Annotated in this window: 38 protein-coding genes (1 of these 38 cut by a window edge); 10 read left to right on the top strand and 28 right to left on the bottom strand. The window is 72.4% G+C overall.

The window, feature by feature from the left end:
* On the bottom strand, window positions 1-1487 hold a 1487-nt coding region (locus OO63_RS20640; protein ID WP_248782213.1), incomplete at its 3' end, for a sensor histidine kinase.
* Between the two features lie 322 nt (window positions 1488-1809).
* A complete protein-coding gene (locus tag OO63_RS20635; RefSeq protein WP_078619250.1) occupies window positions 1810-3006 on the bottom strand; it encodes an MBL fold metallo-hydrolase in 1197 nt (398 codons plus the stop codon).
* A gap of 247 nt (window positions 3007-3253) precedes the next feature.
* Between OO63_RS20635 and OO63_RS20630 the strand changes: the two genes are divergently transcribed.
* From OO63_RS20630 to OO63_RS20620, 3 genes are all read left to right on the top strand, one after another.
* Window positions 3254-3832, top strand: a complete 579-nt coding sequence (locus OO63_RS20630; RefSeq protein ID WP_030357050.1) for a carboxymuconolactone decarboxylase family protein — start codon at window positions 3254-3256, stop codon at window positions 3830-3832.
* 77 nt (window positions 3833-3909) lie between these two features.
* Window positions 3910-5163, top strand: a complete 1254-nt coding sequence (locus OO63_RS20625; protein ID WP_033264301.1) for a Glu/Leu/Phe/Val dehydrogenase dimerization domain-containing protein — start codon at window positions 3910-3912, stop codon at window positions 5161-5163.
* A gap of 73 nt (window positions 5164-5236) precedes the next feature.
* A complete protein-coding gene (locus OO63_RS20620) occupies window positions 5237-5848 on the top strand; it encodes a TetR/AcrR family transcriptional regulator (protein ID WP_106983292.1) in 612 nt (203 codons plus the stop codon).
* A 292-nt stretch (window positions 5849-6140) separates the two neighbouring features.
* On the opposite strand, the gene OO63_RS20615 is transcribed toward OO63_RS20620, so the two are convergent.
* The 3 genes from OO63_RS20615 to OO63_RS20605 form a co-directional block, all read right to left on the bottom strand.
* The gene (locus tag OO63_RS20615; protein WP_234311059.1) at window positions 6141-6941 is read right to left on the bottom strand and encodes an SIMPL domain-containing protein; all 801 of its coding nucleotides are present in this window, start codon (window positions 6939-6941) and stop codon (window positions 6141-6143) included.
* Window positions 6942-7082: 141 nt separating this feature from the next.
* A complete protein-coding gene (locus OO63_RS20610) occupies window positions 7083-7886 on the bottom strand; it encodes an SGNH/GDSL hydrolase family protein (RefSeq protein WP_051811021.1) in 804 nt (267 codons plus the stop codon).
* Window positions 7887-7964: 78 nt separating this feature from the next.
* Window positions 7965-10103: an alpha-galactosidase gene (locus tag OO63_RS20605; RefSeq protein WP_031192586.1), complete on the bottom strand. Its 2139-nt coding sequence runs from the start codon at window positions 10101-10103 to the stop codon at window positions 7965-7967.
* Between the two features lie 266 nt (window positions 10104-10369).
* Here OO63_RS20605 and OO63_RS20600 point away from each other — a divergent pair, with 266 nt between their 5' ends.
* Window positions 10370-11167 (top strand): tyrosine-protein phosphatase, encoded by a 798-nt coding sequence (locus OO63_RS20600; protein ID WP_030357044.1) that lies wholly within the window; start codon window positions 10370-10372, stop codon window positions 11165-11167.
* Between the two features lie 29 nt (window positions 11168-11196).
* Here OO63_RS20600 and OO63_RS20595 read toward each other — a convergent pair whose 3' ends face one another.
* The 19 genes from OO63_RS20595 to OO63_RS20505 form a co-directional block, all read right to left on the bottom strand.
* Window positions 11197-11319, bottom strand: coding sequence for a DUF6126 family protein (locus OO63_RS20595; protein ID WP_033264300.1), 123 nt, complete (start codon window positions 11317-11319; stop codon window positions 11197-11199).
* A gap of 28 nt (window positions 11320-11347) precedes the next feature.
* Window positions 11348-12019 carry a helix-turn-helix domain-containing protein gene (locus tag OO63_RS20590; protein WP_030357043.1) on the bottom strand — a complete coding sequence of 224 codons (672 nt, stop codon included), beginning with the start codon at window positions 12017-12019 and terminating at the stop codon, window positions 11348-11350.
* A 76-nt stretch (window positions 12020-12095) separates the two neighbouring features.
* A complete protein-coding gene (locus tag OO63_RS20585; protein ID WP_466263208.1) occupies window positions 12096-13481 on the bottom strand; it encodes an aspartate aminotransferase family protein in 1386 nt (461 codons plus the stop codon).
* A 5-nt stretch (window positions 13482-13486) separates the two neighbouring features.
* Window positions 13487-15487 carry a 1-deoxy-D-xylulose-5-phosphate synthase gene (dxs, locus tag OO63_RS20580; protein ID WP_030357041.1) on the bottom strand — a complete coding sequence of 667 codons (2001 nt, stop codon included), beginning with the start codon at window positions 15485-15487 and terminating at the stop codon, window positions 13487-13489.
* Window positions 15488-15513: 26 nt separating this feature from the next.
* Window positions 15514-16680, bottom strand: a complete 1167-nt coding sequence (ispG, locus tag OO63_RS20575; protein ID WP_030357040.1) for a flavodoxin-dependent (E)-4-hydroxy-3-methylbut-2-enyl-diphosphate synthase — start codon at window positions 16678-16680, stop codon at window positions 15514-15516.
* A gap of 4 nt (window positions 16681-16684) precedes the next feature.
* On the bottom strand, window positions 16685-17707 hold the full coding sequence (gene hpnH / locus OO63_RS20570) for an adenosyl-hopene transferase HpnH (protein ID WP_030357039.1): 1023 nt from the start codon (window positions 17705-17707) through the stop codon (window positions 16685-16687).
* Between the two features lie 5 nt (window positions 17708-17712).
* A complete protein-coding gene (locus tag OO63_RS20565) occupies window positions 17713-18363 on the bottom strand; it encodes a phosphorylase family protein (protein WP_030357038.1) in 651 nt (216 codons plus the stop codon).
* Window positions 18363-20357 (bottom strand): squalene--hopene cyclase, encoded by a 1995-nt coding sequence (shc, locus tag OO63_RS20560; protein ID WP_030357037.1) that lies wholly within the window; start codon window positions 20355-20357, stop codon window positions 18363-18365. Before shc ends, OO63_RS20565 begins: the two co-directional genes overlap by 1 nt.
* A gap of 105 nt (window positions 20358-20462) precedes the next feature.
* Window positions 20463-21587 carry a polyprenyl synthetase family protein gene (locus tag OO63_RS20555; RefSeq protein ID WP_078619249.1) on the bottom strand — a complete coding sequence of 375 codons (1125 nt, stop codon included), beginning with the start codon at window positions 21585-21587 and terminating at the stop codon, window positions 20463-20465.
* The gene (gene hpnE / locus OO63_RS20550) at window positions 21584-22990 is read right to left on the bottom strand and encodes a hydroxysqualene dehydroxylase HpnE (protein ID WP_030357035.1); all 1407 of its coding nucleotides are present in this window, start codon (window positions 22988-22990) and stop codon (window positions 21584-21586) included. The genes OO63_RS20555 and hpnE overlap by 4 nt, the downstream gene beginning before the upstream one ends.
* Window positions 22991-23099: 109 nt before the next feature.
* On the bottom strand, window positions 23100-24050 hold the full coding sequence (hpnD, locus tag OO63_RS20545; RefSeq protein ID WP_030357034.1) for a presqualene diphosphate synthase HpnD: 951 nt from the start codon (window positions 24048-24050) through the stop codon (window positions 23100-23102).
* The gene (hpnC, locus tag OO63_RS20540) at window positions 24047-24946 is read right to left on the bottom strand and encodes a squalene synthase HpnC (RefSeq protein WP_030357033.1); all 900 of its coding nucleotides are present in this window, start codon (window positions 24944-24946) and stop codon (window positions 24047-24049) included. Before hpnC ends, hpnD begins: the two co-directional genes overlap by 4 nt.
* A 335-nt stretch (window positions 24947-25281) precedes the next feature.
* Entirely contained in the window at window positions 25282-26067 is a 786-nt protein-coding gene (locus tag OO63_RS20535) for an ABC transporter ATP-binding protein (protein WP_030357032.1), read from the bottom strand.
* Window positions 26060-26989 (bottom strand): ABC transporter permease, encoded by a 930-nt coding sequence (locus OO63_RS20530; RefSeq protein ID WP_030357031.1) that lies wholly within the window; start codon window positions 26987-26989, stop codon window positions 26060-26062. Before OO63_RS20530 ends, OO63_RS20535 begins: the two co-directional genes overlap by 8 nt.
* A gap of 98 nt (window positions 26990-27087) precedes the next feature.
* Window positions 27088-27933 carry a glycosyltransferase family 2 protein gene (locus OO63_RS20525; RefSeq protein ID WP_030357030.1) on the bottom strand — a complete coding sequence of 282 codons (846 nt, stop codon included), beginning with the start codon at window positions 27931-27933 and terminating at the stop codon, window positions 27088-27090.
* Window positions 27934-28004: 71 nt separating this feature from the next.
* On the bottom strand, window positions 28005-28784 hold the full coding sequence (locus tag OO63_RS20520; protein ID WP_078619253.1) for a CDP-alcohol phosphatidyltransferase family protein: 780 nt from the start codon (window positions 28782-28784) through the stop codon (window positions 28005-28007).
* Complete coding sequence (locus OO63_RS20515; RefSeq protein WP_030357028.1) at window positions 28762-29826, bottom strand: iron-containing alcohol dehydrogenase family protein; 1065 nt, start codon at window positions 29824-29826, stop codon at window positions 28762-28764. Before OO63_RS20515 ends, OO63_RS20520 begins: the two co-directional genes overlap by 23 nt.
* Window positions 29814-30566, bottom strand: coding sequence for a phosphocholine cytidylyltransferase family protein (locus OO63_RS20510; RefSeq protein WP_030357027.1), 753 nt, complete (start codon window positions 30564-30566; stop codon window positions 29814-29816). Before OO63_RS20510 ends, OO63_RS20515 begins: the two co-directional genes overlap by 13 nt.
* Complete coding sequence (locus OO63_RS20505; RefSeq protein ID WP_030357026.1) at window positions 30563-32398, bottom strand: DUF5941 domain-containing protein; 1836 nt, start codon at window positions 32396-32398, stop codon at window positions 30563-30565. The genes OO63_RS20510 and OO63_RS20505 overlap by 4 nt, the downstream gene beginning before the upstream one ends.
* A gap of 255 nt (window positions 32399-32653) precedes the next feature.
* Here OO63_RS20505 and galE point away from each other — a divergent pair, with 255 nt between their 5' ends.
* The 4 genes from galE (at window position 32654) to idi (ending at window position 37090) form a co-directional block, all read left to right on the top strand.
* The gene (gene galE / locus OO63_RS20500; protein WP_030357025.1) at window positions 32654-33634 is read left to right on the top strand and encodes a UDP-glucose 4-epimerase GalE; all 981 of its coding nucleotides are present in this window, start codon (window positions 32654-32656) and stop codon (window positions 33632-33634) included.
* Window positions 33635-33815: 181 nt separating this feature from the next.
* Window positions 33816-34748 carry a cation diffusion facilitator family transporter gene (locus tag OO63_RS20495; RefSeq protein WP_030357024.1) on the top strand — a complete coding sequence of 311 codons (933 nt, stop codon included), beginning with the start codon at window positions 33816-33818 and terminating at the stop codon, window positions 34746-34748.
* Window positions 34749-35028: 280 nt separating this feature from the next.
* On the top strand, window positions 35029-36339 hold the full coding sequence (locus tag OO63_RS20490; RefSeq protein WP_030357023.1) for a bifunctional class I SAM-dependent methyltransferase/N-acetyltransferase: 1311 nt from the start codon (window positions 35029-35031) through the stop codon (window positions 36337-36339).
* Between the two features lie 157 nt (window positions 36340-36496).
* Window positions 36497-37090, top strand: a complete 594-nt coding sequence (gene idi / locus OO63_RS20485; protein WP_030357022.1) for an isopentenyl-diphosphate Delta-isomerase — start codon at window positions 36497-36499, stop codon at window positions 37088-37090.
* Between the two features lie 34 nt (window positions 37091-37124).
* Here idi and OO63_RS20480 read toward each other — a convergent pair whose 3' ends face one another.
* Together OO63_RS20480 and OO63_RS20475 are read right to left on the bottom strand one after the other, a co-directional pair.
* Window positions 37125-37637, bottom strand: a complete 513-nt coding sequence (locus OO63_RS20480) for an ATP-binding protein (protein WP_380832803.1) — start codon at window positions 37635-37637, stop codon at window positions 37125-37127.
* Between the two features lie 93 nt (window positions 37638-37730).
* Entirely contained in the window at window positions 37731-38426 is a 696-nt protein-coding gene (locus OO63_RS20475; protein WP_051811023.1) for an HdeD family acid-resistance protein, read from the bottom strand.
* A 77-nt stretch (window positions 38427-38503) separates the two neighbouring features.
* Here OO63_RS20475 and OO63_RS20470 point away from each other — a divergent pair, with 77 nt between their 5' ends.
* Entirely contained in the window at window positions 38504-39319 is an 816-nt protein-coding gene (locus OO63_RS20470) for an enoyl-CoA hydratase/isomerase family protein (RefSeq protein ID WP_030357019.1), read from the top strand.
* Here OO63_RS20470 and OO63_RS20465 read toward each other — a convergent pair.
* Complete coding sequence (locus OO63_RS20465) at window positions 39294-39941, bottom strand: DJ-1/PfpI family protein (RefSeq protein WP_030357018.1); 648 nt, start codon at window positions 39939-39941, stop codon at window positions 39294-39296. The two genes, OO63_RS20470 and OO63_RS20465, sit on opposite strands and share 26 nt — an antisense overlap.
* A gap of 83 nt (window positions 39942-40024) precedes the next feature.
* Window positions 40025-41014: a GlxA family transcriptional regulator gene (locus OO63_RS20460; protein ID WP_030357017.1), complete on the bottom strand. Its 990-nt coding sequence runs from the start codon at window positions 41012-41014 to the stop codon at window positions 40025-40027.
* Between the two features lie 133 nt (window positions 41015-41147).
* Here OO63_RS20460 and OO63_RS20455 point away from each other — a divergent pair, with 133 nt between their 5' ends.
* Window positions 41148-41955: the 5' portion of an SCO6745 family protein gene (locus tag OO63_RS20455; protein WP_051811019.1), read on the top strand. 92 nt of this gene lie beyond the right edge of the window; only the first 808 of its 900 coding nucleotides appear in the window; the start codon lies at window positions 41148-41150; the stop codon falls past the right edge of the window.

Below are 41955 nucleotides of genomic sequence, written 5' to 3'. Positions count from 1 at the left end.
GGACTTGGGTGTGCGGGGCGGAGAACACGGTGGCGTTCTCGACGAGTTCGGCGAGCAGGTGGATGACGTCGGCGACGGCGTGCCCGCGCCGGGTCCCCGGCGGCGGTCCGGTCCGGTGCGGGGGGCTTGGCGGTGGCGCGGGCCGGGGCCGGGTCGGGGCCCGGGTAGGCGGAGGTGGCCTGCCGGGGCCCCGGCACCAGACCGCTCGCGCCGCCGCCCGCACCCACGGCACCGCTGCCGCCCGTGCCACCCCGGGCGGCCGTCGCCCCGTCGTCCTGCTCGGCGCCGAGGAGGCCCTGCGGGACGATCAGGACGGCCTGCACGCCGCCGTAGATGTTGGTCTGGAGGCGGACGGCGATGCCGTGCCTGCGGGCGAGCGCGGCGACCACGAAGAGCCCGATGCGCCCGTCCTGGAGCAGGCTGGCGACGTTGACCTGGTCGGGGTCGGCGAGGAGTTGGTTCATCCGGACCTGCTCGGCGAGCGGCATGCCGAGGCCGCGGTCCTCGACCTCGACGGCGAGCCCGGCGGTCACGAGGTTGGCGCGCAGCAGGACTTGGGTGTGCGGGGCGGAGAACACGGTGGCGTTCTCGACGAGTTCGGCGAGCAGGTGGATGACGTCGGCGACGGCGTGCCCGCGCAGGGTCCCGTCGATCGGCGGCACCAGCTTCACCCGGGAGTACTGCTCGACCTCGGCGATGGCGGACCGCAGCACCTCCGTCATGGTCACCGGCCTGCTCCACTGACGCCGGGACATGGCGCCGCCGAGCACGGCCAGGTTCTCCGCGTGCCGCCGGATGCGGGTGGCCAGGTGGTCGATGTGGAAGAGGCCCTTGAGGAGTTCGGGGTCCTCGACGGTGTTCTCCAGGTCGTCGAGGAGCGAGATCTCGCGGTGCACGAGGGACTGGAGCCGCCGGGCGAGGTTCACGAAGACCTCGACCTTCTGCTCGCTGCCCGCCTGGCTGGAGAGCTGTGCCGCCTGCACGACGGCGGTGACGGCGCCGTCGTGCGCGCGGGACAGCTCCTCGGCGAGCGGTCCGAACTCGTCCCCCGCGCCCACGGCCCGCGCGGGCGGCTGCCCGGGCGTGGTCGGCGCGTCGCCCCTGCGCAGCTGTTCGACGAGTTCGCGCAGGTCGGCCTGGCCGCGTGCACAGGCGCGGCGGAGCGCGCCGACGCGGTCGCGCACGGACCGCGCGGCCCGTTCGGCGGCCACCGCGGCGATCACGACGCTGGCGAGGCCGAGCAGCGCGGCGGCGCCGAGCACAGCGAGCAGGGGCGGCCGGGGCCGGGCCCCGGCGTCCCGGATCAGGTAGAGCACGGCCGCGCTGCCGCACAGGCCGACCGCGACGGCGGGCAGCACGGCGATGCGCAGGAGCTGGGGCCGTATGCGCGCCTCGGGCAGGGGTGGCGCGGCGCGGCTCCCGGACCTGCCGTGCCGCCCGCTCTCCCGGCGGTCTGCGCGTGCTGCCGGTGCGCGAAGGTGAGACATCTGCGTCCTCGGTACGTGCGGACGAGACACCGCGGCGGTCCGCAGCGGCACCTCGTCGATGGCATCGCGATGCCGGCCGGCAGGCCGTGATGTGATCCCTGCGTCGCCCGACGGCCACACACGGTAGTCGTCACCGCATCAAGTGCGGTGGGCAGTTGACAAACTCCGGTGGCAGGGGTCCCGCTCTGGTATGACGCGTCGCACGGCTGCGCGAAAACGCTCGTACGGGTGCGCGAGGAACGGCACGGATGTCCGCGCGCCGAGGCCCGGGGCACGGTCCGGGGGTGCGGTCCGGGGGCGCGGTCCGGGGGCGCGGTCCGGGTCAGCCGACTTCCGCGACCTCGGGGCCCGCGGCGGTCGGCGTCGCCGGCTTCTTCCGGCCACACGTCCTCGGGGCGCCCGCCGCGGCGCTCTGCGGGGCCCGGGCGACCGCACGCCACCAGGGGGCGTCGGGCATGTCGTCGGACGACGGCTCGAAGGGCTCGCCGGGGATCGGCAGGGCGACGGCGGTGTCCTCGGCGCGGGCGGCGGCGAGGGTGCCGTCGCCGGGCTCCGACCAGGGGTGCGGCGCGAGGTTGAAGGTGCCCCAGTGGATGGGCAGCAGGACGCCGTGGGGCGTGCCGCCCTGGAGGTCGAGGTGGGCGCGGACGCCTTCCTCGGGGCGCATGTGGATGTCGGGCCAGAAGTCCGAGTACGCGCCGATCTGGATCATCGTGGCGTCGAACGGGCCGTGCTGGGCGCCGATCTCCTGGAAGCCCGGGAAGTAGCCGGTGTCACCGCTGTGGAAGACGCGGTGCTCGGGGCCGCGCACGGCCCAGGACGCCCACAGCGTGTGCTGCTGGTTGCGCAGGCCGCGCCCGCAGAAGTGGCGCGCGGGTGTCGCCGTCAGGGTCAGGCCGCCGATGCCCGTGGACTCGTGCCAGTCCAGCTCGCGCAGCCGGTCCGCGGCCACGCCCCAGCGCTCCAGGTGGGCGCCGACGCCGAGCGGCACCGCGAACACCGTGTCCGCGCCGGCGAGCGCCTTGATGCTGGGCAGGTCCAGGTGGTCGTAGTGGTCGTGGGAGATCACGACCGCGTCGACCGGGCCGAGCTCCGCGAGGGGCACCGGCACCGGATGCAGCCGCTTCGGCCCGGCGAAGGCGAACGGCGAGCACCGCTCGCCCCACACGGGGTCGAAGAGCACCCGGCGCCCGTCGATCTCGGCGAGGACGCTGGAGTGCCCCATCCAGGTGAGCCGCAGGCCGCTCGCCGGGGGCCTGGCGAGGTCCGCGAGCGTCGTGGCGTGCACCGGGATCGGGGCGGAGGGGGTGCGGCGGACCCGCTCCTCCTTGCGGAAGTAGATCTTGGCGAACTCCAGGGCGGACCCAGAAGGACGGGTCCTGGCGCCCAGCGGGTTCTGGAACGAGCCGTTCGCGAAGTGCGGCGATCTCTGGATGCGCGCCAGCCGCTCCCCCGCGGGGTCCGCGCCGAAGGCGGCGGGCCGCAGCGAGCGGAGCCGGGGGCTCGAGAACCGGGACACGGCACCTCCAGAAACAGAATTGCTCAGGCTCCCCCCATTATGTGCGCCACCCCTGACAGCGGCCGCCGGGGCCGGTCGGGGCCGGCCCCCACGGCCCGACCGGCCCCGACCGGCCCCGACTGGACCCGACTGGACCCGACGGCCACCGCGGACCCCTTCCGACCCCGATGTCACATCCGGCCGCCCCCGATCCGTCTCCTCTTCGAGACGGCGAAACCACGCCGCGTACGACCCGGAGGTGGCCCCCATGGCCCGCATTTCGCTCACCCCGCCCCGCACACTCTTCTTCCGCGCCATGGAGTGGTACTCGAAGCGCACCTACGGCAAGGTCCTCGACCCGGGCAGGGCGATGGCGCACAACAGCCGCGTCCTCTGGTCCTACCTGCGCTTCGAGCAGTCCGTCGCCAAGTTCCGCAAGCTCGACGGGGACCTGAAGATGCTGGCCGAGATGACGTCGGCGGCGGCGATCGGCTGCGCCTGGTGCATGGACTTCGGCCACTGGGAGGGCAACCGGCGCGGCATGGACCCGCGCAAGCTGCGGGACGTACCGCTGTGGCGCGAGAGCGACGTCTACACGCCGCTGGAGCGGGACGTGATGGCGTACGCGGAGGCGATGACCGCGAACCCGCCGGAGGACGACGACGCACTCTCCGCCCGGCTGCTCGCCGCCCTCGGCGAGGCCGCGTTCGTGGAGCTGACCATGATGGTGGCCGTCGAGAACATGCGCTCGCGGTTCAACTCCGCGATGGGGCTGACCAGTCAGGGCTTCAAGGAGGCCTGCGACCTGCGCGACGCACCCGCGGGGAAGTCCCGCCCCACCGTGTGAGCCGACGCCCCAGGGGGCCATGGTGTACTACTGACCGAGCAGTCAGTAGTCGTCGGCAGACCCGCAGGAGCCGCCCCGTGCCCGCATCCGCAAGCCCACCGCCCCCCGGCTCCCCGCCGTTCCTGTCCCTCACCTGGACCGACCACGTCACCGGCCGGCGCGGCTTCCTGGTGGTCGACCGGCTGGTGCGCGGGGTGTGCAGCGGGGGCCTGCGGATGCGGCCGGGCTGCACCCTGGAGGAGGTCGCCGGGCTCGCGCGCGGGATGACGATGAAGGAGGCCCTGCACTACGACCCCCGGGCCCGCTACATCCCCCTCGGCGGTGCCAAGGGCGGCATCGACTGCGATCCGCGGGACCCGGCGGCGTACGACGTGCTGGTGCGCTACCTGCGGGCGATGCGCCCCTACATCGCGGACTTCTGGACCATGGGCGAGGACCTCGGCCTGACCCAGGACGCCGTCGACCGGGCCGCCGCCGAGGCCGGTCTGACCTCCTGCGTGCAGGCCGTCTACCCGCTCCTCGACGACGAGGCGGCGGCCCGGCGGCGTCTCGCGGACGCGTTCGCCGTGGAGGTCGACGGGGTCGGGCTCGACGCGCTGGTCGGGGGCTGCGGTGTCGCGGAGTCCGTGCTCACCGCGCTCGACGCGGCGGGCACGGCGCCCGACCGCGCGCGCGTGGCCGTGCAGGGACTCGGCACCATGGGCGGCGCCACCGCCCGCTTCCTCGCCCGGGCGGGGCTCACGGTCGTCGCGGTGGCCGACATCAAGGGCACGATCGCCAACCCCGACGGCCTGGACGTGGAGGCGCTCCTGGCCGCCCGCGACGCCCACGGCACCGTCGACCGCGCGGCCCTGCGCCCCGGCGACCGCGAACTCCCCGACGACGCCTGGCTGTCGGCCGACGCGGAGGTCCTCGTACCGGCCGCGGTGTCGTACGCGGTCGACGCCGCCAACCAGGACCGGATCAGGGCCCGCTGGATCGCGGAGGCGGCCAACATGCCGGTGCTCCCGGACGCGGAGCGGCTGCTCACCGCGCGCGGCGTCACGGTCCTGCCGGACGTGGTGGTCAACTCCGCGACCAACGCCTGGTGGTGGTGGACGCTGTTCGGCGACATCGGCACGGCCGCCGCGTCGCGGGCCTCGGGGGCGGCCATGGCCGATGAGGCCTTCGCGCACACCCGGCTCGCCATGCGGGCGCTGGTCGGGCAGGTGCTCGCGCGGGCGCGCCGGGACGGTACGACACCGCGCGCGGCGGCGCACGCCCTGGCCGCGGATCGGCTCCCGGAGATCACGGACCGCTTCGGCTGGTACGCGCCGCGCGCGGCCCCCTGACTCCCGGCCGGGCCGTCCGCCGTGCCCCGCCGCGCATACGCCCTGGGTGACGCGCGTAGGTAGGGTGCACGGCGTGACAAGAGTGCGGTTGAGCGTGGCGGAGCGGCGGGTGGAACTGCTGACCGCCACCGTCGAACAGATCGAGGTACGCGGTGTGGCGGCCGTGCGCATCGCGGACGTCGCCGCCGCGCTCGGGGTGAGCAACGCGCTCGTCCTCTACCACTTCTCGACCAAGGACGAGCTGGTCGCCGCCGCGTTCGCGCATGCCGCCGAGGGTGATCTGGCGCATCTGCACAAGCTTCTGGGCCGCCGTACGTCGGCGGTGCGCAGGTTGCGGGCGGCGGTGCGCTGGTACGCGCCGACGGGGCCCGCCAAGGGGTGGCGGCTGTGGATCGAGGGGTGGGCCTCCGCCCTGCGTGAGCCCGCGCTGCGGTCGGTCACCCGGGATCTGGACCGGCGCTGGAAGGCGGCGCTCGCCGAAGTTCTCGCCGAGGGTGTGGCGGCGGGCGAATTCGCCTGCGCCGACCCCGGCGCCTCGGCCCTCCGCCTGACCGCCTTCCTCGACGGTCTCGCCGTCCAGGTGACGGCCTACCCCGGGTCGGTGTCCCGGGCCCGGGCCCGTGCCTGGGCGGACGAGGCGCTGGCCCGCGAACTGGGCTTGTCCCCGGATGCCTTGAAGAGCTGAGGCGGACGCGTGCCCGCCCTCGCGGGGGCGCCCCAGTCCCACCCCTTCCCGAAACTGGGGCTCCGCCCCAGACCCCGCTCCTCAAACTCCCCCAAGCTCTTAAGGAGCAGGGGGGACCCCCATGAGGGGCTATACATCTCGCCGCTGCGGCAAGGCTTCAGCCCGCCCCGGGGAAGTTTCTAGCCCGTCCGGCGATTGAGGACGAGGCGCGAAGCGCCGATAGCGGGGGTCCGGGGGCGGCAGCCCCCGGTTTCGGGAAGGGGCGGGGTTGGGGAGCCCCCGGCCAGCCCCCTCACTGCAACTCGTACACCGCCACCACCGACACACTGTCCTGAATCTCCCCGGGCGCCACCAGCACCCCCTCCTGCTTGGCGAAGGCCGACGGAGACACCGTCAGAGGCCGAGGATTCCCGGACTCGGCCTCGGTGAGGGAGACGAGCCGCCCGAGCTCCCGCCCGGTGAGGGCGGCGTAGTGCTCGGCCTTGGACCGGGCGTCCTCGTGCGCCGCCTCCCGGGCCTTCGCACGCAACGGCCGCGCGTCGGCCAGATCGAAGGTCACCCCGTTGACCCGCACGGCATCCCCCGCGGCGGCCACCGCCGCCTTGATCACCCGCCCGGTCCGACGCGGCTCACGCACCTTCACGCTGAAGCTCTGTGCGGCCCGGTACCCGGTGAGCTTGGATGTCCCGCCCCCGCCCCCGTCCTCGTACACGGCCGAGAGCTCCAGGCTGTCCGTACGGACGTCGCGCTCGGCGACCTGCTGCCTCCGCAGGGCCCCGAGCAGCGCGTTCGCGGCGGCGTGCTGCGCGGCGAGGGCCTTCTCCGCCGTGGGAGCGGTGACCTCCACGGCCATGCCGACCACGGCGAGGTCGGGGACGGCGCTCGCGGAGCCCGTGCCCGTGACGGTCACGGTGGACGGGGTGGGGGTGGGGTTGGCGACGGCCGGGGCGGGGGCCGACACCGCGAGGGCCGCGGCGGGCGAGGCGAGCGCCGACGACAGGCCGAGCGCGACGACGGCCGTCGTGAGGACGCACAGCGAGGTGCGCGAACGCGGGGAGCGGGCGGGGGCGGGCGGGCGCGGAGCTGCGGACATGGTGGGAGCCCTTCCGGTGTGCCGGTCGTCCGCCCCGAGGGGCGGCTGGCCGTCATCCCAGCACCCGCGCGCCCGCGCCCGGGTCCGCCACTCCCGCCCTGTCACCTCACCGGTCGAGCCCGACCCGCCCGTGGCGGGTACTCAGAGCGGCATCAAGTCCGGGCGCTTCGCCGCCACATGGTCGCCGGAGCTTTCGCCACGCAGCCGTCGCCCGATCCACGGCACCAGGTGCTCGCGCGCCCAGTGGATGTCGTCGCGCCGCTCCTCGAGGGTGCCGCGCGGCGGCAGCGGCGGCCAGGGCTGTTCCGGGTCGGCGGGCACCTCCAGGCCGAGGGCCTGGGCGGCCCGCAGCGCCACCCGGGTGTGCCCCTCGGCCGACAGGTGGAGCCGGTCGTCGTCCCAGGCCCGCCGGTCCTGCACGGACTTCAGGGACCACAGGTCGAGGACCGGGCAGCCGTACCGGTCGGCGACCGCGCGGACATGGCCGTTGTAGGTGGCGATCTTGCCGCGCAGATGCTTGAGGAGCGCCACGCCCCGGGTGTCGAACCCGGTGGTGACGACGACGGTGCCGACGGCGGAGGCGAGGTCGGCGACGGCGCGCTCGAACCGCTCGGCGACCTCGTCGGGGTCGGTGCCGGGCCGGATGATGTCGTTGCCGCCCGCCGCGAACGTGACCAGGTCGGGGGCCAGCTCCTTGGCGCGCGGCACCTGGTCAGCGACGATCTGGTCGAGGAGCTTGCCGCGCACGGCGAGGTTGGCGTACCGGAAGGAGTGCTCGGGGACACGGTCGTCGAGGAGGACGGCGAGCCGGTCGGCCCAGCCGACGAAGGTGCCGTCGGGTCCGGGGTCCCCCACGCCTTCGGTGAAGCTGTCGCCGACCGCTGCGTAGGAGGTGAAGGTGTCCGTGGGTGCGTTTTTGATGAAGTGTGTCGACTCTGCTGTCACGTCGTCACATCTTTCCTGGCGACAAGTGACCTACGCCATCGTAATAAGGGGTTGACGCGGGGTGAGATAAGCCATTGGTCAAGATTGCGCCAACCCGGAATACGCGTCCGCGGCGTCCGTGACATCGGCGAGCCGCCGGAGCCGGAACACGGCGGCGTCCAGATCTCCCCGGAGGCCGGTGCGCAGCCCGTGGTGCAGCAGGACGGCGCCGCGGTGCACCGCCCCGGTGTCCGCGCACGCGTAGGCGGCCGCCGGGTCGAGCCCCCGCAGCCGCACCGGCGGCGTCTCCTGCCCGTACGCCTGCGCCGGGAGCCAGGCCAGGACGACGACGTCGTCCCCGCGGACGTACTGCACCGCGCACGGGCCGCCGTCCGGATCCCGCAGCCGGTACAGGTCGCCGAGCTGCACGACGGGCCTGATCTCCTTGTAGAGCTCGACCCAGTCGCGGGCTTCGGCGCGCTCCGCCGCACTCCACCGGGTCAGGTCGCCGCCGACGCCGAGCACGCCCGCCATGGCGCTGACGAAGCGGAACCTGAGCGAGCTGACGCGCCCGTTGAGCTGGGTGTTGGGGCTGTCGGTGACCCAGGCGGCCATGACGCGCGCGGGATGGATCTGGCTGAATCCGTGCTGGATGGCGAGCCGGTCCAGGGGGTCGGTGTTGTCGGACGTCCAGACCTGGTCGGTGCGGGCGAGGACGCCGAGGTCGACGCGGCCGCCGCCGCCCGAGCAGGACTCGAAGGCGACGGTGGGGTGCGCGGCCCGCAGCCGGTCGAGGAGGTCGTAGAAGCCGTGCACATGGGCGTCCCACAGCCGCTGCGGGTAGGGCTCGCCCGGCCAGCCCGCGTCGGTGAAGCAGCGGTTGAAGTCCCACTTCACGTAGTCGACGGGTGCGCCGGTCAGGAGGGCGTCGAGCTGTTCCCAGAGGTGGTTGCGCACGTCCTCGCGCGCGAGGTTGAGGACGAGCTGGTTGCGGAACTCGGTGCGGGCGCGGCCGGGGTGGTGCTGCACCCAGTCGGGGTGGGCGCGGTAGAGGTCGCTGTCGGCGTTGACCATCTCCGGCTCGACCCAGATCCCGAAGCGCATGCCCAGGGCGTGCACGTGGTCGGCGAGCGGCCCGAGGCCGCCGGGGAAGCGGTCGGGGTTGGGCGTCCAGTCGCCGAGCCCGGCCCGGTCGGACACGCGGGCGCCGAACCACGCGTCGTCGACGACGAACAGCTCGACGCCGAGCTCCGCGGCCCGCTCCGCGAGCGCCCGCTGCTGCTCCTCGGAGATGTCGAAGCCGGTGGCCTCCCAGGAGTTGTAGAGCACCGGCCGCACCTCGTCCGCGTCCGGGATCACGTGTGCCCGCTGGTACGCGTGCCAGGTCCTGCTGGTCCCGCCGAAGCCGCTGTCGCTCCACAGGCCCGCGAACACCGGCGTGGCGATCGCCGTGCCGGGCGGGAGCAGCTCCTGCCCGGAGTCGTCGTGCCCGCTGCCGCCGGTGATCTGCACGGCGCCGTCCGGGAGTCGGTGCACGGAGATCCGCCACGACCCGGACCACGCCAGCGCGCAGCTGTAGACCTCGCCGTGCTCCTCGGTGGCACCGTCCGCGTCGAGTTCCACCCAGGGCAGGTGCTGGTGCCCGGTGTGCCCGCGCCGGCTGCCGATGACCCTTTCCCCGTACGTGAGTTCAGACCGTACGAGCCGGGACTCCGCCGCCCAGCGCCCGTGCAGCTGCGAGAACCGCCAGCGTTCGCGCGGGGGCAGGGTCCAGGTCGCGGAGTCGGCCCGCAGGACCTCCAGGTCCGTCGCACCCGTCGATGCGTTGAGCAGGACGGCGTACCGCTCGACGACGTCACCGCGCATCCGGTACGACAGCGTGACCTGGAGGCCGTGCACGGCGTCGGTGAAGTGCAGCTGGAGTTCGCCGTCGGCGCCCTCGGCCCACCGCAGGAACCGCCACTCAGTTCCGCGCACCCCGCCGCCGCGCACCGAGAGCGCGGGCCGCACGAACCGGGGTCCGCCCTCGACCGGATACTCCTCGCGGCCGTCGAGCCACGACTCGAAGGGGCGCTCCGGGGGCGTCGGCGCCGCCGCGAGGGCCTCGGCGTCGGCCAGGGCGATCCGCGGGCCCCAGTGGAGGTGCAGCAGCTCGTCACGGTCCGTGAGCCGGAGCGCGTAGCTGCTGGTGGGCCCCGAGAGGAGCCACGTACGGTCGTCTGCGCCGATCTCGATCATCGAACCACCAGAGCTCCACAGATACGGGAACAGATCTCAACAGGCACGCGCGCGTACGCACATCTTCGAGCCCCCGCGCCCCCGGGGCAACGCCTGCGCACCTCCCGCGTGCGCCACCCCTGCGCGCCACCGCGCGCACCTCCGGGCACCCCCGCACCAGGACTGATTGCCTCAGGAACCCGTGTCGTATCGTCGAAGGCGCAACCACCTGCGGGCCACGCGCCCGCGCGGTCGCGCGAAGCCGCCCCCGAGTATGAGGAGACCCCGTGACGCAGCAGGTCCCGTCGACCGAGCCCGAGCTGGCCGGCGTGCGCAACTTCCGTGACGTGGGCGGACTGCCGACGCTCGACGGCCGCCGGGTGCGGCACGGCGTGCTCTTCCGCAGCGGTCACCTCGCGCACGCCACGGACGCCGACGCCGCGTTCCTCGGCTCGCTGGGCCTGCACACGATCTTCGACTTCCGCAACGCCGCCGACCAGCGCCTCGAGGGCCCGGACGTGGCGCTGCCGGGCGTGCGCAACGTGAATCTGCCGCTGACCGACCCGGCCGACGGCGCCGAGTTCTGGAAGATGGTCCGCGACGGGGACCTGGACCAGCTGCGCTCGGTCCTGTCCGACGGCAAGGCCGCGGGCCGGATGTCGGCCTCGTACCGGACGATCATCAAGGAGCGCACGGCCGAGCACAGCCGGGTGCTGCACGCGCTCGCCGAGGACAGCGTGCCCGCGCTCATGCACTGCGCGGCGGGCAAGGACCGGGCGGGCCTCTCCATAGCCGTGACGCTGCTCGCGGTCGGCGTGGAGCCCGACGCGATCAGGGCGGACTATCTGGAGTCGAACGCCCCGGCACGCCGCTACAAGGTGTACCGCAGCAGCACCGCGGCGGACGCGATGTCCCCCGAGGTGATGGAGCTGCTGAGCCCCCTGTTCGACGCCCGTGCCGAGTATCTGGACGCGGCCTTCGAGACCATCGCGCTGACGTGGGGCGACACGGACACCTATCTGGAGCGGGGCCTCGGCGTCAGCCCGCAGACGCGGGAGCGGCTGCGCGAGCGGCTCCTCGACTGACCCGGGCGGCCCCTCTGCCGGGGCGCCCCCTACTGGTTCTTGCCGCCGAGCACGAACAGCAGATAGACGAAGAACGCGAACACGTGGCCCACGGCCACATAGATGATCAGCCGGACCCACAGGGCGCGCGGGAACTTCTCCTGCAGGACCATGCGGCGCTCGGGCTGCGGCTGCGGCTGCTCAGATTCCGTCATGTCGGTCTCCCTGGGTGGGGCCGCCGAGGCACAGCGCGGTGGCCGGGCTCTGCAGCAAGGTGTGGACGAAGAGGAGGTCGGCGCCGCCGTGGTCCGCGGCGGCGATCCGGTGCGGGGTCAGCGAGTCGAAGTGCGCGCTGTCGCCCGGGGCGAGGGTGTACGCGGTGTCGCCGAGCCGGAGCCGCAGGCGTCCGGTGAGGACGTACAGCCACTCCTCGCCCGGGTGGACCCGCACGATGTCGCCCTGCGCGCCGTGCGGGACGTGCACCCGCAGCGCCTGCATGCCCCGGCCGGGCGCGCCCGCCTGCCAGTACGTCCAGCCGCCGGCCGCCGTGGGCTCCATGTCGGGGGCGCGGACGACGGAGTGCCGGTCGGCGGGGGTCTCGCCGAGGAGCTCGGAGACCGTCGTACCGTAGGTACGGGCGAGCGCCAGCAGCATCGGCAGGGACGGCTGGCGCTGTCCGGTCTCCAGGCGGGACAGGTGCGCGGGCGAGAGCCCGGCCGCGCGGGCGGCGGCCTCCAGGGTGAGGGCGGCGCGGCGGCGCAGGTCCCGCAGCTGGGGCGCGACGACGGGCAGGGCATCGGCGACGGTGTCGGCCCGGGGGTCGGCGGTGTCGCCGGGCTCCGGGGCGGCCCCCGCGGGCTCGGCAGGGTTCATGCCTCGATTCAGCCAGAGCCTTGCCTCAGGGGCAACTTTCTTGCCCCTGAGGCAAAAGCCCTCGAATGCGGCCCCGCTACCGGTTCGCCACCGCCTGCTTCACCAGCGTCTTGCCGAAGTCCCACATCAGCCCGCCCCCGCTGTGCGCGTCGTCCATGACGGCGGTGAAGGCGTCCACGAACCGGTCGACGTCCTTCTCCCCCACCGTGAGCGGCGGGATCAGCTTGATGACCTCCAGGTGGTCGCCGGAGACCTGGGTGAGGATGCGGTGCTTCTGGAGCAGCGGCACGACCACCATCTGCGCGAACAGGCCCTTGCGCGCGGCCTGGAGCATCGTCCAGCGGCTGCGCAGCTTCAGGGACCTGGGCCTGCCGAACTCGATGCCGATCATGAGTCCGCGCCCGCGCACCTCGCTGAGCAGTTCGTAGCGGTCCACGAGCGCGCCGAGCCGCGACTTCAGCAGCTCGCCGGTCACACGCGCGTTCTCCACCACCTTCTCGTCCCGCATGACGGCGAGGACGGCGAGCCCGGCCGCCATGGCCTGCGCGTTGGCCCCGAAGCTCGCCGAGTGCACCAGGACCCGGTCCATGGACGAGTAGACCTTCTTGAAGATCCAGTCCTTGCCGAGGGTGGCACCGACCGGCACATAGCCGCCGGACAGCGCCTTGGCGACGCACACCAGGTCGGGCTCGACGCCCTCGTCGTGCTCGTAGGCGTAGAACGCGCCGGTCCTGCCGAGGCCGGTCTGCACCTCGTCGGCGATGAGGAGCGCCTTGTGCCGGTGCAGGAGGTCCTGGGCGGCACGCAGATAGCCCGGCGGTGCCTCGTGCACGCCCTTGCCCTGGACGGGCTCGACGATCAGCGCGGCGACGTCGCCCTTGTTCAGCTCCCGGCGCAGGGCGTCCAGATCACCGAGCGGGACCGCCGTGTCGGGCAGGAGCGGCGCGAAGCCGTCCCGGAACCCGTCCTCGCCGTTGACGGACAGAGACCCGGTGGTCAGCCCGTGGAAGGCGTGCGCGCAGTACAGCACCCTCGGCTTCCCGGTCGCGTACCGGGCGAACTTCAGGGCCGTCTCCACCGCCTCGGTGCCGCTGTTGCCGAAGAACACCCGGTCCAGGTGCGGGCTGTGGGTGAGCAGCTGCTCGGCGAGCAGGCCGGGCAGGGGCTGGCAGTCGAAGCGGGTGAGGTCGGCGAGGGAGGCGTCGAGGACGTCGTGCAGCGCCTTGCGCACGACCGGGTGGTGGCGGCCGAGGCCCATGACGCCGAACCCGGCGAGCATGTCCAGGTAGTCGTTGCCGTCGGCGTCCCAGAAGTGGGCGCCCTCCGCGCGTTCGTAGACCTTGTCGAAGCCGATGGTGTGCAGCATGCGCGGCAGTTGGTGGTTCAGGTGCCGCGCGTGCAGTTCGTACCGTTCGCCGCCGCGCTCGGCGAGCAGCCGGCCGAGGTCGAACTCCTTGCTCATGCTGGTCATGCTGGGTTCTCCTCGCCGGCCGCACCGGCTCTCTCGGTGCCGGTGGGTCCGGCCTGCTCCGGCGCGCCGGCGCCGGCGGCGTCCCGGCGCGCGATGGTCGCGCTGATGCTCCCGGCGATCTCGACGGGGGTGAGTCCGAGGTCGGCGAGCACCTCGCCCCGCTTGGCGTGCGCGAGGAACTGGTCGGGGATGCCGAACCGCCGTACGGGTACGTCCACTTCGGCCTCGCCGAGGGCCAGCGCGACCGCGGCGCCGACCCCGGACGCCTTGCTGTTGTCCTCGACGACCGCCACGAGCCGGTGCCGCGCTGCCAGCGGGGGCAGCGCCGGGTCGACCGGCTTGACCCAGCGCGGGTCGACCACGGTGGCGCTGATCCCGCGCTCCCGCAGCAGGTCGGCGGCGCCCAGGCACACCGGTGCCATCACGCCGACGGAGACGAGCAGCACGTCGGCGTCGGAGCCGTCGTCAGCGTGGGAGCCTGCGTCGGCGTCGGAGCCTGCCTCGGCGTCCCGGCTCAGCACGTCCATGGCGCCGACGCGGTCGACCGCCGGGATCGAGGGGCCCACCGACTCCTTGGGGAACCGCAGCAGCGTCGGCGCGTCGTCGACGGTGACGGCCTCGCGCAGCTGGCTGCGGAGCTGGTCGGCGTCGCGCGGCGCGGCGATCCTGAGGCCAGGGACGACCTGGAGGACGGACAGGTCCCACATGCCGTTGTGGGAGGCCCCGTCGGGCCCGGTGACCCCGGCGCGGTCGAGGACGAACGTCACCCCGCAGCGGTGCAGCGCGACGTCCATGAGGAGCTGGTCGAAGGCGCGGTTGAGGAAGGTGGCGTAGACGGCGACGACGGGGTGCAGGCCGCCGGTGGCGAGTCCGGCGGCCGCGACCGCCGCGTGCTGCTCGGCGATGCCGACGTCCCACACCCGGTCGGGATAGGCCTCGGCGAACTTGGTGAGGCCCACCGGGTGCAGCATGGCCGCCGTGATCGCCACGACGTCCTCGCGCTCGGCGCCGATGCGGACGATCTCGTCGCCGAACACCGAGGTCCAGGACGGGCCGTTGGACGGGGCGAGGGGCTCGCAGGTGAGCGGGTCCATCACGCCGACGGTGTGGAAGCGGTCCGCCTCGTCGGCGAGCGCGGGTTCGTAGCCGCGCCCCTTCTCGGTGAGGCAGTGCACGAGCACGGGCCCGTGGAAGCGTTTCGCGCGGCGCAGCGCCGACTCGACGGCCTTGGTGTCGTGCCCGTCGATGGGCCCGACGTACTTCAGGCCGAGGTCCTCGAACATGCCCTGCGGCGCGAAGGCGTCCTTGAAGCCCTTCTTCGCGCCGTGCAGCGACTCGTAGAGGGTGCGGCCGACGACGGGGGTGCGCTGGAGGACGTCCTTGCCCCAGGCGAGGACCTGTTCGTAGCTGTCGGTGGTGCGCAGGGTGGCCAGGTGGTTGGCGAGGCCGCCGATGGTGGGGGCGTACGAGCGTTCGTTGTCGTTGACGACGATGATCAGGGGCTGGTCCTTGGCGGCGGCGATGTTGTTCAGCGCCTCCCACGCCATGCCGCCGGTGAGCGCCCCGTCTCCGATGACGGCGACGACGTGCCCGCGTTCGCCGAGCACGTCACGGGCCTTGGCGAGGCCGTCGGCCCAGCCCAGTGCGGTCGAGGCGTGGCTGTTCTCGACGATGTCGTGGTCGGACTCCTCGCGCGAGGGGTAGCCGGACAGACCGCCCTTGCCGCGCAGCTTGGAGAAGTCCTGACGCCCAGTCAGCAGCTTGTGTACGTAGCTCTGGTGGCCGGTGTCCCACACGATGCGGTCCACGGGCGACTCGAAGACCCGGTGCAGGGCCATGGTGAGCTCCACCACCCCCAGGTTGGGCCCGAGATGACCACCGGTCCTGGCGACCGCGTGCACCAGGAACTCCCGTATCTCCTCGGCCAGTTCCGCGAGTTCGGCCTCGGTCAGCGCCTTCAGGTCGCGCGGCCCCCGGATCGTCTCCAGAATGGTCATGCTCGGGCCCCCTTACTGGTTCGTTCTCAGCTCACTGTGACGTCGGGCACCCCGGACGGGACGCCTGCGGCCTCCATCTGTTCGGCGATCTTCATCGCCTCCTCGATGAGGGTCTCCACGATCTTCGACTCGGGCACGGTCTTGATGACCTCGCCCTTGACGAAGATCTGCCCCTTGCCGTTGCCGGAGGCGACACCGAGGTCGGCCTCACGCGCCTCACCAGGGCCGTTCACCACACACCCCATGACCGCGACCCTGAGCGGCACCTCCATGCCGTCGAGCCCCGCCGTCACCTCGTCCGCCAGCTTGTAGACGTCGACCTGGGCCCGCCCGCACGAGGGGCAGGACACGATCTCCAGGCGGCGCTGGCGCAGGTTCAGCGACTCCAGGATCTGGATGCCGACCTTGACCTCCTCGGCCGGAGGGGCGGAGAGGGAGACGCGGATCGTGTCGCCGATGCCCTCGCTGAGGAGCGCGCCGAAGGCGACGGCCGACTTGATCGTGCCCTGGAAGGCGGGGCCCGCCTCCGTCACCCCCAAGTGCAGCGGATAGTCGCAGGCGGCGGCCAGCTGCCGGTAGGCGTTGACCATCACCACCGGGTCGTTGTGCTTCACCGAGATCTTGATGTCCCGGAACCCGTGCTCCTCGAACAGCGACGCCTCCCACAGCGCCGACTCGACCAGGGCCTCCGGCGTCGCCCTGCCGTACTTCCTCAGGAGGCGGGCGTCCAGCGATCCGGCGTTGACGCCGATCCGGATCGGGGTGCCCGCGTCGTTCGCCGCCCGCGCGATGTCACGCACCCGGTCGTCGAACTGCTTGATGTTGCCGGGGTTCACCCGCACCGCGGCGCACCCGGCGTCGATCGCCGCGAACACGTACTTCGGCTGGAAGTGGATGTCGGCGATCACCGGGATCTGCGACTTCCGCGCGATCGTCGCGAGCGCGTCCGCGTCGTCCTGGGTCGGACACGCCACCCGCACGATCTGGCACCCCGACGCCGTCAGCTCCGCGATCTGCTGCAGCGTCGCCCCGATGTCCGACGTCCGCGTCGTCGTCATCGACTGCACCGACACCGGCGCGCCACCCCCCACGGCCACCGGTCCGACCTCGATGCGCCGCGAGACGCGGCGCTCGGCGAGGGGCCGGACCGGCAGCTCCGGGAGGCCCAACGCGACGGGCGCTCCAGGGGTCATGACGTCACCCGCGGTTTCCGTTGACGGTCTCGCGCATGGCCCGCAGGGACTCCTTGAGGGAGCCCATGGTGGCGAGCACGGCCGTCGGTTCGTAGCCGCAGTGCGCCATGCAGTTCGCGCACCGCTCGTCCTTGCCGCGGCCGTACTTGGACCAGTCCGTCTTCTCGATCAGCTCCCGGTACGTGGGGACGTACCCGTCGCTCATCAGATAGCAGGGGCGCTGCCAGCCGAAGAGCGAGTAGTTGGGGATCGCCCACGCCGTGCACTGGAAGTCGACCTTGCCCTCGAGGAAGTCGAGGAACAGCGGCGAGTGGTTCAGCCGCCAGCGGCGCCGGTTGCCGCCCGCGAAGGCCTTCTTGAACAGCTCGCGGGTCTGCTCGACGCCGAGGAAGTGCTCCTGGTCGGGCGCCTTCTCGTAGGCGTAGGCGGGCGACAGCATCATCTCGTCGACCTGCAGCTCGTCATTGAGGAAGTTGAGCACCTCGATGATCGTCTGCGGGGTGTCGGTGTTGAAGAAGGTCGAGTTGGTGGTGACCCGGAAGCCGCGCCGCTTGGCCTCCTTCATGGCCTCGACCGCCTCGTCGAACACCCCCTCCTTCGCCACCGACTCGTCGTGGCGCTCGCGCATCCCGTCGATGTGCACGGCGAACGCGAAGTACGGCGAGGGCGTGAACTTGTCCATCTTCTTGCGCAGCAGCATGGCATTGGTGCAAAGGAAGACGTACTTCTTCTTGGCCACCAACTGCCGCACGATCTCGTCGATCTGAGGGTGCATCAGCGGTTCGCCGCCCGCGATGGACACCATCGGCGCACCGGACTCAAGAACGGCGCCCACGGCCTGGGCCACCGGCATGCGCTGCTTGAGCACCCCGGCCGGGTGCTGGATCTTCCCGCAGCCCTCGCACTTCAGATTGCACGCGAACAGCGGCTCCAACTCGACAATCAGCGGGAACTTGTCCCGCTTGCGCAGCTTCTGTTCCATCAGGTACGTAGCGACCTTGATCGACTGACGCAGCGGCATGACCATCTGGCTCACCTCCGGGGGAGCAGCGAAGAACGGTGCCATTCGAAGAAAGCGGGAAGCACGGCACGGAGAACGCGGAAGGCCGATATTCCACCGCGCACCGTGCCGATTCGTACGAGTTCGTGCTGTGGGGCGTCCACGACCACCCGGACGGCGGCAACGGGGCGGGGCCCCGCCGTCACCGCGGTGCGCAGCGTGACGGCGGACTCCATGTCCACCGCGATGGCGCCGGTGGCGAGCAGATCGCCGCGCTCGTGGCCGCGGACGACGTGGTCGGAACCCGTCAGCGGACCGGTGTGCACGGTGCGGCGGGGCAGCGCCCGCACCAGCTCCTCGACCAGGAGCGCGGTGCCCACGCAGGGCGTGGCGCCGCCGTCGTGGCGGGTCTCGTCGGCGACGACGAGATCGCCGGGGTGCATGCCGGGGGCGAGTCCGGCGCAGAAGCCGGTGGCCACGACGGCCGCCTCGTCCAGAGGCGGGGTGCCGAGCGCCTTGGCCACGGCGCGCTCGGCGGCCCGCGGGCCCATGCCCGTCCTGAGGACGGTCATGGGCCCGCTCGCGCCGCCCTTGTCGCCGGTGCGCAGGGCGAGGTGCTCGATGCCGAGCGCACAGGCGACGAGGAGCGGTGCGGAGCCCGGCCGCGCCGGGGATGCGGTCATCAGCCCCCCTTGCCGGAGCCGCCGACGGCGGGCTCCCCGTTCACGTACCGGCCGAGCGCGGTCAGCGGGAAGACCTGCCGGTAGAGGTGGTAGTTGATCGAGAAGTCCCAGGGGAAGCCGGTACCGGTGAAGTACGGCTCGTCCCAGGAGCCGTCCTCGGTCTGCGCCTGCGTCAGCCAGTCGACGCCGCGCTCCACGGACTTGGCGTCCCGCTCCCCCGCCGCGAGCAGCGCGAGCAGCGCCCAGGCGGTCTGGGACGCGGTGGACGCGCCGCGTCCGATCCACGCCTCGTCGCGGTACGAGCGCAGGTCCTCGCCCCAGCCGCCGTCGTCGTTCTGGACCGACTCCAGCCAGGCGACCGCGCGCCGGATCGCCGGGTGCGAGGCGGGCAGCCCGGCGGCGACGAGCGCGGGCAGCACCGACCCGGTGCCGTAGACGTAGTTGACGCCCCAGCGCCCGAACCAGGCGCCGTTCGCCTCCTGTTCGGAGAGCAGCCACTCCACGCCCCGCCGGGTGCGCGGGTCGTGGGACCTGCCCTCCCAGGCGAGCATCTCCACGACGTGCGCGGTGACGTCGGCGGAGGGCGGGTCGATGACCTCGCCGAAGTCGCAGAACGGCAGGCGGTTGGGGAAGGGGCTGGTGTTGTCGACGTCGAAGGCGGCCCAGGCGCCGTTCTTCGACTGCATGCCGAGGTTCCAGCGCACACCGCGCTCGATGGCGTTCTCCAGGCGCGGCTTGTCCGGGTGCGCGACCCGGCGCAGTGCGAGGACGACCTCGGCGGTGTCGTCGATGTCGGGGTAGTTGTCGTTGTGGAATTCGAAGGCCCAGCCGCCGGGGGTCAGGCCCGGCCTGCGCACCGACCAGTCGCCGGGGCGCACGATCTGCTCGCCCAGCATCCAGTCCGCGGCCTTGACCAGCTGCGGGTGGTCGGCGGGCACCCCGGCGTCGGCGAGGGCGATGGCCGCGAGGCAGGTGTCCCACACCGGCGACTGGCAGGCCTCGATCATCCGCGCGCCGTCCTTACGCCACACGGCGAACCGGTCCAGGGATTCGAGGCCCGCCTTGAGGACCGGGTGGTCGAGGTCGTAGCCCATCAGATGCAGCGCGATCACGGAGTACACGGCGGGCGGCTGGATGCCGCCCCAGCAGCCGTCGTTCTCCTGCCGCTCGATGATCCAGCGTGCGGCGCTGTTCATCGCGGCCTTGCGCACACCGCGCGGCGCGACCTTGTGATAGAGGTGCAGCGCCTTGTCCATGCGCTGGAAGATGCCGTCCCAACTCGCCACCGGGGCAAGGGGTTTGGCGGGATTAGGGGTGCTGGGGTCGGTGTGCAGCTCATCCAGCGGGAAGGGCGCGGGACGCACCGGGCGCTTGGCCGAGACAATGGTGAGCGGCACGATGGTCTGCCGCGCCCAGCAGCCGAAGTCATAGATATTGAGCGGGAACCACTTGGGAAAATAAAGGAGTTCGGGCGGCAGCTCGGGCAGATCGTCCCACTTCCACCAGCCGAAGAGGGCGAGCCAGATGCGGGTGAAGACCCGGGCCGACGCGATGCCGCCCTGCTCCCGGATCCAGGCGGACGCCCTGGCCATGTGCGGCGCGTCGGGGGCGTCCCCCGCAAGGCGCAGCGCCACATACGCCTCGATGGTGGCGGAGAGTTCGCCGGGGCCGCCGTAGAAGGTGGCCCAGGTGCCGTCGCCCTGCTGCTCGCCGCGGATGAAGAGGGCGGCGGCTCTGGTGGTCGACTCGTCCTGGATGCCCAGGAACTGACGGAGCAACAGGTCCTCGGCGTCCATGGTCACATTCGTTTCCAGGTCGCCCTTCCACCACCCCTGGGCGTCCTGGCGGGACAACAGGAATTGTGTGGACCGTTCTATGGCGCGGGCCGCGGCACCCAGTGCGCCGGGCGCCGCGGGAGTGGTGTCGGTCGTTCCGGTGGCCGAGGCCGCTCGGGGCGTTGCCGCTCCGGTGCTTCCGTCGGTCGTCGCTGTCATGGCTTCCCCTTCTACGCAGTGCTTCATCTCTGCTGGGTCCGCCGTCGGCCGGGGCCCTGGAGGGACACAGGCCGGCGACTGCGATTCAGTTGGGGCCGATAGTGATCATCTCTTTCGTACGACGACGAAGTCGGCGAGCGCGGTGAGCTGCGCCCGCACCTGGTCCGGCATCTGGACCGCGTCCAGGGCCTCGATGGCGACGGTGTGCTGCCGTCGCGCCTCCTCGGCGGTCCACTCGCGGCCGCCCGCCTGCTCGATCAGGGCGGCGCGCGCGGCGAACTCCTCCTCGGAGAAGCTGTCGAAGTCGTTGCTCTTGGCGTCGGCGGCGAGCAGCTCGCCGAGCCGTTCGGAGGCCGGGCCGCCCGCGGCGAGCGCGGCGACCACGGGCAGGGACTTCTTGCGCTGGCGCAGGTCGCTCCAGGTCTGCTTGCCGGTGGCCTCCGGGTCGCCCCAGATGCCGAGCAGGTCGTCGACGGCCTGGAAGGCGAGGCCCAGGTGGTAGCCGTACTTCTCCAGGATGTCGGCGGTGGCGTCGTCGGCACCGCCGAGGACCGCGCCGATGGAGACCGCGCAGGCGAGCAGCGCGCCCGTCTTGTTGCCCTCCATCTCCAGGCACTCCTCGACGGTGACCCGCTCGCGGTGCTCGTAGGAGATGTCCTGTGCCTGGCCGTCGATGAGGGCGCGGGTCGCGGTGGTCAGGCGGCGCGTGGCGCGGCCGGCCTCGACGGTGCCGAGTTCGAGCAGGACCTCGTTGGCGAGGGCGAACAGCGCGTCGCCGACGAGGATCGCCTGCGCGGGGCCGTGCACCTTCCACACTGTGTCGCGATGGCGGCGCTGCTCGTCGCCGTCCATCAGGTCGTCGTGCAGGAGCGAGAAGTTGTGGACCAGCTCGACGGCGACCGCGCCGGGCACGCCGGTCTCCGGGCTCGCGCCCGCGGCCTCCGCGGAGAGCAGGGCGAGCGCCGGGCGCACGGCCTTGCCGCCGTCGCCGACGGACGGGTTGCCGGCCGCGTCGATCCAGCCGAAGTGGTAGGCGGCGACGGTGTCCATGGGCGGCGCGAGGCGGTCCACCGCGGACCGCAGGACCGGGGTGGCCAGCGTCCGGCCGCGTTCCAGCAGCGCGGTCACGTCCACAGCGGCCGGTTCGGCCGAGGGCACAGTCGGCACATTCTCTCCTCTGGTTCCGGTGCGGGGTTCGTGGGGCGGTGGCCCCAGCAGGTCGAGCTTCACGCCGCCTCCTCGAAGAGATGTCCATGAGGGCGGTCGAGTGCGGTCAGGGCCGCCCGGGCTGCGGTGATTCCGCTGCGTACAGCGCCTTCCATCGTCGCGGGCCAGCCGGTCGCGGTCCACGCGCCCGCCAGGTAGAGCCCGGACGCGTTGGTGTGCGCGCCCGGTCGCAGGCGGCCGACGCCCGGGGTGGGCGCGAAGGTCGCGGTGCGCTCCCGGGTCACGAAGAAGTCGAGGACCCGTGCGCCGTGCGCGGCGGGCAGGAGGCGCTCGAGCTCCGGCAGATAGCGCTCTCTGAGCGCCGCCACGGGTGCGTCGATCTCGTCCTGGGCCGCGGACTGCGAGAGGGCCAGGTACTGCCCCTCGGCCAGGCCCGAGGCGTCGGTCCTGTCGAAGACCCACTGCACGGGGGTGCCGAGCGCGGCGAAGAAGGGCCTCTTCAGGACCTTGCGGTCGTACACGACGTGGATGTTCAGGATCGGCGCGGTGTCGATGCCGAGCAGCCGGTCGGGCTCGTCGAGGGCGCCGTCCGGGAGCAGGTCGTGGGTCTCGGCCTGGGGCACGGCGAGTACCACCGTGTCCGCCGGGAGCGACTCGCCGGGAACCTCGACGCGCCAACCGCCGTTGTCACTACGGGAGATGGAGGTGACACGTGCCCTCAGTTCGGTACGCACGCCCGCCGAGTCGAGCGCCTTGCGGGCCAGACCGTCATGGATGTCACCGAGGGGCACCCGCGCCCAGCCGATGTCGGCGGCGCCCGGGTCGGAGAGCAGACCGGTCTTGAACACCATCGCGGCGAGCCCGAGCGAGGCGTCGCCCGCGACGGCGTTGAGGGTGGCGACCCCGACGAGGTCCCACAGGGCCTCGATGGCGCGCTTCGACTGTCCGCGGGCGGCCAGCCAGCTGCCGAAGTCCTGACTGTCGAGCGCCGGGTCGGCCGGGTCGAGCCCCTTGAGGGCGAGCGCCGCGCGGCCGACGGCGGCGCGCTCGGCGAGCGACAGATGCGGGTAGGTGGCGAGGCTCGCGGCCAGGTGCAGGGGCACGGGCAGCGCGGTGCGGCGCAGCCGTCCGAGGCGGTGCCGGTCGGCGTCGAGCACGGGTACGTCGAGGCGGTCCTGCAGCGGCGCCAGGTGCGCGCCCTCGACGCGGTCGAGGAACCAGCGGTAGGCGGTGCAGCAGCGCAGGTAGACGTGCTGGCCGTTGTCGACGGTCAGCTCGCCGCGCTGGAAGGAGAAGGCGAGTCCGCCCAGGCGCGGGCGGCCCTCCAGGAGGGTGACGTCGAGGCCGGCGTCGGCCAGGGCGAGGGCTGAGGTGATACCGGCCAGGCCGCCGCCCACGACGACGGCGGACGCCCGTTTCCCGGCTCCGTCGGCGTCCGCTGCGGGCTGCCTGTCGTCCTGCCTCATGCGTCCTCCCTTTCGGCAGTTGCAGTCTGGGACGCCATGGTCATGCGGAGGGTTGCCCGCCGTTTGGAGCGACGCGCGGGACCTGCGCCGGAGCCGTCGTGCCTGCGCATCATGTACGCCTCCTGACGGCTCCCCGGGAGACGCTGCGCGCGTCGAGCCCGGACAGACCGCGCACGGCGACATACGCCTTCTCGCGTCCCGGCAGCGAAACGCGGCCCCGAAGGACCGCTTCCGGCTCCCGCTCGATGCGATCGAGCAAGCGGCGGTAGATGCCCGCCATCGCCGCCACACAGGCGCCGCTGCGCCGGTCCAGCATGGGAAGGAGGCGGTAGCCCTCGGCGAACAGGGCCCGGGCGCGGCGGACTTCGAAGTGCACCAGGCCCGCGAAGTCCGACCCGGCGGGCGGCTCGCTGCCGGCGAACCCGGCGGAGCAGCCGAACTTGGCGAGGTCGTCGGCCGGGAGGTAGGTGCGCCCTTCGAGCGCGTCCTCGCGAACGTCCCTGAGGATGTTGGTGAGTTGGAGCGCGAGGCCGAGCGTGTCGGCGTACTCCGGCGCGCGCTCCGCGTGCAGCGCCCCCGGCTCGGTGCCGAACACCCCGAGGGAGAGCCGCCCGATCGCCCCGGCCACACAGCGGCAGTAGACCTTCAGGTCGTCCCAGGTCTCGTAGGTCTCGCCGCGCACGTCCATCAGGACGCCGTCGATCAGCTCGTCGAGCCCGCCGAGCGGGATCGGGAAGTGCCGGGCCGCGTGGCTGAGCGCCACGGCCACGGGGTCGGTGTCGTCCTCCGCCACCTCGCCGTCGCGGACGCGGGTGAGCAGGACCCGGGTGTCGTGGAGCCGCGCCCCCTTCACGTCCGGCTCCAGGGCGCCGTCGCCGATGTCGTCCACGCGCCGCGAGAACGCGTAGAGAGCGGACATCGCCCGCCGCTGCGGCGTCGGCAGCAACCTGATGCCGTACGCGAAATTGCGTGCCTGCTGCCCGGTCACGGTCTCGCAATAGCTGTATGCGGCGAGTACCGGCGCGGACACGCGAGGTTCTGACTCCACGGTCCGGCTCACCCCTCTCCTCGCAGAACCGCGCCCACCTCGCGCACCAGGCGCGGCTTCGTGGGCTTCGGCGGCCTTGGAAGTACGTCGTATCCGGCGGCGGCGATCGCCGCGACCGCCGCCCTCCCCCCTGCCACGAACCCTGCAAGCAGCAGCTTCAGCCTGCCGTGGACGCTACCCACCAGGGGGGTGCCTTCATTCAGGAGGCAGCGGGCGCGTTCCGCTTCATATGCAACCAGTGCGCGCACCGACGCGCCTGCCGTAGGGACAGCCAGATCCCGCTCCTGGACATGAAACCGCACCATGTCCTCGGCGGGGAGATAGACACGGTCGCGGCCCAGGTCCTCGCGCACGTCCTGGAGGTGCTCCACGATCTGCAGTGCCGTGCACACGGAGTCCGAGAGGCGCACGCGCTCGGGTGTGGCGGTGTCGGTGATGGCGAGGACCAGGCGGCCGACGGGGTTGGCGGACAGCTCGCAGTAGGCCACGAGGTCGTCGTAGGTCTCGTACCGCTTGACGAGCTGGTCCTGGCGGTTGGCCGCGATCAGGGCGAGAAAGGGCTCGGGGGTCAGGCCGCGGCGGCGCACGGTGGGCACCAGGGCCCGCAGCAGCGGGTGGCCGGGCTCCTGACCTGCGAAGACCTTCTTCAGGTCGGCTTCGAAGGCGTCGAGGAGCTCGAGTGGGTCGCCGGCGGCTCCGGGGTCCGCGCCGAGGTAGCGGGCGTGGGCCGCGCCGCGGTCGAGGTCGGCGTCGCCGATGTCGTCGACCAGGCGGGCGTAGCCGTACACGGCCATGAGGTCCTCGCGCCAGGCGCGCGGGAGGAAGAACGGGGCCACGGGGAAGTTCTCGTCCGCGGCTTTGTCGAGGACGGCGGACGCATCGCGGAGCCGGAGATCGTCCGTAGCCATTGCCGTCACATCTCCCGTTCTACACTGCCGACCCAAAACATCCTATTTCGGACACGCCGCCCCGCCTCCCGTGCGGCTGACCGTGCCCCCGCCACGGTGCCGCGCGATATCGCCCCACTTGCCGCGAATCAGCACCGGTACAGCTTACGTTGTACAACGCACACCGAGTCGTCGGGGTGTTCGGCACATCACAACAACGCACCGATTGGCTCCAATCTTCCCTGAACTCCGGTGACTTGAGGGGCTCCTGGGGTCCGGACACGGGTCAGGGCCCCGCCCGGACGTCCCGGCGGGGCCCTGACCCGTTCGGCCGCCACATCCGTGCGGCCATTCGGCTACTTGCCGGTGAACTTCTCGTACTCCTTGATGACCTCGTCCGTCGGTCCGTCCATCCGCAGCTCGCCCCGCTCCAGCCAGAGCACGCGGTCGCAGGTGTCACGGATCGACTTGTTGTTGTGGCTCACCAGGAAGACCGTGCCCGCCTCCTTGCGCAGCTCGCGGATGCGGGCCTCGGAGCGCTTCTGGAACTTGCGGTCGCCGGTGGCGAGGGCCTCGTCGATCATCAGTACGTCGTGGTCCTTGGCCGCCGCGATGGAGAACCGCAGGCGGGCGGCCATGCCGGAGGAGTAGGTGCGCATCGGCAGGGTGATGAAGTCGCCCTTCTCGTTGATGCCGGAGAAGTCGACGATGTCCTGGTAGCGCGCCTTGATCTGCTCCCGGCTCATGCCCATCGCGAGCCCGCCGAGGATCACGTTGCGCTCGCCGGTCAGATCGTTCATGAGGGCCGCGTTCACACCGAGCAGCGAGGGCTGGCCGTCGGTGTACACCTTGCCCTTCTCGGCGGGAAGCAGCCCGGCGATGGCCCGGAGCAGGGTGGACTTGCCGGAGCCGTTCGACCCGATGAGGCCGATCGCCTCGCCGCGGTAGGCGGTGAAGCTGACGCCGCGCACGGCGTGCACCTTGCGCACGCCGCGCTCCTCGCCGCGCCTGATGATCCGGCTCAGCGCGGAGGTGGCGCTGCCCTTGCCCGTCTTGGCGCCGTTGACGCGATAGACGATGTGCAGCTCGTCCGCGATGACGGTGGGGATGTGCGCCCGGTCGGCGCTCTTGTCGTCAGCCACGGCCGTACCGCTCCTCCGCCTTCCAGAAGTACACGAAGCCGCCCGCGGCGACGAGCACGGCCCAGCCGGCCGCGACCGCCCAGACGTGCGGGGGCAGGTTCTCCGAGCCGTAGCCGTCGATGAGCGCGAAGCGCATCAGGTCCATGTAGATGGCGGCCGGGTTCCACTGGAGGATGTCGGCGATCCACGCCGGGTGCTCCTTGAGCATCACCGGGATGGAGAACATCACGCCCGACGCGTACATCCAGGTGCGCATCACGAACGGCATCAGCTGCGCGAGGTCGGGGGTCTTGCTGCCGAGCCTCGCCATGATCAGCGCCAGGCCGGTGTTGAAGAGGAACTGCAGCGCGAGCACCGGCGGGATGAGCAGCCAGGACAGCCGCGGGTAGCTGCCGAAGCCGACCGCCACCACGAACAGCACGATCATCGAGAACAGCAGCTGCTGGAGCTGCTGCAGCGAGAACGAGATCGGCAGCGAGGCGCGCGGGAAGTGCAGCGCGCGCACCAGACCGAGGTTGCCCGAGATCGCCCGCACGCCCGCCATCACCGAGCTCTGCGTGAAGGTGAAGACGAAGACGCCTGTCACGAGGAACGGGATGTACACCTCCCGCTCCATGCCCCGGTCGGCCTTGAGGATCAGGCCGAAGATGAGGAAGTAGACGAGCGCGTTGAGCAGCGGTGTCGCCACCTGCCACAGCTGGCCGAGCTTGGCCTGGCTGTACTGGGCGGTGAGCTTCGCCTGGGAGAAGGCGAGGATGAAGTGGCGCCGGCCCCAGAGCTGGCGGACGTACTCGAAAAGACCCGGACGGGCGCCGCTGACGGACAGGCCGTACTTGGCCGCCAGCTCTGCGGGGGACAGCCCGTCGTCGGGCGACGGTGGCGCGGTCACCGCGACTCCACCGTCCTGCGTTGTCTCACTCACGAGGGGAAACTTTCGTCTTCAGATGCACGGCCGGTCGGGCGTAGGCGTGGGGGGCCAGGGACCGGAATACGGCCCGAATGTTCTCAGACCAGAGCTTGTCAGATCACAGGAGGTCGGCCCAGCCGGGTCAGGCGCCACACCGTACGCCACCGCATGGGACGCCGAGGGCCGCTCGGGCTGGTCCAGCCCTCCTTGAAACCGCCGAACCAGGCCTTCAGGGCGGGCCGCGAGGGGCGCCGGGCGAGGGTGAGCAGGAGCCAGACGCCGAGGTAGACGGGCACGAGCACGGCGGGCAGGTTGCGGCGGGCCAGCCAGACCCGGTTGCGGGCCACCATGCGGTGGTAGACCGCGTGCCGTGAGGGGGCCGTGGTGGGGTGGAACAGCACCATGTCGGCGCGGTAGTCGATCATCCAGCCCGCGTCCAGGGCGCGCCAGGCGAGGTCGGTCTCCTCATGGGCGTAGAAGAAGGCGTCGGGCAGGCCGCCGACCTCCTTCAGGACCGCGGTGCGCACGGCGTTGGCGCCGCCGAGGAACGTCGTCACGCGGGAGGAGCGCATCGGGTCCGAGGCGCGCAGGCGCGGGACGTGGCGGCGCTGGGTGACGCCGGTGTCCGGGTCGGCGATGCGGAAGCTGATGATGCCGAGCTCGGGGTCCGCCGCGAAGGCCGCGCGGCACAGCTCGGCGGTGTCGGTGTGCGCGAGCAGTCCGTCGTCGTCGAGGAAGAGCAGGATGTCGACGTCGGTGCCGCCCGGGCCGAAGGCCTCGATGCCCACATTGCGCCCGCCCGGGATGCCCAGGTTCTCGGGCAGTTCTATGGTGCGCACGCCTTCGGGCACCTCCGGCACGGGGGCGCCGTTGCCGACGACGACCACCTCGACCCGGTCGCCGTCCTGCTTGGCGACCGAGTCGAGCAGCGCGCGCAGCTCCTGCGGGCGGTTGCCCATGGTGATGACGACCGCGCCGACCTTCGTCGGCGCGGTCGGCGTCCCCGGTGTGCCGGATCGGCTCGGTGTGCTCACTTCAGCCTGCTCGACACGAGGATGGACACGAGGTGGAGCAGGGTCTGGAGCAGCGCGATGCCGGCCAGGACGGCGACCCCGACGCGGGAGAAGAACAGGTCTCCCCTGACCGAGTCCACGATCGCGAGGACCAGGATCAGCAGGGACGCCTCGATGCCGAGGATCAGCCGGTGGAACTTCAGCGCGGCCGCGGCCTTGCGGGCCAGGGCCATGCCGGCGGCGCGCGGCTCGGCCGCCGACTCCTGCACCGGCGCCATGCCCTGCTGGTGCCGGGCGACGGCCACGAGGTCGGTCTCGGCCTTGATCAGGATGGCGCCGAGGGCGGCCAGGGTGCCGAGGAAGGCCCACAGCCAGTCGATGCGGCCCGATCCCCACAGGTCGGCGGCGCGCAGACCGAAGCCGACCAGGACCGCGGCGTCGCACAGGTAGGCGCCGACCCGGTCGAGGTACACCCCGGACATCGAGTACTGCTTGCGCCAGCGGGCGATCTCGCCGTCGACGCAGTCGAGCAGCAGATAGAGCTGGACCGCGACGACCCCGAGCACCGCGCCCCAGATCCCCGGCACGAGCAGGGCCGGGGCCGCGAGGACGCCCGCGACGGTCATCAGGTAGGTCAGCTGATTGGGCGTGATCCTGGTGTTCACCAGGTAGCGGTCGCAGCGCAGCGAGATCTCCCGCATGTACATGCGTCCCGCCCAGTGCTCACCGCTGCGCCGGTCCTTCACCCCCGCGGGGTGAACGACGGGCCGGAGTTCAGCTACCGATGGCCTTGGCATAGTCGGCGTATGCGTCCTTGATCTGGTCGGTGTTCAGATTGAGGTGCTCGAGGATCGTGTAGCGGCCCGGCCGGGTCTGCGGGGCGTACTCGACGACCTGGACGAACTCGTCCACGGTGAAGCCGATCTCCTCCGGGAGCACGGGCAGGCCGTGGCGGCGCAGGACCTCCGCCATGTACGCCGACTCCTCGCGGGCACCGCGCAGGTACATCGCGAAGGCGGCGCCGAGGCCGCACTGCTCGCCGTGGCTCGCGGCGCGCTTGGGGAAGAGCAGGTCGAAGGCGTGGTTGATCTCGTGGCAGGCGCCGGACGCCGGGCGGGAGTCGCCCGAGACGGACATGGCGATGCCGGTGAGGACCAGGCCCTCGGCGAGGACCTGGAGGAAGCCGTCGTCGCCGACGCCGCCGGGGTGGCGCAGGACCGCCTCGCCGGCCTGGCGGGCCATCGCGGCGGCGAGGCCGTCGATGTCCTCGCCGCGCTCGCGGGCGGCCAGCTCCCAGTCCCGGATCGCCGAGATGTTGGAGAGCGCGTCGCCGATGCCGGAGCGCACGAAGCGGACCGGGGCCTCGCGGATGACGTCGAGGTCGATGACGACCGCGATCGGGTTCGGCACACCGTAGGAGCCGCGGCCCGCGTCGTTGTCGAGGGTCGCGACGGGCGAGCACAGGCCGTCGTGCGACAGGTTCGTCGCGACGGCGACCAGCGGCAGGCCGACGCGCGCCGCGGCGAACTTGGCGCAGTCGATGATCTTGCCGCCGCCGAGGCCGACGACCGCGTCGTAGCGGCCCTTCTTCATAGCGTCGGCGAGCTTGATGGCGTCATCGAGCGTGCCACCGCCCACCTCGAACCACTCGGCGCTCGGCAGCGACGGCGCGAGCCGACCCCGCAGCACCGCGCCGGAGCCGCCGCTGATGGCGATGGCGAGCTTGCCGGTCGACGAGCAGATCCGCTGGTCGGCGAGGACACCGGCCAGGTCGTTCAACGCCCCCGGCCGGATGTCCACGACGACCGGCGAGGGGATGAGCCTCGTCAGTACTGGCACGCGATCTCACGTCCCTTGGCGAGGTCGTCGTGGTTGTCGATCTCGACCCACTTGACGTCGCCGATCGGCGCCACATCGATCTTGAAGCCGCGGTTGACGAGCTCCTGGTAGCCGTCCTCGTAGTAGAGGTCGGGGTCGCGCTCGAAGGTGGTCTTCAGCGCGTCGGCGAGCTCGTCGGCCGCCTCGCCCTCGATGAGGGTGACGCCGATGTACTCACCGGTGGCCGTCGCCGGGTCCATCAGCTTGGTGATCTTCTGGACGCCCTTCTCGGGGTCCACGATGACCTTCATCTCCTCGTCGGCGAGGTTCTTCACCGTGTCGAGGGCGAGGATGATCTTCTTGCCGTCGCCGCGGGCGGCGAGCAGCGTCTTCTCGACGGAGACCGGGTGCACGGTGTCACCGTTGGCGAGGATCACCGAGTGCTTGATCGAGTCGCGGCCGCACCACAGGGAGTAGGCGTTGTTCCACTCCTCGGCCTTGTCGTTGTCGATCAGGGTGAGCTTGAGGTTGTACTTCGCCTCGAGCGCGGCCTTGCGGTCGTAGACGGCTTCCTTGCGGTAGCCGACGATGATCGCGACCTCGGTCAGGCCGATCTCGGCGAAGTTCTTCAGGGTGAGGTCGAGGACAGCCAGCTCGTTCTCGGTTCCCTCGCCCACGACGGGCACCAGCGCCTTGGGAAGCGTTTCGGTGTAGGGGCGCAGACGCCGGCCGGCGCCGGCGGCCAGGACGAGGCCGATCATGCGGGTTCTCCTTCATCGTGTACGGCGGGTGCTCCGCGCTTGTGAGCGGTCACCCAGAAGCGGATGCTCTCGACGAGCACCACGAGAGCCACGGCCACGGCGAGCGCCGTGAGCGCGACGGTGAAATCTGTGTTTGTCAGCAGGGCGGCCAGCACGGTGACCGCGAACGTCCTGCCTTCGTGCCCGCCGATCGCCCGCACCAGCCAGCGCGGGGGCGCGCCGACACCGCGAATGCGGTACACGGTGTCGTAGTGATGGTAGGCGACCGCGGCCACCAGGCCGAAAGCCGCGGGAAGGCTCCCGTTCACGTCGGCTTTGGCGGCCAGTACCAGAACGGTGCCGTACTCGGCGGCCCGGAAGAACGGCGGAACCAGCCAGTCGAGGCGCCCCTTGAGCCGCGGGGTGACGGCGAGGCCCGAGGTGACCGCGTAGACGGCGGCGCCGAGCACCGGCCAGGGGCTGCCGTAGGAGCTGAAGGCGGCCGTGCAGACGACTGCGGCGGCACCGACGAGGGCGAGCAGCGGCGCGAGGGGCAGCGGCCTGCGGCGCAGCGCGGCGAACGCGGCGGCGACGGTGCCGCTGTCGGCGAGGTCGGCGAGGGCCTGGGCGGCGCGGTCGGTGCGGGGGGCCTTGCGCAGCGAGCGCAGGACGCGGCCCGCCGTGGTGTAGCAGGCGGCGAGGCCGCAGCCGACCAGGAGCACGACGAAGGTGATCCGCGGCGTGGTGACGGCGGTGAGGACGGCGATGAGGGCCCAGCGCTCGCCGATGGGCAGGACGATCATCCGGCGCACCCAGACCGTCCAGCCGACGCCGTCGAGCTTGCCGGAGAGCGTCGCGGTGGGGCTGGTGTTGACGGCGGCCTTGCCCGCGTCGTCGACGTTGCCCTCGTTGAAGGAGAAGTCCACGACGTGCCGGCAGGTCTGCAGGATCATCGCGCCGAGCGCGAGCGCCCATACGTCATCCCCGCCGCGGGCGGCGCCGAGCGCGAGGCCCGCGTAGTAGGCGTACTCCTTGGCGCGGTCGAACGTCGCGTCGAGCCAGGCGCCGAGCGTGGAGTACTGCAGCGAGTAGCGGGCGAGCTGTCCGTCCGTGCAGTCCAGGACGAAGGAGAACAGGAGCAGCAGTCCGGCGGCGACGAAGCCGCCGCGGGTGCCGGTCGCCGCGCAGCCGGCCGCGATCACCGCGACGAGCAGGGAGGCGGTGGTGACCTGGTTCGGGGTGAGGCCCCGGCGCGCGCACCAGCGGGCGAGGTAGCGGGAGTAGGGGCTGATGCAGTACGTCGTGAAGAAGCCGTCGCGGGCCTTCACCGCGCCGCGCAGGCGCACGGCCTCGTCGTCGACGGCGGCGACGGCCTGGCGCGCGGTGTTGCGGGACTCGGGGTCGCCGGGCAGGGCAGCGACGAGGGTGCCGAGCTCGGGCCGGTGCACGTCGGTGCCGGTGGCCTCGATCGCGGCGGCGACACGGTCGGGCACGGTGTCGGGTGCGAGCGCCACGGACGCACGTCCCGCGTCGGCGCCGGTGGCGTCAACTGCCGTACGCAGCGCGGTCGTCAGCTCCCGGCGCGCTCCCGCCTGCGCGGTCACGGCGCCGGGCACGGCCGACACCGGGAAGCGCGGGTCGGTCAGGCCGAGCCGCAGGGCGTGGACGTGGCCGACGAAGCGGCTGTCGACGAGGGCGACGCGCTCGCCGGCGGGCAGGTCACGCAGCAGGGCCTCGAGCTCTTCCGGGGACGCCGCCTCGGGGGCGGTCCGCACGTCGAAGCCCAGGGACCGCAGATCGCCTTCGAGCGGCGAACCGGGCACCGGCCGGCCGGTGAGGATGGCGGTCGACAGACGAACTCACTCCTTGATTCCCGGCGCGGCTCGCGCGGGCACGTGCGTGACGGGGGCACCCGGGCAGCGAGGCGGCCGGGCGGCATGTCGGCAGAGGCTATCGGATGAATGGAAGCGGGCGTTCACCGCCCGTTCACGCCCCGATCAGCGCGGTCTGCGTGGTTCTCGACCGCCGCGATCATCATGGTCGAAAGCGGCCCGCGGCCACAAACCGCGGGGTCCACAACCGTCCAAGCCAGCCTAAGGTGGACGCCCATGACATGGATGATCACAGGTGGAGCGGGATATATCGGGGCGCATGTGGCGCGGGTCATGGCCGGGGCGGGTGAGCGGGTGGTCGTCGTGGACGACGTCTCCTCCGGGGTGCCGGAGCGGCTGCCCGCGGACATTCCGCTGGTACGGGGCACTTCGCTCGACGGGGAGCTGGTGCGACGGGTGTGCGCCGAGCACGCGGTGACGGGTGTGGTGCATCTCGCCGCCCGCAAGCAGGTCGGCGAATCGGTGGAGCAGCCGCTGCGTTACTACCGGGAGAACGTCGGGGGCCTGACGACGCTCCTGGAGGCGGTGGTGGACGCGGGCGTGCAGCGGTTCGTCTTCTCGTCGTCGGCGGCGGTCTACGGCAATCCGCCGGACGCCGACCTGGTCACGGAGGACACGCCCTGCGCGCCGGTGAGCCCCTACGGCGAGACGAAGCTGGCCGGCGAGTGGCTGGTGCGGGCGGCGGGCAGGGCGCACGGCCTGACCACGACCTGCCTGCGCTACTTCAACGTGGCGGGCGCCGCGAGCCCCGAACTGGCCGACACCGGCGTCTTCAACGTGGTCCCGATGGTCTTCGACCGCCTCACCCGGGGCGAGGCCCCGCGCATCTTCGGCACCGACCACCCCACGCCCGACGGCACCTGCGTGCGCGACTACATCCACGTCAGCGACCTCGCCGAGGCCCACCTCGCCGCCGCCCGCCGCCCCGTCGAGCCGGGCGGCGATCTGACGGTGAACATCGGCCGCGGCCAAGGCGTTTCCGTACGCGAACTCCTCACCGTGATCGCGGAGGTCACCGGCGACCACCGGGAGCCGCTCGTCGAGCCGCGCCGGGCGGGGGACGCGCCGCGTGCCGTGGCGGACGTGCGGCTCGCGGCGAAGGAGCTGGGCTTCGGGGCCGGGCGCGGGGTGCGGGAGATGGTGGAGTCCGCGTGGGCGGGCTGGTGCCTGCGTCATCCCGAGGCCGCGCGCGGCTAGCCACGCCGGGCACGGGCACCTTCGAGAGATGCTTGCAGGGCTCTGACCTGCGGACTGTTTGTGCAGGTCAGAGCATATGACAACGGTTCTCAGGAGCGTGTTGCACATACCCCCCACCCGTAGTTGACTGAAGGCCGCGACCGGACCTGGGCGCCGACGGACGACGACGGAGGAACGCACCATGGGGGCAGGACACGACCACGGCCACGCGCCGCCCGCCAAGGGCACGGCCACGGCCGCGTACAAAGGTCGTCTGCGCATCGCGCTGACCATCACGCTCACCGTCATGGTGGTCGAGATCGTCGGCGGCATCGTCGCCGACTCCCTCGCCCTGATCGCGGATGCGACGCACATGGCGACGGACGCGCTCGGCCTGAGCATGGCGCTGCTCGCGATCCACTTCGCGAACCGCCCGCCGAGCGAGAACCGCACCTTCGGCTACGCCCGCGCCGAGATCCTGGCGGCGCTCGCCAACTGTCTGCTCCTGTTCGGCGTCGGCGGCTACGTCCTGTACGAGGCGGTGCAGCGGTTCGTCACGCCCGCCGAGACCGAGGGCGGGCTGACGATGGTCTTCGGCATCGTCGGCCTGCTGGCGAACCTGGTCTCGCTGGCCCTGCTGATGGGCGGCCAGAAGGACAGCCTCAATGTGCGCGGCGCCTTCCTGGAGGTCCTCGCGGACGCCCTCGGGTCGGTCGCGGTCCTCGTCTCGGCCGCCCTCATCCTGCTCACCGGCTGGCAGGCCGCCGACCCCATCGCCTCCATCGTCATCGGGCTCATGATCGTCCCGCGTACGTGGAAGCTGCTACGGGAGACGCTGAACGTGCTGCTCGAATCGGCGCCCAAGGGTGTCGACATGGCCGAGGTCCGCGCCCACATGCTGGCCCTGCCCGGCGTGGAGGACGTGCACGACCTGCACGCCTGGACGATCACGTCGGGGATGCCGGTCCTGTCCGCGCACGTCGTCGTCAGCTCCGAGGCCCTGACCGCCATCGGCCACGAGAAGATGCTGCACGAGCTGCAGCTCTGCCTGGGCGACCACTTCGACGTCGAGCATTGCACGTTCCAGCTGGAACCCGGCGGCCACGCCGAGCACGAGCCGGGGCTGTGCCACTGACGCGGGGTGCCCGCCGTCGCGGGGCCGCCCCGCGACGGCGGGACAGGTGATCACGGACAGTGGTACCCTGGCCAGGACCTTGCAGGAAGAAGCGGGACGAGAAAGAGGTGGGTTGATGACTGTCGTGGCTGACGCTGCCCTGCGCGGCGACACGTCTGTCCCCACTTCCCGGGCCCACGCCTGACCTTCCGTACGTCGCTTCTCGCACGTACGTCACGTATGCACCGTGCGTACGTCATCCGTGTCACGGCCGGGCCCACTCATTCAAGGGTTTACTCCGTTGACTCAGAACGCGATCACCAACGCCTTCTTCGCCCTGCACCACGACCTGCCCCGGCAGGGCCCCGGCTCCGACGCCACCACCCGCGCCCTGCTCGCCCTCGCCGGTGAGCTGCCCGCCCGTCCGCGCGTGCTCGACCTGGGCTGCGGCCCCGGCCGCAGCGCGCTGCTCCTGGCCGCCGAGGCGGGCGCCGAGGTCACGGCCGTCGATCTGCACGAGCCGTTCCTCGCCGAACTGCGTGCGGCGGCCGACGCCCGCGGGCTCGGCGACTCCGTGCGCACGGTCCGGGCCGACATGGGCGAACTGCCCTACCCGGACGGTTCGTTCGACCTGATCTGGGCCGAGAGCTCGGTCTACTCCATCGGCTTCGACACCGCCCTCGACACCTGGCGGCGGCTGCTCGCGCCCGGCGGGAAGCTCGTCGTCACCGAGTGCGAGTGGACGACCGCCGACCCGTCCGGGGCGGCGCGCGCCTTCTGGGACCAGCACTATCCGCTGCGCACCCCCGAGGAGAACACCCGCGCGGCACTCGCCGCCGGGTACGCGGTGCTCGGCACCGTGTCCCAGCCGGAGTCCGACTGGGACGAGTACTACGGTCCGCTCGGCGCCCGCGCCGACGCGGCCGACCCCGGAGCGCCCGGCATGGCCGAGGCCCTGGCCGCCACCCGCGCCGAGATCGCGATGCGGCGGGAGCACGGGGCGGAGTTCGGCTACGCCGGCTACGTCCTCAGCCCGGCGGGCGGCGACTGGCGCACCCGGCCCGAGGCGGCGTCCGGCGCCGACCGCGCGGCGGTGCACGCCGTGAACGCCGCCGCCTTCCCCACCGAGGCGGAGGCCGACCTCGTGGACGCGCTCCGCGAGGACGCCGGGGCCTGGATCGACGGGCTGTCGTTCGTCGCGGAGGCGCCCCGCGGGGACGGCTCGGGCGACCCTGAAGGCACCGACGGCTCGGGCGGGCAGGTCGTGGCGCACGCCCTGATCACCCGCTGCCACGTGGACGGCGCCCCGGCCCTGTGCCTGGCGCCGGTGGCCGTACTCCCGGCGTACCAGAAAACGGGCGCCGGTTCGGCCGTCGTGCGCGCCGTGCTGCACGCCGCGCGCGCCCGTGGCGAGCAACTGGTCCTGGTGCTCGGGCACCCGGACTACTATCCGCGGTTCGGCTTCACCCCGGCCTCGGCGTACGGGATCCGGCCAAGTTTCGAGGTGCCGGACGAGGCCATGATGGCGCTGGTCCTCGACCGGCCCGGCACGGACGGTGGGGTGCCCGTTCCGTCGGGCACGATCGCCTATCCGGCGGCCTTCGGGGTCTGACCCCGGCGGCCCCCGGCCCGACGCCGGGGGTGCCGTGGCCGAATCCGCATGTCCCGTCCCCACGGTCGGGGACGGGACATGCGGGGCCCCCGGAGTGCCGGGAGCGCCCCTGTCGTACGGCAGACTTGGCCATCAGCGACCGAAGCGAAGGATGGGTATGCCGATCACACCTGCCACCGCGGCGAACAGCTCGTCGAACGGCACCGGAGAGACAATCTTGCTGGAACTCGTCGACGAGGACGGCAGGACGATCGGCACGGCGGAGAAGCTTGCCGCTCATCAGGCGCCCGGGCAGCTGCACCGGGCGTTCTCCGTCTTCCTCTTCGACGAGCAGGGGCGGCTGCTGCTTCAGCAGCGGGCGCTCGGCAAGTACCACTCCCCCGGCGTCTGGTCGAACACCTGCTGCGGGCACCCGTACCCCGGCGAGGCACCGTTCGCGGCCGCCGCCCGGCGCACCTTCGAGGAGCTCGGCGTCTCGCCGTCGCTGCTCGCCGAGGCGGGCACCGTGCGCTACAACCACCCGGACCCGGAGTCGGGCCTGGTGGAGCAGGAGTTCAACCACCTCTTCGTGGGCATGGTGCAGGCCGAGCTGCGCCCGGACGCGAGCGAGGTCGGTGACACCGCGTTCGTGACCGCCGCGGAGCTCGCGGAGCGGCACGCGAAGGGGCCGTTCTCCGCGTGGTTCATGACCGTCCTGGACGCGGCGCGGCCCGCGATCAAGGAGCTGACGGGTCCTGCCGCGGGCTGGTAGCCCGGCGGGCGGGTCCCGGATCCCGCCCGGTTCCTCAGATCCCGCCCGGTTTCAGGGGCAAGGCGGCCCAGATGACCTTGCCCCCGCCGGCCGTGTGCTCGACGTCGCACGCGCCGCCCGCCTCGCGGGCGATCTCACGTACGAGGAGCAGCCCGCGGCCGCCGGTCTGGCCGTAGTCGGCCTCAAGGGCCGTCGGGCGGTAGGGGTGGTTGTCCTCCACGGAGACCCGCACCCACTCCGCGCCGACCGCGACCTCCACGGCGAGCATCGGCGAGAGCAGCGCCGCGTGCCGCACCGCGTTGGTGACCAGCTCGGAGACGATCAGCAGGAGTCCCTGCACCAGTTCGTCCGGTGCCGGCACCCCCTGACGCGCGAGCAGGTCGCGCACCGCGTGCCGTGCCTGGGGCACCGAGGCGTCGACGGCGGGGGCGGTGAACCGCCACACGCCCTCGTACGGCACCCGCCCACCTCCCCCGGGGAGCGGGCCCGGCCCTCTCCCGTCGTTGCCCATCGCCCGGTCCCCGCCCTCGCGCTCGGTTGTCACCACACGTCGAGTGTTGGTAACGCGCTGGTCCGTACCTCGCTACTGACCAGAAGTCAGCGACTATCGACGGGATTTGATCGCCCCCGCGTGCCGTCGTCAGTTGCGCGACTGCTCCTGCCCTTCTTGTTCCGCCTTCAAGGGTTCTTCAGCTTGTACGGCTTGCGGGGCGCCGCCGTCCCCTCCGGTGCGCTCCGACACCAGGCTGATCAGGCGTCGGCCGCCGACGGCCGTCGCGATCAGGCCGAGGCCGTCGAAGAGCAGCGCGAGGGAGAAGAAGCAGCCGATGACGTACTGGCTGCTGCTCGGCCAGTCGCCGAGCACGAGCACGCCGAGCAGCACGCCGAAGGCGCCCTGGAGCAGCGTCACCGCCATCTGCGGCCCGCGCACCACCAGGCTGCCGACGAGCCGGAACACACCGCCGGTGAGGAAGAGCAGCGCCGCGAACATCGTCAGCGCCTCCGCGGCCACGTCGGGCCTGCGGATGACGACGACGCCCGCCGCGAGGTTCAGCGCGGCGACCACCACGCCGAGCCAGAAGAAGTTCGAGCCGCGCGACTGCACCGCGTGCAGGAGCGCCACCATGCCGCCCACCAGGAGCAGCCAGCCGAACAGCAGCATCGAGGTGAGCGTGGCCACCCCGACGTACACGATGCCGATGAGCCCGCCGAGGACGAGGATCGCGCCGAGCACGGCCAGCCAGCCGAAGCTGCGCCGGAGCCGGGCTCCCTCGTCGGTGCCACCGGTGTCGGCAGCGCCGTCCCGACCTGCTTCTCCGCGTCTTCCACCGAGCATCATGAGGGCCTCCGTCCGCTGTGCGAAGCCACCCCTTCTTGATCGTACGTTCGGTGGGTGCGGATAGCATCCGGCGCATGGAGCCGCAGCTGAGGCACGCCGTCGCCGACGGCGTCGCCACCGTCGTCATCGACCACCAGGCCAAGCGCAACGCCATGACGGCGGACATGTGGCGGGCGCTGCCGCCGCTGCTCACGGGGCTCGCCGGGGACCCGGCCGTGCGGGCGCTCGTCCTGACCGGGGCCGGGGACACGTTCTGCGCGGGCGCCGACATCTCGTCGCTGCGCGAGGAACCCGCCCGTGCCCAGGAACTCGCGGTGCGGGCCGAGGAGGCGCTCGCGGCCTTCCCCAAGCCGACGCTCGCGGCGGTCGCCGGGTACTGCGTGGGCGGCGGCTGTCAGCTGGCGGCGGCGTGCGACCTGCGGTTCGCCGACGAGGACGCGGTGTTCGCGGTCACCCCGGCGAAGCTCGGCATCGTCTACCCGGCGTCGACGACGCGCCGCCTGGTGTCCCTCGTCGGTCCGTCGACCGCCAAGTACCTGCTGTTCTCCGGCGAGCCGATCGACGCGGGGCGGGCGCTGCGCACCGGACTCGTGGACGAGGTGCTGCCCACCGGCGAACTGCGGGCGCGCGTCGCGGAGTTCACCCGGATCCTGGCCGCGCGTTCGCTGCTCACGCAGGCTGCGGCGAAGGAGTTCGCGTCCCCGGCCGCCGGTGCGGACGGCCCCGGCGGTGCGGACGCGGGGGCCGCGCGGGACGCCCACTGGGCTAAGCAGATGCGCGCGAGCGGCGACACCGCCGAGGGTGTCGCCGCCTTCCTGGAGCGCAGGCAGCCGCGCTTCACCTGGACTCCGCCCGAGGTCCCGGCTACGCGGGCTGCTCCTCTTCGCTGAACCGGCTGCGGCCGCGGAACATGTCGACGAGGTGCGCGGGCGCCTTCTCGGGCGAACCGGCGTCGTAGGGCGGCTGCGGGTCGTACTCCATCATCAGCTGCACGGCCTGGGCGCGCTCGTCGCCCGCGATCCTGCCGACCAGCGCGAGACCCATGTCGATGCCGGACGACACACCGGCCGCCGTGACGTATTTCCCGTCGAACACCACCCGCTGTCCCGTCGAGCGCACGCCGACCTTGTCCAGCTCCTCCAGGGCCAGCCAGTGCGACGTCGCCTCGCGGCCCTTCAGGAGTCCGGCGGCGGCGAGGGCCAGGGAGCCCGTGCACACGGACGTCGTCCAGGTGGTGGTCCTGTCGGTGGTGCGCAGCCAGCCGAGCAGCGACTCGTTCTCCATCTGGTCGCTCTGGCCGGGACCGCCGGGCACCACCACGATGTCCGGGCTCCGCACCTCGTCGAACGACTTGTCGGCGACGAGGGTGAGCTGGCCGGTGTCGTCGCGCACGGGCCCGGCCTGCTCGGCCACGAAGACGACCTCGGCGTCCGGGATGCCGGCGAGCGTCTGGAACGGGCCGATGGCGTCGAGGGCCGTGAAGCGTTCGTACAGGGCGATGGCGATCTGCATGCGGGCTCTCCTCGGGGAGGCGGGTCGGATGACGGTGGTGCGGTGAAGGGGTGGTGGTCGGTGGGTGGCAGGTGGTGGAGCGGTCACGCGGGGGCGGTGAGGGGGCTGTGGAAGCGGCGGCGGTACTCGGCCGGAGCCGTGCCGAGCGCCTTGACGAAGGCGCGGCGCATGGCCTCCGGGGTGCCGTAGCCGCAGGCGCGCGAGACCTCCTCGACGCCGTCGGAGGTGTCCTCGAGGAGTCGGCGTGCGTGCTCGACGCGGACGCGGTCGACGTACTTGCCCGGTGTCATGCCGGTCTCCGCGTGGAAGGCGCGGGCGAAGTGACGGGGCGAGAGCCGGGCGCGCTCCGCGAGGGACTCCACGCTCAGGTCTCCCCCGGGATGCTCGGTGATCCACTGCTGGACCTCGCGCAGCGGCTCACGGCGGGCCGTCTGCGCCGACAGCTGGGCGCTGAACTGCGCCTGGTTGCCGGGGCGGCGCAGGAACACGACGAGGTAGCGCGCGATGGTCAGCGCCGTGTCCCGGCCCAGGTCCTCCTCGACGAGGGCGAGCGCCAGGTCGATGCCCGCCGTGACGCCCGCCGAGGTCGACACGTGCCCGTCCCGTACGTAGATGGGGTCGGGGTCCACGTCGATCTCCGGGTGGTCCCGGGCGAGTGTGTCGCAGTACGCCCAGTGGGTCGTCGCGCGGCGGCCGTCGAGCAGGCCGGCGCGCGCGAGCAGGACGGCCCCGGTGCAGACCGAGATCAGCCGCTCGGCGAGCGGTGCGTGGGCCCGCAGCCAGGCGACCAGGGCCTCGTCCTCGTCCCTGGTGCCCGCGCCGCCCGGCACCAGGACGGTGTGCGGCACCGGGGCGCCGGCCCCTCCCGAGTGCTCGGCGAGCGAGGAGTCCGGGACCAGTGTGAGCCCGCTCGACGTCCGCACGGGGGCGCCTTCGAGGGAGGCGGTGCGCACCTCGTACGGCGGGGTGTCGGGGTGGGCGTGGCTCGCTCCCGTGAACACCTCGGCGGGGCCCGTGACGTCGAGGCTCTGGACGCCGTCGAAGAGGACGATCAGGACGGTTCGCTGCTCCATGTCCACGATTCTTGGGGTGCGGAGGGATGGCTGCAATGACGGGCACCCCACCTTTTCTGCCGTCCATGTCCGTCGGGCGGGTCCTGCTCGGCGCCGGGAAGCCCTTCACCTCATACCGACCAGTCGGTAACGTATGGCCATGACCTCTTCGACGACCTCGGCCCCGGTCGGCTCGACGCTGCACCCGCGCGCGGGACGGCGCTGCCACAACGTGCTCAACGCCCTCCACACCACCCACTACTTCTCCCCGGACGTGGGCCGCGAGCTGGCCCCGCTCGGCATCACCCACCCGAAGGCCGTCAACTTCGCCATCCGGGCGGCGGCGCTGGGGGCCGTGGGCGCGGGCACCGTGACGGCCACGTTCTTCAACTACAAGCCGGACACGGTCGCCCGGTTCGTGCCGGAGATATGGCACACCGCCGCCCCCGAGGACGTCCTCGCCGCCCGGCTGCGCGCCGTCGACACCACACTGCGGCGGCTCCTCGGGGACGAGGCGGTGGCGTCCCCGGAGATGGCGGAGGCGGCCCGGCTCGCGCTGCGGGCCACGGAGGCCTGTTCGCCGAGCGGCCGCCCGCTGTACGCCGCGCACGCCGCACTCGCCGTGCCGGACGAGCCGCACCTGGCCTACTGGCACGCGGCGACGCTGCTGCGCGAGCACCGCGGCGACGGCCACCTGGCCGCGCTCCTGGACGCCGAACTCGACCCGGTGGAGGCGCTGGTGAGCCACACCGCGACGGGCAAGAGCATGACGCCCACGTGGAACCTCAACACCCGGGGCTGGACCCGCGACGACTGGGACGCGGCCGTCGAGCGGCTGCGCGGGCGCGGGCTCGTGGCCGCCGACGGCGAGCTGACGGAGTCCGGCGTCGCCCTGCGCAAGGCGATCGAGGAGCGCACCGACCGCCTGGACCGGGCGCCCTACGAGCACCTCGGCGCGGCGG

Origin of the sequence: Streptomyces alboflavus (assembly GCF_000716675.1) — a bacterium.
Lineage (GTDB): Bacteria > Actinomycetota > Actinomycetes > Streptomycetales > Streptomycetaceae > Streptomyces > Streptomyces alboflavus.
This window is presented reverse-complemented; position numbering and strand designations above follow the sequence as displayed.

What these genes read in the sequence shown, in the direction of transcription:
- OO63_RS20630 (WP_030357050.1), top strand. Translation starts at nt 3,254, where the DNA reads ATGGCCCGCATTTCGCTCACCCCGCCCCGCACACTCTTCTTCCGCGCC.
- OO63_RS20615 (WP_234311059.1), bottom strand. Translation starts at nt 6,941, where the DNA reads ATGTCCGCAGCTCCGCGCCCGCCCGCCCCCGCCCGCTCCCCGCGTTCG.
- OO63_RS20605 (WP_031192586.1), bottom strand. Translation starts at nt 10,103, where the DNA reads ATGATCGAGATCGGCGCAGACGACCGTACGTGGCTCCTCTCGGGGCCC.
- OO63_RS20595 (WP_033264300.1), bottom strand. Translation starts at nt 11,319, where the DNA reads ATGGTCCTGCAGGAGAAGTTCCCGCGCGCCCTGTGGGTCCGGCTGATC.
- OO63_RS20590 (WP_030357043.1), bottom strand. Translation starts at nt 12,019, where the DNA reads ATGAACCCTGCCGAGCCCGCGGGGGCCGCCCCGGAGCCCGGCGACACC.
- OO63_RS20585 (WP_466263208.1), bottom strand. Translation starts at nt 13,481, where the DNA reads ATGAGCAAGGAGTTCGACCTCGGCCGGCTGCTCGCCGAGCGCGGCGGC.
- dxs (WP_030357041.1), bottom strand. Translation starts at nt 15,487, where the DNA reads ATGACCATTCTGGAGACGATCCGGGGGCCGCGCGACCTGAAGGCGCTG.
- ispG (WP_030357040.1), bottom strand. Translation starts at nt 16,680, where the DNA reads ATGACCCCTGGAGCGCCCGTCGCGTTGGGCCTCCCGGAGCTGCCGGTC.
- hpnH (WP_030357039.1), bottom strand. Translation starts at nt 17,707, where the DNA reads ATGGTCATGCCGCTGCGTCAGTCGATCAAGGTCGCTACGTACCTGATG.
- OO63_RS20565 (WP_030357038.1), bottom strand. Translation starts at nt 18,363, where the DNA reads ATGACCGCATCCCCGGCGCGGCCGGGCTCCGCACCGCTCCTCGTCGCC.
- shc (WP_030357037.1), bottom strand. Translation starts at nt 20,357, where the DNA reads ATGACAGCGACGACCGACGGAAGCACCGGAGCGGCAACGCCCCGAGCG.
- hpnE (WP_030357035.1), bottom strand. Translation starts at nt 22,990, where the DNA reads ATGAGGCAGGACGACAGGCAGCCCGCAGCGGACGCCGACGGAGCCGGG.
- hpnC (WP_030357033.1), bottom strand. Translation starts at nt 24,946, where the DNA reads ATGGCTACGGACGATCTCCGGCTCCGCGATGCGTCCGCCGTCCTCGAC.
- OO63_RS20525 (WP_030357030.1), bottom strand. Translation starts at nt 27,933, where the DNA reads ATGGGCAACCGCCCGCAGGAGCTGCGCGCGCTGCTCGACTCGGTCGCC.
- OO63_RS20520 (WP_078619253.1), bottom strand. Translation starts at nt 28,784, where the DNA reads ATGCCAAGGCCATCGGTAGCTGAACTCCGGCCCGTCGTTCACCCCGCG.
- OO63_RS20510 (WP_030357027.1), bottom strand. Translation starts at nt 30,566, where the DNA reads ATGATCGGCCTCGTCCTGGCCGCCGGCGCCGGCCGGCGTCTGCGCCCC.
- galE (WP_030357025.1), top strand. Translation starts at nt 32,654, where the DNA reads ATGACATGGATGATCACAGGTGGAGCGGGATATATCGGGGCGCATGTG.
- OO63_RS20495 (WP_030357024.1), top strand. Translation starts at nt 33,816, where the DNA reads ATGGGGGCAGGACACGACCACGGCCACGCGCCGCCCGCCAAGGGCACG.
- idi (WP_030357022.1), top strand. Translation starts at nt 36,497, where the DNA reads ATGCCGATCACACCTGCCACCGCGGCGAACAGCTCGTCGAACGGCACC.
- OO63_RS20475 (WP_051811023.1), bottom strand. Translation starts at nt 38,426, where the DNA reads ATGCTCGGTGGAAGACGCGGAGAAGCAGGTCGGGACGGCGCTGCCGAC.
- OO63_RS20470 (WP_030357019.1), top strand. Translation starts at nt 38,504, where the DNA reads ATGGAGCCGCAGCTGAGGCACGCCGTCGCCGACGGCGTCGCCACCGTC.
- OO63_RS20465 (WP_030357018.1), bottom strand. Translation starts at nt 39,941, where the DNA reads ATGCAGATCGCCATCGCCCTGTACGAACGCTTCACGGCCCTCGACGCC.
- OO63_RS20460 (WP_030357017.1), bottom strand. Translation starts at nt 41,014, where the DNA reads ATGGAGCAGCGAACCGTCCTGATCGTCCTCTTCGACGGCGTCCAGAGC.